At 61.7% G+C, this 57,409-nt stretch carries 47 protein-coding genes and 2 pseudogenes; 26 read left to right on the top strand and 23 right to left on the bottom strand.

All coding sequences use genetic code 11. The annotated features are described in order from the left end of the window. Positions 1–1,339: magnesium-protoporphyrin IX monomethyl ester anaerobic oxidative cyclase (bchE, locus tag ACQ4LH_RS13700; protein ID WP_430697658.1), on the bottom strand; the 1,339-nt coding region annotated here is incomplete at its 3' end. Between the two features lie 214 nt (positions 1,340–1,553). After that, entirely contained in the window at positions 1,554–3,551 is a 1,998-nt protein-coding gene (locus ACQ4LH_RS13705) for a peptidase U32 family protein (protein ID WP_430697659.1), read from the bottom strand. A gap of 153 nt (positions 3,552–3,704) precedes the next feature. On the opposite strand from ACQ4LH_RS13705, the gene ACQ4LH_RS13710 reads away from it, so the two are divergent. Beyond that, positions 3,705–6,074, top strand: a complete 2,370-nt coding sequence (locus ACQ4LH_RS13710; protein WP_430697660.1) for a DNA polymerase II — start codon at positions 3,705–3,707, stop codon at positions 6,072–6,074. Between the two features lie 48 nt (positions 6,075–6,122). Continuing rightward, positions 6,123–7,304 carry an AAA family ATPase gene (locus tag ACQ4LH_RS13715; RefSeq protein ID WP_430697661.1) on the top strand — a complete coding sequence of 394 codons (1,182 nt, stop codon included), beginning with the start codon at positions 6,123–6,125 and terminating at the stop codon, positions 7,302–7,304. Here the strand turns inward: ACQ4LH_RS13715 and ACQ4LH_RS13720 are convergent. The 7 genes from ACQ4LH_RS13720 to ACQ4LH_RS13750 all read right to left on the bottom strand — a co-directional run bounded on the left by ACQ4LH_RS13720 (position 7,301) and on the right by ACQ4LH_RS13750 (position 13,122). Beyond that, the gene (locus ACQ4LH_RS13720) at positions 7,301–8,206 is read right to left on the bottom strand and encodes a DMT family transporter (protein ID WP_430697662.1); all 906 of its coding nucleotides are present in this window, start codon (positions 8,204–8,206) and stop codon (positions 7,301–7,303) included. The two genes, ACQ4LH_RS13715 and ACQ4LH_RS13720, sit on opposite strands and share 4 nt — an antisense overlap. A 194-nt stretch (positions 8,207–8,400) precedes the next feature. After that, on the bottom strand, positions 8,401–9,627 hold the full coding sequence (gene arsJ, locus ACQ4LH_RS13725; RefSeq protein WP_430697663.1) for an organoarsenical effux MFS transporter ArsJ: 1,227 nt from the start codon (positions 9,625–9,627) through the stop codon (positions 8,401–8,403). 110 nt (positions 9,628–9,737) lie between these two features. Then, the gene (locus ACQ4LH_RS13730) at positions 9,738–10,742 is read right to left on the bottom strand and encodes an ArsJ-associated glyceraldehyde-3-phosphate dehydrogenase (protein ID WP_430697664.1); all 1,005 of its coding nucleotides are present in this window, start codon (positions 10,740–10,742) and stop codon (positions 9,738–9,740) included. 24 nt (positions 10,743–10,766) lie between these two features. After that, positions 10,767–11,099: a YnfA family protein gene (locus ACQ4LH_RS13735; RefSeq protein WP_430697665.1), complete on the bottom strand. Its 333-nt coding sequence runs from the start codon at positions 11,097–11,099 to the stop codon at positions 10,767–10,769. 1 nt (position 11,100) lies between these two features. Further along, on the bottom strand, positions 11,101–11,595 hold the full coding sequence (locus ACQ4LH_RS13740; RefSeq protein ID WP_430697666.1) for a cyclin-dependent kinase inhibitor 3 family protein: 495 nt from the start codon (positions 11,593–11,595) through the stop codon (positions 11,101–11,103). 18 nt (positions 11,596–11,613) lie between these two features. After that, a complete protein-coding gene (gene arsH, locus ACQ4LH_RS13745; protein WP_430697668.1) occupies positions 11,614–12,324 on the bottom strand; it encodes an arsenical resistance protein ArsH in 711 nt (236 codons plus the stop codon). A 24-nt stretch (positions 12,325–12,348) separates the two neighbouring features. Next, positions 12,349–13,122, bottom strand: a complete 774-nt coding sequence (locus ACQ4LH_RS13750; protein ID WP_430697669.1) for a metalloregulator ArsR/SmtB family transcription factor — start codon at positions 13,120–13,122, stop codon at positions 12,349–12,351. A 117-nt stretch (positions 13,123–13,239) separates the two neighbouring features. On the opposite strand from ACQ4LH_RS13750, the gene ACQ4LH_RS13755 reads away from it, so the two are divergent. The 5 genes from ACQ4LH_RS13755 to ACQ4LH_RS13775 all read left to right on the top strand — a co-directional run bounded on the left by ACQ4LH_RS13755 (position 13,240) and on the right by ACQ4LH_RS13775 (position 20,290). Then, complete coding sequence (locus ACQ4LH_RS13755) at positions 13,240–14,304, top strand: ArsO family NAD(P)H-dependent flavin-containing monooxygenase (protein ID WP_430697670.1); 1,065 nt, start codon at positions 13,240–13,242, stop codon at positions 14,302–14,304. 202 nt (positions 14,305–14,506) lie between these two features. Further along, positions 14,507–15,580, top strand: a complete 1,074-nt coding sequence (gene arsB / locus ACQ4LH_RS13760; protein ID WP_430697671.1) for an ACR3 family arsenite efflux transporter — start codon at positions 14,507–14,509, stop codon at positions 15,578–15,580. A 175-nt stretch (positions 15,581–15,755) separates the two neighbouring features. After that, on the top strand, positions 15,756–16,514 hold the full coding sequence (locus ACQ4LH_RS13765) for a substrate-binding periplasmic protein (RefSeq protein WP_430697672.1): 759 nt from the start codon (positions 15,756–15,758) through the stop codon (positions 16,512–16,514). Between the two features lie 86 nt (positions 16,515–16,600). After that, complete coding sequence (locus tag ACQ4LH_RS13770) at positions 16,601–17,479, top strand: helix-turn-helix domain-containing protein (protein ID WP_430697673.1); 879 nt, start codon at positions 16,601–16,603, stop codon at positions 17,477–17,479. Between the two features lie 174 nt (positions 17,480–17,653). Then, positions 17,654–20,290, top strand: coding sequence for a DEAD/DEAH box helicase (locus ACQ4LH_RS13775; protein ID WP_430697674.1), 2,637 nt, complete (start codon positions 17,654–17,656; stop codon positions 20,288–20,290). 13 nt (positions 20,291–20,303) lie between these two features. Here ACQ4LH_RS13775 and ACQ4LH_RS13780 read toward each other — a convergent pair whose 3' ends face one another. Then, a complete protein-coding gene (locus ACQ4LH_RS13780; protein ID WP_430697675.1) occupies positions 20,304–20,810 on the bottom strand; it encodes a phosphate-starvation-inducible protein PsiE in 507 nt (168 codons plus the stop codon). Between the two features lie 268 nt (positions 20,811–21,078). Between ACQ4LH_RS13780 and ACQ4LH_RS13785 the strand changes: the two genes are divergently transcribed. Then, a complete protein-coding gene (locus tag ACQ4LH_RS13785; protein ID WP_275960906.1) occupies positions 21,079–21,339 on the top strand; it encodes a YebG family protein in 261 nt (86 codons plus the stop codon). Between the two features lie 66 nt (positions 21,340–21,405). Here ACQ4LH_RS13785 and ACQ4LH_RS13790 read toward each other — a convergent pair whose 3' ends face one another. Further along, positions 21,406–22,425 (bottom strand): Leu/Phe/Val dehydrogenase, encoded by a 1,020-nt coding sequence (locus ACQ4LH_RS13790; protein ID WP_430697676.1) that lies wholly within the window; start codon positions 22,423–22,425, stop codon positions 21,406–21,408. A gap of 151 nt (positions 22,426–22,576) precedes the next feature. On the opposite strand from ACQ4LH_RS13790, the gene ACQ4LH_RS13795 reads away from it, so the two are divergent. Then, positions 22,577–23,380, top strand: a complete 804-nt coding sequence (locus tag ACQ4LH_RS13795) for a transglutaminase family protein (protein ID WP_430697677.1) — start codon at positions 22,577–22,579, stop codon at positions 23,378–23,380. A 264-nt stretch (positions 23,381–23,644) separates the two neighbouring features. On the opposite strand, the pseudogene ACQ4LH_RS13800 reads toward ACQ4LH_RS13795, so the two are convergent. The 4 genes and pseudogenes from ACQ4LH_RS13800 to ACQ4LH_RS13815 all read right to left on the bottom strand — a co-directional run. After that, positions 23,645–23,863: pseudogene (locus ACQ4LH_RS13800) on the bottom strand (response regulator transcription factor); the annotation flags it as partial. A 69-nt stretch (positions 23,864–23,932) separates the two neighbouring features. Next, positions 23,933–26,185 (bottom strand): annotated as a pseudogene (locus ACQ4LH_RS13805) (hypothetical protein); the annotation flags it as partial. A gap of 157 nt (positions 26,186–26,342) precedes the next feature. Beyond that, positions 26,343–27,713, bottom strand: a complete 1,371-nt coding sequence (locus ACQ4LH_RS13810) for a DUF1329 domain-containing protein (protein ID WP_430697678.1) — start codon at positions 27,711–27,713, stop codon at positions 26,343–26,345. Positions 27,714–27,741: 28 nt separating this feature from the next. Next, entirely contained in the window at positions 27,742–29,496 is a 1,755-nt protein-coding gene (locus tag ACQ4LH_RS13815; RefSeq protein WP_430697680.1) for a DUF1302 domain-containing protein, read from the bottom strand. 572 nt (positions 29,497–30,068) lie between these two features. On the opposite strand from ACQ4LH_RS13815, the gene gcvH reads away from it, so the two are divergent. From gcvH to gcvT, 5 genes are all read left to right on the top strand, one after another. After that, positions 30,069–30,452, top strand: a complete 384-nt coding sequence (gene gcvH / locus ACQ4LH_RS13820; protein WP_090248917.1) for a glycine cleavage system protein GcvH — start codon at positions 30,069–30,071, stop codon at positions 30,450–30,452. A 9-nt stretch (positions 30,453–30,461) separates the two neighbouring features. Continuing rightward, entirely contained in the window at positions 30,462–33,314 is a 2,853-nt protein-coding gene (gene gcvP, locus ACQ4LH_RS13825) for an aminomethyl-transferring glycine dehydrogenase (RefSeq protein WP_430697681.1), read from the top strand. A gap of 118 nt (positions 33,315–33,432) precedes the next feature. After that, on the top strand, positions 33,433–34,686 hold the full coding sequence (gene glyA, locus ACQ4LH_RS13830) for a serine hydroxymethyltransferase (protein ID WP_430697682.1): 1,254 nt from the start codon (positions 33,433–33,435) through the stop codon (positions 34,684–34,686). 99 nt (positions 34,687–34,785) lie between these two features. Further along, positions 34,786–36,162 (top strand): L-serine ammonia-lyase, encoded by a 1,377-nt coding sequence (locus tag ACQ4LH_RS13835; protein ID WP_430697683.1) that lies wholly within the window; start codon positions 34,786–34,788, stop codon positions 36,160–36,162. A gap of 91 nt (positions 36,163–36,253) precedes the next feature. Then, a complete protein-coding gene (gene gcvT, locus ACQ4LH_RS13840; protein WP_430697684.1) occupies positions 36,254–37,375 on the top strand; it encodes a glycine cleavage system aminomethyltransferase GcvT in 1,122 nt (373 codons plus the stop codon). A 59-nt stretch (positions 37,376–37,434) separates the two neighbouring features. Here the strand turns inward: gcvT and ACQ4LH_RS13845 are convergent, their stop codons facing one another. Further along, on the bottom strand, positions 37,435–38,568 hold the full coding sequence (locus tag ACQ4LH_RS13845) for a M14 family metallopeptidase (protein WP_430697685.1): 1,134 nt from the start codon (positions 38,566–38,568) through the stop codon (positions 37,435–37,437). Positions 38,569–38,808: 240 nt separating this feature from the next. On the opposite strand from ACQ4LH_RS13845, the gene ACQ4LH_RS13850 reads away from it, so the two are divergent. Then, the gene (locus tag ACQ4LH_RS13850) at positions 38,809–39,354 is read left to right on the top strand and encodes a tetratricopeptide repeat protein (RefSeq protein WP_430697686.1); all 546 of its coding nucleotides are present in this window, start codon (positions 38,809–38,811) and stop codon (positions 39,352–39,354) included. 15 nt (positions 39,355–39,369) lie between these two features. Here ACQ4LH_RS13850 and ACQ4LH_RS13855 read toward each other — a convergent pair whose 3' ends face one another. Then, positions 39,370–39,660 carry a hypothetical protein gene (locus tag ACQ4LH_RS13855; RefSeq protein WP_430697687.1) on the bottom strand — a complete coding sequence of 97 codons (291 nt, stop codon included), beginning with the start codon at positions 39,658–39,660 and terminating at the stop codon, positions 39,370–39,372. Between the two features lie 349 nt (positions 39,661–40,009). On the opposite strand from ACQ4LH_RS13855, the gene ACQ4LH_RS13860 reads away from it, so the two are divergent. Together ACQ4LH_RS13860 and ACQ4LH_RS13865 are read left to right on the top strand one after the other, a co-directional pair. Continuing rightward, complete coding sequence (locus tag ACQ4LH_RS13860) at positions 40,010–40,765, top strand: substrate-binding periplasmic protein (RefSeq protein WP_430697688.1); 756 nt, start codon at positions 40,010–40,012, stop codon at positions 40,763–40,765. Positions 40,766–41,007: 242 nt separating this feature from the next. Further along, entirely contained in the window at positions 41,008–41,220 is a 213-nt protein-coding gene (locus ACQ4LH_RS13865; RefSeq protein ID WP_304863260.1) for a hypothetical protein, read from the top strand. A gap of 56 nt (positions 41,221–41,276) precedes the next feature. On the opposite strand, the gene ACQ4LH_RS13870 is transcribed toward ACQ4LH_RS13865, so the two are convergent. Beyond that, entirely contained in the window at positions 41,277–42,776 is a 1,500-nt protein-coding gene (locus tag ACQ4LH_RS13870) for a helicase HerA-like domain-containing protein (protein ID WP_430697689.1), read from the bottom strand. A gap of 129 nt (positions 42,777–42,905) precedes the next feature. Between ACQ4LH_RS13870 and ACQ4LH_RS13875 the strand changes: the two genes are divergently transcribed. Further along, positions 42,906–44,783: a methyl-accepting chemotaxis protein gene (locus tag ACQ4LH_RS13875; protein ID WP_430697690.1), complete on the top strand. Its 1,878-nt coding sequence runs from the start codon at positions 42,906–42,908 to the stop codon at positions 44,781–44,783. A 43-nt stretch (positions 44,784–44,826) separates the two neighbouring features. On the opposite strand, the gene ACQ4LH_RS13880 is transcribed toward ACQ4LH_RS13875, so the two are convergent. From ACQ4LH_RS13880 to purU, 3 genes are read right to left on the bottom strand one after another with little or no spacing between them, the layout of a single operon-like run. Beyond that, the gene (locus tag ACQ4LH_RS13880) at positions 44,827–45,012 is read right to left on the bottom strand and encodes a hypothetical protein (RefSeq protein ID WP_430697691.1); all 186 of its coding nucleotides are present in this window, start codon (positions 45,010–45,012) and stop codon (positions 44,827–44,829) included. A 28-nt stretch (positions 45,013–45,040) separates the two neighbouring features. Further along, a complete protein-coding gene (locus ACQ4LH_RS13885; RefSeq protein ID WP_160013327.1) occupies positions 45,041–45,466 on the bottom strand; it encodes a CBS domain-containing protein in 426 nt (141 codons plus the stop codon). 45 nt (positions 45,467–45,511) lie between these two features. Then, positions 45,512–46,363, bottom strand: coding sequence for a formyltetrahydrofolate deformylase (purU, locus tag ACQ4LH_RS13890; protein ID WP_430697692.1), 852 nt, complete (start codon positions 46,361–46,363; stop codon positions 45,512–45,514). Between the two features lie 301 nt (positions 46,364–46,664). Between purU and mvaT the strand changes: the two genes are divergently transcribed. Then, complete coding sequence (mvaT, locus tag ACQ4LH_RS13895; RefSeq protein ID WP_275960868.1) at positions 46,665–47,039, top strand: histone-like nucleoid-structuring protein MvaT; 375 nt, start codon at positions 46,665–46,667, stop codon at positions 47,037–47,039. A 103-nt stretch (positions 47,040–47,142) separates the two neighbouring features. Here mvaT and sbcB read toward each other — a convergent pair whose 3' ends face one another. Next, a complete protein-coding gene (gene sbcB, locus ACQ4LH_RS13900; protein WP_430697693.1) occupies positions 47,143–48,573 on the bottom strand; it encodes an exodeoxyribonuclease I in 1,431 nt (476 codons plus the stop codon). 171 nt (positions 48,574–48,744) lie between these two features. Here sbcB and ACQ4LH_RS13905 point away from each other — a divergent pair, with 171 nt between their 5' ends. From ACQ4LH_RS13905 to ACQ4LH_RS13935, 7 genes are all read left to right on the top strand, one after another. Next, entirely contained in the window at positions 48,745–49,506 is a 762-nt protein-coding gene (locus ACQ4LH_RS13905; RefSeq protein ID WP_430697694.1) for a hypothetical protein, read from the top strand. Between the two features lie 110 nt (positions 49,507–49,616). Continuing rightward, complete coding sequence (locus ACQ4LH_RS13910) at positions 49,617–50,339, top strand: RDD family protein (protein WP_430697695.1); 723 nt, start codon at positions 49,617–49,619, stop codon at positions 50,337–50,339. Beyond that, positions 50,336–51,316, top strand: a complete 981-nt coding sequence (locus ACQ4LH_RS13915) for a stage II sporulation protein M (protein WP_430697696.1) — start codon at positions 50,336–50,338, stop codon at positions 51,314–51,316. Before ACQ4LH_RS13910 ends, ACQ4LH_RS13915 begins: the two co-directional genes overlap by 4 nt. Further along, positions 51,303–52,880 carry a DUF4129 domain-containing protein gene (locus ACQ4LH_RS13920; protein WP_430697697.1) on the top strand — a complete coding sequence of 526 codons (1,578 nt, stop codon included), beginning with the start codon at positions 51,303–51,305 and terminating at the stop codon, positions 52,878–52,880. The genes ACQ4LH_RS13915 and ACQ4LH_RS13920 overlap by 14 nt, the downstream gene beginning before the upstream one ends. Then, the gene (locus ACQ4LH_RS13925) at positions 52,877–54,130 is read left to right on the top strand and encodes a DUF4350 domain-containing protein (RefSeq protein ID WP_430697698.1); all 1,254 of its coding nucleotides are present in this window, start codon (positions 52,877–52,879) and stop codon (positions 54,128–54,130) included. The genes ACQ4LH_RS13920 and ACQ4LH_RS13925 overlap by 4 nt, the downstream gene beginning before the upstream one ends. Further along, positions 54,127–55,233: an AAA family ATPase gene (locus ACQ4LH_RS13930; protein WP_430697699.1), complete on the top strand. Its 1,107-nt coding sequence runs from the start codon at positions 54,127–54,129 to the stop codon at positions 55,231–55,233. The genes ACQ4LH_RS13925 and ACQ4LH_RS13930 overlap by 4 nt, the downstream gene beginning before the upstream one ends. Positions 55,234–55,273: 40 nt before the next feature. After that, positions 55,274–56,605 carry a DUF58 domain-containing protein gene (locus ACQ4LH_RS13935; RefSeq protein ID WP_430697700.1) on the top strand — a complete coding sequence of 444 codons (1,332 nt, stop codon included), beginning with the start codon at positions 55,274–55,276 and terminating at the stop codon, positions 56,603–56,605. A gap of 23 nt (positions 56,606–56,628) precedes the next feature. On the opposite strand, the gene ACQ4LH_RS13940 is transcribed toward ACQ4LH_RS13935, so the two are convergent. Continuing rightward, entirely contained in the window at positions 56,629–57,366 is a 738-nt protein-coding gene (locus ACQ4LH_RS13940) for a nitroreductase family protein (protein WP_430697701.1), read from the bottom strand. Positions 57,367–57,409: the final 43 nt, after the last annotated feature.

The raw sequence follows: 57,409 nt of genomic DNA on the forward strand, positions 1-57,409 counted from the left end.
GAAAGAGCAACCGGCCCAATGCCTTGGGGCGGGCCTGCATACAAACTTCGATCAATTTGAACCAGAGAAACACCCGCCAGGCGGGCACTCGCTTTACCGCCAGAACCTGATGTTTGTAATCCCAGCGGCGGGTGTCTGTTTGGATGACACGGCGGTGCTCAGCAGTCTCGTAGAAAGGCGTCCAACGGTGCGGGGTCACGTAAAGTAACTGGATCTGATCAGGGTCATAGCGCAGCAGATGTTTGAGCGACTGCCAGTAGTCACGATCCGTCTCTTCCTGAAAGCCAACCACATAGGTCGCCATGGAGACGATTCCATGCTGGCGCAGAAGCTCGATGGCCCGCTGGTCTTCCTTAACGCTGCCGCCTTTACGAATGGACGCAAGAGTCGCCTCATCGTAGCTTTCAATACCGAGCAGGAAACGAATCACCCCTGCTTGACGATACAAATGCAGGATGTCCGCATCGCGCACTATGTCACCGGCTCGGGTCGAGCCTACCAGTAACAACGGCACATCCTCGGCAATCAATGCCTCTAGAAACCGCTTCCAGGACTTGCGCGACCCAGTAGGCAGTTCATCGGCAAAGTTGATTAGCTCGACCCCTTCCTCACGGTGCAAACGCGCCAGTTCCTGCGCCAACTTAACGGGATCGCGGTGCCGCCACTGGGTCCAGAAACCCCGTTGCCCGCAGTAATTACACAAATGCGGGCAACCCCGGGAAAACTGTACGACCACTGCGCGCTTTCCGCCCCAATAGGAATAATGGGCATGATCTATCAGCTCCCAACCGACCCGATACTCATCAAGATTGCGCAGCATCTGCGCTGCCGGCGTCGCTATCACCTGCTGTGCATGGCGTAATGCTATGCCTTGCACATCTGTCAGCGCGGCTCCGCTCTGTAAGGCCTGCAACAACGACAATGCCGTCTGCTCGCCCTCACCACGGACGATAAAGTCGATCTCCGGGCAAGCCTGCAAAATCTCTCGCCAGTGGTATGTCGGGTGAACCCCGCCGTAAATAATCGTCAAACCCGGCAGCGCCTGTTTGAGCAGCCGGCAAAGCTCCAGCACAGTGACATGCACCGAACTCGAGCCAGAATGGCCGAGCAGCACAACATCCGGGGCAGCTCTAACCACGCGAGCCACTATCTGCGATAACTCCAACGCCTCTCGGTCTGCATCCAACAACTCCACTCGAAACCCCGCATCGAGTAACGGGCCACCGACGCAGAGCAAGCCAAGTGGGGGCAGATGCTCGCCGGGTATGCGACTGCCTATGGCGGTGTGCGGTGGGTTGATCAAGACGACCTTGGACGGCAGCGCAGATGAAGGAGGCATTCCATGTCCTTGGATGATGGGAAGTGACGAATTTATAGCGCCGCAAGTTGTGCGAATGATGGAGAGCGAATGGAGTTTATGTGGGCAGTTCGAGGAGGACGAGTCGCGCGGGGGATTGAGATCCCTCACACGAGCCCTAGCAGCGCCGCGATAGATAGCGTGTTGCAACTGCAGGATGGGTTGAACACAGCTCAACCCATCCTGCAGCTCCAGCCTAGCGCTTGATGGTCTTGAGCAGATCTTCCGGGGTGATATAACCCACCGCGCCGCCCTTGCTCTGAGCGCTGCCCGGTTGCGGCTGATGCAGGATATGCCCCTTCATCTTGCCGATGATGTGCATCTCGCAAGGCTTGCAATCGAACTTCAGGGTCAGCACTTCGTCCTGATGGATCAGCTGCATGTCCGACACTTTGGTGCGCACGCCGGTGACGCCTTTGGCCTGTTTCGGGCACAGGTTGAAGGAGAAGCGCAGGCAGTGCTTGGTGATCATCACCGGCACTTCGCCCGACTCTTCGTGAGCCTCGTAGGCGGCGTCGATCAGTTGCACGCCGTAACGCTTGTAGAAGGTGCGGGCCTTGTCGTTGTAGACGTTGGCGAGGAAGGTCAGGTGCGATTCCGGGTACACCGGCGCCGGCACGCTGACAGCCTTACGCCCGCCACGCGGATGGGCGGCGACGCGGGCCTGGGTCAGCGCTTCGATGGCTTCGCGGCGCAGGGCCTTGAGTTGCGAGCCGGGGATAAACGGCACGGTCTCGCAGTCGATCTGCGCACCAGCGCTGTAATAGATGGTGGTGCCCAGTTTGCTCAAGCCATCGGCCAGCTGCTCGCGGGCCTGCTCGGCATCCTTGGCGGCGGCAAACGGGCCGGCCAGGCTGACGCTGGCGCTGATGCCGTCAGCGCTGGTGACGCTTACATTCAGCTGCTCGCCGCGCAGGCTGAGCTGCCAGCTGACGGCAATGCGTCGCTCGGATGAGGTCTTCTGCAACGCCTGTTGCCAGTTGTGGTCGAGGTTGCGATGTAGCGGCTGCAACGGACGCACGCGGTGCATGGCCTCGGGCATCTCATTAGGCTCGACGCGGTAGCGGTAACGCTTCTCGCCGTCTTCATCGAACTCGCCCTTTAGCTCGGCGATATTCGCGCGAAAGCCCACCACTTCACGTTTGATCAGCACGTTAAGGCCATCGCCGTTGGACAGCGGCGTATCGGTGACGGCAATCAGGTCACGCTTGTTGACCTTCTCCACCACGCCCACGGTCAGCCCGGTAAAGGTTGGCGAATCGAACGCACCGATGTCCACCTTGCGGTCGGTGACGAAATAATCGGTGCTGCCGCGATGGAAGGTCTTGTCGGTATCGGGGGTGAAGAAGTGCTCGGTGCGCCCACTGGAGGCGCGCTCCAGGTGCGGACGTTGTTCGAGAATCGCATCCAGCTCGCGGCGGTAGTGCGCGGTGATGTTCTTCACGTAGCTCATGTCCTTGTAGCGCCCTTCGATCTTGAACGAGCGCACGCCGGCATCCACCAGGTAGATCAGGTTGTCGGTCTGGTTGTTGTCCTTCATCGACAGCAGGTGCTTATCAAACGCCACCACGCGGCCCTGATCGTCTTTCAAGGTGTACGGCAGGCGGCAGGCCTGGGAGCAGTCGCCGCGGTTGGCACTGCGCCCAGTCTGCGCGTGGGAGATATTGCACTGCCCGGAAAACGCCACGCACAACGCACCGTGGATAAAGAACTCGACCGCCGAATCGACGTTGCGGCAGATATTGCCGATCTCTTCCAGGTTCAGCTCGCGGGCCAGCACCAGCTGCGAGAAGCCGGCGCCATCGAGGAAACGTGCCTTCTCCAGGGTGCGGATATCGCACTGGGTGCTGGCGTGGATCTCGATGGGCGGAATGTCCATCTCCATCACGCCCATGTCCTGCACGATCAGCGCATCGACGCCGGCCTCGTACAGCTGCCAGATCATCTGCCGCGCCGGCTCCAGCTCATCCTCATGCAGGATGGTGTTGAGGGTGACAAACACCCGCGCATGGAACAGGTGGGCAAACTGCACCAGCTCGGCAATCTCCGCCACGCTGTTGCTGGCGTTATGCCGCGCCCCAAAGCCTGGCCCGCCGATATACACCGCATCGGCGCCGTGCAGGATGGCTTCCTTGGCAATCGCGGTATCGCGCGCCGGGCTCAGTAGTTCGAGGTGGTGCTTGGGCAGGGACATGGTTTGGGTATCAGGCAGTCAATCAGGGCGGGCATTTTACTCCTAAAGGCGGATTTGTCTGTGCCCGCTTGGCAGTCGCCCAAACACTGTATAGGCATACAGACAAAAGCCCGCGTAGAATTGGCCGATCATAAATGACGTGAGAGCAGCGCGGTGGACTTACAACAGGGCTTTCTGCTGACCCGGCACTGGCGTGATACGCCGGCAGGGACGCAGGTCGAGTTCTGGCTGGCCACCGACAACGGCCCACGACATATCCGCCTGCCCTATCAGCCGTCAGTGGCCTTTATTCCGGCGGCGCAGCGCGAGCAGGCCGAAGCACTGCTGAAAAACGAACGCGGCGTCGAGTTGCGCCCGTTGGGCCTTAAGGACTTTCACCAGCGCCCGGTGCTGGGCCTGTATTGCCAGCAGCACCGCCAGCTAATGGACCTCGACAAGCTGCTGCGCCGTGCCGGCGTCGAGGTGTATGAGGCCGATGTGCGCCCACCTGAGCGCTACCTGATGGAGCGCTTTATCACCGCGCCGGTGCTATTTGCCGGCACGCCCGACCCGAGTGGCAATGGCCTGCTGCTGGATGCGCAGATCAAGCCCTGCAGCGACTACCGCCCTACCCTCAAGCTGGCCTCGCTGGATATCGAAACCAATGCCTTCGGCGAGCTGTACTCCATCGCCATCGAGGGCTGCGGCCAACGCAACGTGTATATGCTCGGCCGCACGCCCGAGCAACCACCAGATGTGGACTTCCAACTGGAATACTGCGCCAGCCGTGGCGAGTTGCTCGAATGCCTGAATCAATGGATGGCGCAGCACGACCCGGACGCAATCATCGGCTGGAACCTGGTGCAGTTTGACCTGCGCGTGCTGCACGAACATGCGCGCAACCTGGCCATTCCGCTGCGCCTGGGCCGCGATGGCAGCGAGATGCAGTGGCGCGAGCATGGCAGCCGCAACGGCCACTTTTTCGCCGATGCCGCCGGCCGGCTGATTATCGACGGCATCGAAACGCTGCGTTCGGCGACCTGGAGCTTCCCCTCCTTCAGCCTGGAAAACGTCGCGCAGACCCTGCTCGGCGAGGGCAAGGATATTTCCACGCCCTACCAGCGCATGGACGAAATCGACCGCATGTTCCGCGAGGACAAACCGGCCCTGGCGCGCTACAACCTGCGCGACTGCGAGCTGGTCACGCGGATCTTCGCTAAAACCGCGATTCTCGACTTCCTGCTGGAGCGCGCCACGGTCACCGGCCTGCCCGCCGACCGTAACGGTGGCTCGGTGGCGGCCTTCGAGCATCTGTATATGCCGCTGATGCACCGTCGCGGTTTTGTTGCGCCGAACCTCGGCGATAACCCGCCGCAAGCCAGCCCCGGCGGTTTTGTTATGGAGTCGCAGCCGGGGCTGTACGAATCGGTGTTAGTGCTCGATTACAAGAGCCTCTATCCGTCGATTATCCGCAGCTTTCTGATCGACCCGGTGGGGCTGATCGAGGGCCTGCGCCAGTCGGATGACGAGCACTCGGTGCCGGGCTTTCGCGGTGCGCGCTTCTCCCGCACTCAGCACTGCCTGCCGTCCATCGTCGAGCGGGTGTGGCAGGGCCGCGAGGCAGCCAAACGCGAGCACAACGCGCCTTTGTCGCAGGCACTGAAGATCATCATGAACGCCTTCTACGGCGTGCTCGGTTCCAGCGGTTGCCGTTTTTTCGACACGCGCCTGGCCTCCTCCATCACCCTGCGCGGCCACGAGATCATGGCCCGCACCCGCGCGTTGATCGAGGCCGAGGACTATGCGGTGATCTACGGCGATACCGACTCCACCTTTGTCTGGCTCAAGCGCCCGCACGCCCAGGAGGATGCCGCGCAGATCGGCCGCGCCCTGGTGGCCAAGGTCAATGCCTGGTGGCGTCAGCACCTGCGCGATGAATACGGACTGGAAAGCGCTCTGGAACTGCAGTTCGAAACCCATTACAGCCGCTTTCTAATGCCGACTATTCGCGGCGCTGAGGAAGGCAGCAAGAAGCGCTACGCCGGGATGGTCACGCACGCTGACGGCAGCCATGAGATGGTCTACAAGGGCCTGGAAACCGTACGCAGCGACTGGTCGCCGCTGGCGCAGCAGTTCCAGCGTGAGCTGTACGAGCGGATCTTCCTGCACCAGCCGCACCAGAGCTATGTGCGCGACTATGTCGAGCGCACCCTGAATGGCGAGCTGGACGAGCTGCTGATCTACCGCAAGCGCCTGCGCCGTAAGCTCACCGACTATGAGCGCAACGTGCCGCCGCATGTGCGCGCCGCGCGCCTGGCCGACGAATACAACGCCCTGCACGGCCGCCCGCTGCAATACCAGAATGGCGGCTGGATCAGCTACGTGATCACCACCGCCGGCCCACAACCGCTGGAAGCGCGCAGCGCCGCCATCGACTACGAACATTACCTGACCCGTCAGCTGCAGCCGGTGGCCGATGCCATCCTGCCGTTTGTTGGCGACGATTTCGCTACGCTGATTGGCGGCCAACTAGGCTTGTTCTAGGCAAGCCGCGCCGCTAAAAACCCTTCACTAATTGTCAGGACGACACCCATGCTGCACACCCTCGCCGTCGCCAACTACCGCTCGATCAACACCCTGGTGCTGCCGCTGGGTCGGCTCAATCTAGTGACTGGGGCCAATGGCAGCGGCAAGTCGAATCTCTATCGCGCCCTGCGCCTGCTGGCGGAAACCGCCCAGGGCGGAGTGGTCAATGCATTGGCCCGTGAAGGCGGGCTGGACTCCACCTTCTGGGCCGGGCCGGAAACCATCAGCCGGCGCATGCTCAGCGGCGAGGTGCCGGTGCAGGGCGGCCCACGCAAGGAGGCCCGCCGCCTGCGCCTGGGTTTTGCCGGCGATGACTTCAGCTATGCCATTTCCCTCGGGCTGCCGGAGTCCAACTCCGGCGAGAGCCGCGATACTCCCAGCGCCTTCTCCCTGGACCCCGAGATCAAACGCGAATGCATCTGGGCTGGGGGCAGCTATCGTCCCGCCTCGCTGCTGGTGGATCGCGCCGGAGCGATGGTGCGTATGCGTGAGGGGCGCAACTGGCAGGTGATGGCCCAGCACCTGCCGAGTTTCGACAGCCTGTATGAGCAGATCGGCAATGATCCCGCCTGCCCGGAAGTCTCCCATCTGCGCGAGCATATTCGCCGTTGGCGCTTCTACGATCACTTTCGCAGCGATGCCGAAGCGCCCGCGCGCCAGCCGCAACTGGGCACCCGCACCCCGGTGCTGCACCACGACGGCCGCGACCTGGCAGCGGCGTTGCAGACCATTCGTGAAATCGGCGATCCCGCTGCGCTGGATGCGGCGATCAGCGACGCCTTCCCCGGCGCACGTTTGCGTATCGACTTTCAACAAGGCGGGCGTTTCGCCGTCGAACTGCAACAGGACGGCCTGCTGCGGCCGTTGTCGGCCAGCGAACTGTCGGACGGCACCCTACGTTATCTATTGCTGGTCGCCGCCCTGCTCACCCCACGGCCGCCGTCGCTGATGGTGCTGAACGAACCGGAAACCAGCCTGCACCCCGACCTGCTGCCCGCCCTCGGCCGCTTGATCATCGCCGCCTCGCAGCACACCCAGGTCTGGGTGGTATCCCACGCCAGCCGCCTGATCGCCACCCTGGAACAACACCCCGAATGCAATGCCATCGTCCTGGAGAAACAGCTGGGGCAAACCGTGATTCAGGGCCAGGGCATGCTTGATGAGCCGGCGTGGAAGTGGCCGAGCTAACCCTTGGCGGCCAGTACAACCGTTGCCTGCAACGCCTTGGGCTTACGAAACACCAGCACGTTACCCAGCATCACCAGCACCAGGCCGAACAGCGCCGGGGCCGTCCATTGATAACCCTCAGCAAATACCGAGATATTCAGCGCCACCACCGGGAACAGCACGGTGCAGTAAGCCGCGCGCTCCGGGCCCATGCGCCCGACCAGGGTCAGGTAGGCGGTAAAGCCGATCACCGAGCCGGGAATCGCCAGGTACAGCAAGGTGCCGACGTAACGAGTATTCCACTCGAAACCGAACGGCGTGCCGCTGACCAGACAGATCGCCACCAGCATCAGCGCGCCATAGAGCATGCCCCAGGCATTGGTGGTCAGCGGCTTGAGGCCGGCCTTCTGCTGCAGACTGGAGAGCATATTGCCGGCGGAGAAACACAGGGTGCCGATCAGCGCCAGGCCGATACCCAGCAGGGTTTCACGACTGGCTTCCTGCCCAGCCAGTTCCGGCCAGAACAGCAGCGCCAGGCCGCCCAGCCCCAGCGCGCCGCCGGCCAACACATTGGCAGCGATCCTCTGCTTGAAGAACAGTCGCGCGTTGATCGCATTCCACAGCGTTGCAGTGGAAAAAATCACCGCCACCAGACCGCTGGGTATCCACTGGCTGGCGGTGTAGAAGCACATAAAGTTGATACAGAACAGACACAGCCCCTGCGCCAGGCAGATCAGCTGGCCGCGCTTATCAAGTTTCTGCAGGCGGCCGCTGAGCAGCAGCACGGCGAACAGCACGGCAGCCGCCAGGGCAAAGCGATAGGCGATGGATGCGGCAATTGCCACCTCGCCCAGTTGCAGCTTGAGGGCGATCCAGGTGGTGCCCCAGATCAGTACGGTCAACAGATAGAGCGACAGGTTCATCAACAGACTCCCAGTAGATGGTTGAGAGTCTGCGCCTGATCAGGCCTGGCGTTCTTGCACAAACTTGCGCTTTTGTATGGTCTGCCATCCCTGAATGCTATCGGGTCAGGCAAAGACCTGTAGGAGCGGCCTTGTCCGCGATACTTTTGGGGTGACGTCGATTCGCGGGCAAGGACTAGGCGTCCCCACCGCTCCTACAAGGGCTGAGCCTGTCGATGCCGAGGCAGCCCAATGGAGATAAGCGCCGCCAGCAGCACAAAGCCCGAGGACACCCACAGACAGGCTTCCAGCCCATAAGCCTGATACACCCAGCCCGACAGCAGCGTGCCGATCAGCCGGCCGAGGGCATTGGACATGTAATAGAAGCCGACATCCAGCGACACGCCGTCTTCCTTGGCGTAGCTGACGATCAGGTAGCTGTGCAACGAGGAGTTCACCGCAAACAGCGCGCCGAACAGCATCAGCCCGCCGAGCAATACCCACTGCGCCGGCAAATCACTGCTCAGACCCAGGGCAATTGCAGCGGGCAACCCGGCCAGCACGGCAGCCCAGGCGAATGCCGCGCGGCCATCCGGCAACTGACCGCTGGCCTTGCCGGTGATGGCCGGGGCGAACGATTGCACAATGCCGTAGCCGATCACCCAGGCCGCGAGAAAGCCACCAACCATCCAGAAATCCCAGCCAAACACGCTAGACAGATACACCGGCAGCGCCACGACAAACCACACATCGCGCGCGCCGAATAAGAACAAGCGTGCGGCCGAGAGGATATTAATCGCCCGGCTCTTGGACAGAATGTCGCGAAATTTCGGTTTGGCTTTCGCCTTACCCAGATCCTTTTTCAGCAGCAACAGGCTGGCCAACCAGATCAGCACCAGCACCGCCGCCATGGCCAGCACTGCGCCAGTGAACCCGAGCAGCGCCAGCAACGCACCGCCCATAAAGAAGCCCACGCCCTTCAGCGCATTTTTCGAGCCGGTCAGGATCGCCACCCACTTGTACAACGTGCCCTGCTGGCTGTCCGGCACCAGCAGCTTGATCGAGCTCTTGGCGCTCATCTTGTTCAGGTCTTTGGCGATACCGGACAGCGCCTGCGCACCCATCACCCAGGGGATGGTCAGCCAGGCCGCCGGCACCGTGAGCATCAACAAAGCCGCCACCTGCAGACCCAGACCGATATTCATGGTGCGATTCAGCCCCAACCGCGCCCCCAGATAGCCGCCGACCAGATTGGTGACCACGCCGAAAATCTCATAGAACAGAAACAGCGCGGCAATCTGCAGCGGCGTGTAACCCAGGCTATGGAAATGCAGCACCACCAGCATGCGCAGCGCGCCGTCGGTAAGGGTAAAGGCCCAGTAGTTGCCGGTCACCAGCAGGTATTGGCGCACTTCAGGGGCAAGACGGGATAGCGCGTGCATATCTAATCCTATGTAGACCGTGGCAGGGGATTTAGCCGCGATAGCTGTTGAGGCAGGTCGCGACTAACGAGGAATACCGCAGCCCCTTCCATAATTACGCAGAGCGACCCTCAGCCGGCCGAGCCGACCATCCGCGCAAGCTCTACCGCTCGATTGGCGTAGCCCCATTCGTTGTCGTACCAGGCGTAGAGCTTCACCTGGGTGCCGTTGACCACCATGGTCGAAAGCGCATCGATGATCGAAGAACGCGGATCGGTGCGGTAGTCGATGGACACCAGCGGACGTTCCTCATAACCGAGAATGCGCTTGAGCGGACCGTCAGCGGCAGCTTTAAGCAGTGCGTTGACCTCCTCCACCGTAGTGGCGCGTTCCACTTCAAAGACGCAATCAGTCAGCGAGGCGTTTGCCAGTGGTACACGCACGGCATGGCCATTCAGCTTGCCGCGCAGCTCGGGGAAGATTTCAGCAATTGCCGTGGCCGAACCGGTGCTGGTGGGGATAAGGCTCATACCTGAGGCACGGGCGCGGCGCAGATCCTTGTGCGGGGTGTCGAGAATGCTCTGGGTGTTGGTCAGGTCGTGGATGGTGGTGATCGAGCCGTGGCGGATGCCGAGATTCTCGTGGATCACCTTGACCACCGTGGCCAGGCAGTTTGTGGTGCAGGACGCCGCCGTAACGATGTGGTGCTGCGCCGGGTCGAACAGCTGCTGGTTGACACCCATAACGATATTCAGCGCACCGGCTTCCTTCACCGGTGCGCAGACCACCACGCGCTTCACGCCTTGGTCGAGATAGGCCTGCAGCACCGCGACGGTTTTCATTTTGCCGCTGGCCTCGATCACCAGATCGCAGCCGCTCCAGTCGGTATCGGCGATGGTCTTGTTGGCCGTGACCTGAATGCGTTTACCGTCGATCAGGATGCACTCGCCTTCACTGCTCGCCTCATGCTGCCAGCGGCCGTGCACCGAATCGAAATTCAGCAAGTGGGCGTGGGTAGGCGCATCGCCAGCCGGGTCGTTGATCTGCACAAATTCCAGTTCCGGCCAGCCCCAGGCAGCGCGCAGCGCCAGACGACCGATACGACCAAAACCGTTGATACCTACCTTGATAGCCATAAACCAATTCCCTCTACAAAGTGATTAGGCGCTACGCGGCGCAAACATAATGATCGCCATACCGAGCATGGCCACCGCTGCGCCCAGCAGGTCCCAATGGGTCGGGCGGATACCGTCCACCAGCCATAACCAGATAATTGCCATCGCCACATACACCCCGCCATAAGCGGCATACACACGACCGGCGGCGGTCGGGTGCAGGGTCAGCAGCCAGGCGAACAGCGCCAGGGAGACGGCGGCCGGCACCAGCAGCCAGATGCTTTTGCCCTGTTTGAGCCACAGGTACGGCAGGTAGCAGCCGATGATCTCGGCCAGCGCCGTCAGGGCAAACAGTCCCAGGGTGTTGAGCATGCTCATCTCAGTTGCCGAACTGGGCGATCCAGCCCGCATGGGCAGGATGCTGAATGGCTTTCGGCCGCAGCGCCTGCACCAGGCTGATGGCCTCGCTGCGGGCGATACCCAGCTCGGTGAGGATGCGCGCGGCAATCAGCCCGGTACGCCCGGAGCCGCCCTTGCAGTGAATGGCGATGGCCTTGTCGGCTGCCAGCAGCTCAGCAATCTGCGCCATAGCCGCCGGCCAGGCTGCATCGAAATCCGCCTGTGGCACCTGCTCATCGGCCACGGGTAGATGCAGCCAGGCCAGACCTTGCGCGGCGCACAGCGCGGGCAAATCACTAGCAGCGTTTTGCGTCAGTTCGGCGTATGGCATCAGGGTCAGCACGGCATCGGCGCCAGCCTGTTTCAGGGTGCTCAAGGCGCTGTCGATGCTGCTGCCCTTGGTGCCTGGGCAAGGCGTAAAGATCAACCGGCCGGGGTGATTAGGAATGCTGAGAACATCAAATGGATGGGACATGCTGATTGATCCTGAAAATTAAATGGAAGCCTGATTGACCCGTCTGGACAGCTGCTCGGCCGACTCCTTACGCTCGGAGTAGCGGTCCACCAGGTAGTCCGTTTGGCCGCGCAGCAGCAGGGTGAACTTGACCAGTTCCTCCATCACGTCGACCACCCGGTCGTAATAGGCCGAAGATTTCATCCGCCCGGCGTCGTCAAATTCGAGGAAGGCCTTGGCCACCGAGGACTGGTTGGGGATGGTGAACATGCGCATCCAACGCCCAAGCACGCGCATCTGGTTCAGCGCATTGAAGGATTGCGAACCGCCGCTGACCTGCATCAGCGCCAGGGTCTTGCCCTGGGTCGGGCGCACAGCGCCCATGCTCAGGGGAATCCAGTCGATCTGCGATTTGAACACCCCGGTCATCGCGCCATGGCGCTCCGGCGAGCACCAGACCATGCCCTCGCTCCACAGCACCAGCTCGCGCAGCTCCTGCACCTTGGGGTTATCCTCGGGGGCGTCGTCCGGCAGCGGCAGGCCACTGGGGTTGAATATCCGCGCTTCGGCACCGAACTGCTCAAGCAGGCGCGCGGCCTCCTCGGTCAGCAGTCGGCTGTAGGAGCGCGCGCGGTTGGAACCGTACAGCAGCAGAATGCGCGGCTTGTGCAGCGGGGCCGGCTTGGCCAGTTGCTCCTGGCTGGGCGGATCGAGCAGTTCAGGGTCGATATTCGGCAACTCAAAGGTCATGGCCTTTCTCCAGAAAACGGTGGCTCAGCCGCATAGTGAGGCGCGATCAGGACGGTCACGCATGCTGTGCAGGCGCAAACGATCTTCGGCCAGTTGCGGGTCGTCAGCCTGAAGCACCTGCGCCAATATCTGGCCAACCCAAACCGGCAGTTGCGGGTGCAGGCGGTAATACACCCACTGCCCAGCGCGGCGGTCCTGGAGCAGGCCGCTACTGCGCAGCTGGGCCAGATGACGGGAGATCTTCGGCTGACTCTCCTCCAGGGCGGCGGTCAGCTCGCAGACGCACAGCTCGCCCTCCTGGGCGATCAGCTGAGTCATGCGCGCGCGAGTGTCATCGGCCAGGCATTTGAACAGGGTGACCGGTGCGAGCATCTGCAGCGGAGCCTGGGGCTTGCTCTTGACCAGCACGAACATCTTGATGCGCTCGTGGATCTGTTGCAGGCAGTGCTTGTAGGCATTCTTCTGCCGACTGCTGGCCGGGTCCTCGAAATCCCAGGCGATGTATTCGCCGGCACCGGGCAAGGTGCTGCACTCGAAGGCGGACTTGTCACACAGGGTGATCACGTAGTCGAACTGCTGACCGTCGAAGCTCTCCAGCGGTTTGCTGTGCAGACCATCTGTGCTGACGCCCAACTGCTCCAGGGCCTGACGCGCGCGCGGGTCGACCTCACCAGGCAGGGTGCCTGCGCTAAAAACCTCATAGCCTTCGGGGTCGGTATGGCGCAACAGCGCTTCAGCCATCTGCGAGCGGGCAGCGTTGGCCACACAGAGAAACAGCACGCGAATCTTTTGGCTCATGGCGATATGTGTCATGCAAATACGGTTTGGCGAATATATTGATATCCATATATCTTGTAAACCGCATATCTTCACAACCCGGCACCCGCCACAAGCGAGTAACCAAGGAGCGATTGCATGACCCCGCAAGAGCCAGTGGATGTTCTGATTATCGGCGGCGGCCAGGCCGCGCTGGCCACAGCCTACTTTCTACGGCGCACCCAACTGTCGTTTCTGCTGCTGGATGATCAGGCGCAACCCGGCGGCGCCTGGCTGCATGGCTGGGATTCGCTACGGCTGTTCTCCCCCGCCACCTGGAGTTCCATCGCCGGCTGGCAGATGCCCAACCCTGAGCCCGGCTACCCGCACCGCGATGCGGTGATTGACTACCTCGCGCAGTACGAGGCGCGCTATCAGTTGCCAATTGTGCGGCCGGTGCATGTCGATTCAGTGACGCGCGACGGCGAGCTGCTTGTGGTGCAGGCCGGCAGCCAGCAATGGCGTTGCCGGGCCCTGGTCAGTGCCACCGGCACCTGGAGCAAACCCTTTATCCCGACTTACCCCGGTAGTGCAGCGTTTGCCGGCCAGCAACTGCACTCGGCGCATTACCGCGACCCGCAGGCCTTTGCTGGCAAGCGCGTGCTGGTGGTGGGCGGCGGCAACTCCGGGGCGCAGATTCTCGCCGAGCTATCGAAAGTTGCCGAGACCCTGTGGATCACCCCGGAGCCACCGGCCTTTCTGCCGGATGAAGTCGATGGCCGGGTGCTGTTCGAGCGCGCCACCGAACGCTGGAAGGCCCAGCAGGAAGGCCGGGTAATCGACCAGCCGGTGGGCGGTCTGGGCGATATCGTGATGGTCGAGCCAGTACGTGAAGCCCGCGAGCGCGGCGTGCTGGTGGCCGAACGGCCGTTCCAGCGATTCACGGCAGATGGCGTGGAATGGGCCGATGGCCGCCGCGAGGCGGTGGATGCGGTGATCTGGTGCACCGGCTTTCGCCCGGCGCTGGATCATCTGCAAGGCCTGGATGTGCTGGAAGCCGACGGCAAGATCGCCGTCGATGGCACCCGCGCCAGCAAACAACCCAGCCTGTGGCTGGTCGGTTATGGCGAATGGACCGGGGCGGCCTCGGCCACCCTGATCGGCGTCACCCGCACCGCCCGCAGTACGGTCAGTGAAATAGCAGCAGACCTAGCAAGCAGTTGAAAAACTACCTGCGTTGCCATCGCGGCGTTAAAAACAGGCTCAAAATGCTCATTTACACTCGTAAACTCCGCTTTTTCGCCTGTTTTTGCCTTGCGCTGGCTGCCTCGCCTACGTTTTCAACAGCTTGCTACAGAGCGATACAGATCAATAGCAGCCCCGCCGTGCGCCGCTAGACTCGGCGCTCAGCTGCAAGGAAACCGCAATGTCCAGCCAGTGTGAAGTGATCGGCAAGCAAGCCGCAGGTGCCCCTCTGGGGTTTTTCGAGCGCTATCTGACGCTCTGGGTATTTCTCTGCATCATCGGCGGCACCCTGCTCGGTCTGTTTGCGCCGGCAGCAGCGCAGGCGGTAGGCGCGCTGGAAGTTGCTCAGGTGAATATCCCGGTAGGGCTGCTGATCTGGGTGATGATCATCCCCATGCTGATAAAGATCGACTTTCGCGCTATCGGCGAGGTCTATCAGCAGCGCGCCGGCCTGGGCGTGACCCTGAGCATCAACTGGCTGATCAAGCCGTTCACCATGGCTTTTATGGCCTGGCTGTTTCTGCGTCATGTGTTCGAAGGCTGGCTGCCGGCCGAACAGATCGACAGCTACGTGGCCGGGCTGATTCTGCTCGGCGCCGCGCCTTGCACGGCCATGGTGTTTGTCTGGAGCAACCTGTGTAAGGGCAACGCCAACTTCACCCTGACCCAGGTGGCGATCAATGACCTGGTGATGGTGTTCGCCTTCGCCCCCATCGTCGCCCTGCTGCTCGGCGTGTCGTCGATTCCGGTGCCCTGGGACACCCTGCTGCTGTCAGTGGTGATGTATATCGTCATCCCTCTGGCGATTGCCCAGTTTATCCGCGCGCGCCTGCTGCGCCGGGGTGATGCTGCGCTGCAAACGGTACTGGCACGCATCGGCCCGTTCTCCATCCTCGCCCTGCTGGCCACCCTGGTGCTGCTGTTCTCCTTCCAGGGCCAGACCATCGTCGCGCAACCGCTGATCATCGCCATGCTGGCAGTGCCGATTCTGCTGCAAACCCTGTTTATCGCTGCGCTGGGTTACTGGATGTGCCGGCAACTCAAGGTGCGCCACGATATCGCCGGGCCGGCGGCAATGATCGGTGCGTCGAACTTCTTCGAACTGGCCGTAGCCGTGGCTATCGCGCTGTACGGTTTCAACTCCGGGGCAGCGCTGGCTACGGTGGTCGGCGTGCTGATTGAGGTGCCGGTAATGCTCTGGCTGGTGCGCATGGTCAATAACAGCAAGGGTTGGTACGAGCGCGCGCAGGGCTGACTGCTCGATCCCGGCGGTTAATAGCCATTCACTCGCATGCCCGAAAATGACCATCCAGAGCGGTATATGCGGCGGGTCGACAGCCTATGCCCGGCAGGCTAGCGTCAATACAGGATGCACCAGCAGCATCCGGCCTGGGTCACTGGGCCCGTGCTTGTAGCCTGAGGTATGCCGCATGTCCGCTCGACTTGGCCACGTGCTCGCGCTTATTTCCCTCTGCCTGATCTGCCCTGCGCTGTTGCATGCCGATGCGAAGTGGGAGTCGCTGGACTTCATCACCGAAGAACTGCCGCCCTACAACTACACCGAAAGCGGCATCGCCCGCGGCATTGCCGTGGATATTCTGCTGGAGGCGGCGGCAGGCGCTGGCCTGCCCATTGCGCGCCGGGACATACGCTCCCTGCCCTGGGCGCGTGGCTACCAGATGGTGAAAAAAGGCCCCGGCGTGCTGCTGTTTTCCATGGCGCGAACGGATGAGCGTGGGCCGCAGTTCAAATGGGTTGGGCCAATCATGGCCAACCGCATCGTGCTGCTGGCGCGCAAGGACCGTCAGTTGCAGATCAGCCAGCCGGCGGACCTTAGCGCCTACCGCATCGGCGTGATTCGCGACGATATTGGCCATCAGTTGATCAATCGCCTGGGCGTGAATGACAGCCAGCTGCACATCTCCGCCAGCGCGATCCAGCTGGCCAATCTGCTGCACAACAGCCGCATCGACCTCTGGGCCTACGACGAAACCACGGCCTACTGGTTTATCCGCAACCTGGATCTGGATAGCCACAACTTCACCCCGGCCCATGTACTCAAGGAAGGTGAGATGTACTTCGCCTTCAGCATGGACACCAATGCCGCGCAACTGCTCAGGCTGCAGCACGGGCTTAACGCGCTGAAGCAACAGCCGCGTTACCTTGAAATACTCGACAGCTACAAATAGCCGCGCCTTGCATAATCTTGCGCTTTTCCGCGCGCGGGGGCTGGCACGCGGGCATGCCCGGCGTAGCATGGAGCGACGGAGGATTTATGTCGCAACTTGAGCACCTACAGGTTTTCCAGAGCATGCACAGCTCGCCCAACACCCGCCTGCACCGCAGCGCCGAGCTGGGCGATGGGCTGGCGGCTGCCGTGTGGAGCAACCGCCATGATGCCCGCGACTACGAAGCCCCCAGTCATCACACACTGTCCTGCTACCTGGCCGGCGGCACCGGCACCTTCCGCCGCGAAAGCCCGCACAGCAAAGGCGCGCCGGACAAGCTGTGCATCCTCCCGGCCGGCCATCAGTCGGAATGGGTGATCAACGGTGAAATCCATCTGGCCCACCTGTATATCAGCCAGGAGCAATTCGCCCTGGCGGCCGTCAACCTGCTGGACCGTGAGCCACGGGAACTGGAACTGCGCGAAGGCACCTTTCTCGACGACCCACAGCAGGCTCAGCGTTTTCGTCAGCTTAGCCAACTGGATTGGCAGGAGCCCGCCGAACGCCTGCTCAGCAGCAGCCTGGCCCACGGCCTGATCAACCACGCGCTGCTGTCCCAGGTGGGCCGCCGCGAAGGCCTGCGCCTGACCGGCGGCCTGGCCCCTAGCCAGCGCCGCCGAGTGCGCGAGTTTATCCAGGCCAACCTCAGTGAAGCGCTCAGCCTGGGCCAGCTGGCCAGTTTGTGTGCACTCTCCGAATACCACTTCGCGCGAATGTTCCAGCTCAGCTTCGGCCTGCCGCCGCATCGTTATGTGCTGGCCCAGCGCCTGCGCCATGGCCAGCAACTGCTGCAACACAGCACCCTGGCACTGGCTGAAGTGGCCCTGGCCTGCGGCTTTGCCAGCGCCAGCCACTTCAACAACCGTTTCCGTCAGGCCTTCAGCGCCACGCCGGGGCAATACCGCGCGGCTCTGCAACACCCCTGACCCCACGCCAGCAGCATCAGCCCGCCGCATACCCGCCTATCAGGCAACGCAGCTTGCGCCCCCTGTGCCTGAAAACAGCCTGCTAATCCCGTGCTGGCTGTGCAAGAATCATCGGCTGCCTTCGAGAAAGCTGCCCATGCCACGATTCATCCACTCGCCTGCCCGGTGCCACTGATGGCCCTCGATATCCTGCATCTACGCCAGGAAGACTGGCGCGCGGAATTCGGCGTGGGCGATCTACAGCGTGGCCAAGGCTATGCCGCGCAAGGCCGCAGCCGCCTGCTCAGCCTCAAGGACAGCACCCTTCTGGCCAGCTGCCGTGGCTCCGGCGCGCAAACCTATCAACAGCGCATCACCCTGCACCATTACGGCCAGGGCTGGGGCGTGACCGGCCATTGCAGCTGCCCGGTGGGCTTCAACTGCAAGCACGTGGCCAGCGCCCTGCTCACCCTGCAAACCCAGCAGGAACAAGGCGTCGATCTTTCGCCGCTGATCGTCAGCAGCCCGCAGGCTCGCGAAGAGTGCCTGGAAAACCTGCAGCCGAGCCCGGTGCTGAGCCTCGGCAGCCTGGTGCGCGTGCACTTCGATGCGCGCAGGGGGCGCATGCAGGAACAAACCCAGCACCGCGCCGCTCTGGCCTTCGATTACCAGGGCCACCTGGCATCTGGCAAACAGGGCAAGGACCTGCTGATCAAGCAGAGCGCCCAGCACAGCCTGCGCATCGTGCGTGATATCAGCGCTGAAACCCAACTGCGTAAACGCCTGGAGCAGACCGGCCTGCAAGTGGCGCTGCGGCAGAGCGAAGCCCTGCCGGAAAGCGCCGGCGAAGCTTACGAGCAACCCGGTGAGGCCGCCTGGCTGCAGTTTGTCCGCGAGCAATTACCGCTGTTGCGTGAGGAAGGCTGGCAGATCCGCATGCAGCCGGACTTCCAGTTCAACCTGACGCCAGTCGATGACTGGTATGCCGAGGTCGAGGAAGATCCCGAGCAGAACTGGTTCGACCTGGAGCTGGGCATCGAGGTCGAAGGCCAGCGCATCAGCCTGTTGCCGATTCTGCTGCAAGCCATCCGTCGCGCACCCTGGCTGCTCAATGGCGAAGCGCTGAACAAGCGCGATAACGATGAGGTGCTGCTGGTCAGCCTGCCGCATAACCACAAGCGCGTGGCCCTGCCGCTGGCGCGACTGAAACTGCTGCTGGCGACCCTGGGCGAGCTGTTTGTGCGCGAGCCGGGCGAGTCCAGCCAGCGCCTGCGCCTGTCGCGCCTGGATGCCGCGCGCCTCAATCACCTGCAAGAAGGCCCGGCACTCAGCTGGCAAGGTGGCGGCCAGCTGCGCGACTTCGCCGAACGCCTGCAGAGGCTGGACAGCGTCACCTTGCAAGCGCCCGCCGGCTTAGAAGCAGAGCTACGGCCCTATCAGCTGCAAGGTCTGGCCTGGATGCAGGGCCTGGCTGAGCTGGAAGTCGGCGGCCTGCTGGCCGATGACATGGGCCTGGGCAAAACCCTGCAGACCCTCGGCCATATCCTCTGCGAGTTCAACGCCGGACGTTTGCAGCAGCCGGCACTGATCGTCATGCCCACCAGCCTGATTCCCAACTGGCAGGATGAAGCCGCGCGCTTCACCCCGCAGCTCAAGGTGCTGGCGCTGCACGGGCCGAAGCGCCGCGCGCTGTTCAAGCAGATCGACGAACACCAGATCATCCTCACCACCTACGCCCTGCTGCCGCGCGACCTCAAGGCATTGAGCGCCTATCGCTATCGCCTGCTGATTCTCGATGAAGCGCAGAACATCAAAAACCCGCGCAGCAAGGCCGCCGTCGCTGCCGGGCAACTGCAGGCCGGGCAACGTCTGTGCCTGACCGGCACGCCGCTGGAGAATCACCTGGGCGAGCTGTGGTCGCTGTTCAACTTCCTCATGCCCGGCTGGCTCGGCGACAGCAAGAGCTTTACCCGCGACTACCGCACGCCGATTGAAAAGAACGCTAACCAGCAGCGCCTGACCCACCTGACCGGGCGGATCAAGCCCTTTATCCTGCGCCGCACCAAGGAGCAGGTGGCCAGCGAGCTGCCGCCGAAAACCGAAATCACCCACTGGGTCGAACTCAGCGCAGCGCAGCGCGACCGCTACGAAACCCTGCGTCTGGCCATGGACCAGAAGGTCCGCGCGGAAATCGCCCGCCAGGGTTTGGCGCGCAGTCAGATCGTGATTCTCGAAGCGCTACTGCGCCTGCGCCAGGCCTGCTGCGACCTGCGCCTGCTCGGTGAGGAAGGCGACAGCAGCCTGACCAGCGCGGACTCCGGCAAGCTCAGCGGCCTGCTGGAAATGCTTGAAGAGTTGTTTGCCGAAGGCCGGCGGGTGCTGCTGTTCTCGCAGTTCACCTCGATGCTGGCGTTGATCGAAGCCGAACTGAAGGCGCGCAACATTCCCTACGCCAAGCTCACCGGCAGCACCCAGGATCGCCGCACCCCGGTGCAGCAGTTCCAGGCTGGCGAACTGCCGATCTTCCTGATCAGCCTGAAAGCCGGTGGCTCAGGCCTGAACCTGACCGCCGCCGATACGGTGATCCACTTCGACCCTTGGTGGAACCCGGCCGCCGAAGCCCAGGCCAGCGACCGCGCCTACCGCATCGGCCAGGACAAGCCGGTGTTCGTCTACAAACTGATCGCCCGTGGCAGCGTGGAAGAGAAGATCCAGCAGCTGCAACAGGCCAAAGCCAACCTGGCCCGCGGCGTGCTGGAAGGCGGCAGCCAGACCCAGCTACAACTCAGCGAAGACGACCTGCAGGCGCTGTTTGCCCCGCTAAGCGACTGATCAGCCCTGCGCCTCAGTCATCGCTCTGCGCATCATCACGTTCGGCCGCCTCATCCGCCGCATTGGTCTTTTTCCGCGCACCGCCGGCCTGCACCGCAGGAAAGCGCGAGGAGGCATAGCGCACCACAAAGATCGCCAGCGCCAGCAACAGAATCGCCCCAGAGACCATCACCACGCCCATGTCGGGTTTATGGTTGTGCGAGATATCGGAAATCATCAGACGGGTCAGCGCGGTAATCGCCACATAGATCATGAAGCGGATCGGCATGTGGTTGGTCTTGAAATAGATCCCCACCATCGCCGCCAATTCCAGGTAGATAAACAGCAGCAGGATGTCGTCGACGGTTATGTGGCCCTTCTCCAGCATGCCGATAAAGGCCATGATCGCGGCCCAGGCGGTGATGGCGCCGATGGCGAACAGCGCCAGGTAGTGGAACGCCTCCATCAACAGATTGCCCAGCGATTCCGCCAGCCCATGCATGCGCTCGCGCATCAGCTCGGCCCAGTTTGGCTTACCCATAAAAGCTCCTAGAAGATCGAAAATGACGACAGCACCGCGCGTCATCACCTAACAGTGTCAGTAGAAGAAGCTTGCTGCGGGCGAAAAAGCACCTGCAACCGCCGCGCCATGCTGGCGACTGGCTGTTGCAGGCTGAAGAATCGGCTATGTTGTTAGCCGGCATGGCAATTGCTGCTGGCCAAATGCAGGCGAGTTCTTTATGCTCGCTACCACTGTACAAATAAACAGTTTATTGCAACCTATCAGCGTGAAGGCGTAGAGGTGATGAATGGCCGTCGAAGTGGTGTACCGCAGCAGCCGGGATTTGGAGCGTTTATTCATGGATAAAGCCGAAGCCGACCGTCATGACAAAATGCTCGAACTGGCCGAGTTGCTCACCGAGGTACTGCAAAAAGCCGTGCCATCGCTGAATGAAGCCCAGGGTGAAGAGCTGGGGATTTATATGGCGAAGAACCGTGACATCTTCGCCAAGGCGTTTAAGAACCAACCCGACGCCTTGAGTGAACTGAGCGAACCCGCTGCCGAGTAACGCCAGCAGCGGTAAACAAAACCCCAGTCAACGACTGGGGTTTTGCGTTTCTAGCAACGGTCAAACTCAGCCATACAACAAACGCTCAGCAATGGCATCGGCGACCCTCGCCGGCGAGCGTTTATCGGCCTGAGCATGACCGAAGATTTCGGTCAGGCGCCGGCTGATCTGCGTCAGGTGCGCGGTGATCGCCGGCAGGGGCTCGCCCTGATGCTTCAGCGCCACGTAGATCAGGCCACCGGCATTGATCACATAATCCGGCGCATAGAGAATCCCCCGCGCCTGCAGGCTGTCGGAGATATCGGCACTGGCCAGCTGATTGTTTGCCGCCCCCGCCACCGCCGAACAGCGCAACTGCCCGACTGTGGTGTGGTTCAGCACACCGCCCAGCCCGCACGGCGCGAGAATGTCGCACGGAGTGGAGAGCAAGGCCTCGCTGGCCACCGGCCGCGCACCCAGTTGCTCGACTGCCAGTTGCACACGCCCCTGATCCAGATCGCTGACCAGCAGCTCGGCGCCAGCGGCATGCAGTTGCTCGGCCAGCGCATAACCGACATTGCCCAGGCCCTGAATCGCCACCCGCAAGCCTTCCAGGTTGTCGCTGCCGAGCCGTGCCAGAGCGGTGGCGCGAATACCGGTAAACACCCCCATCGCCGTGTGTGGCGACGGATCGCCTTCGGCCGTGGTGCTGGTGACATGCTGGGTGTGCTGGGCAATGCAGTCCATATCGACGCTGGAGGTGCCGCTGTCCATGGCGGTGATGTAGTGGCCGTTAAGGGTTTCGATAAACCGCCCGAAGGCTTCAAACAATGCGCCGCGATTGTCGACATGCGCCGGACGGATAATCACCGCCTTGCCGCCGCCCTGTTGCAGGCCGGCCAACGCCGCCTTGTAGCTCATGCCCTTGGCCAGGCGCAGCACATCCTCAATGGCGCTTTGGCTGTCGACGTAGGGTAGATAACGACAGCCGCCCAGCGCGGGACCGAGGCGACTGTTGTGGATGGCGATAATGGCCTGCAGGCCAGTCAGCGGGTCCACGGCGAAGTGCAACGACTCCAGCCGGGCGGTTTCCATCATGGCGAACATGCTGTGGCTCCCGTACTGATTTGCAGATCAGTATAGGCAGTGGCTCTGCCCGCACCCCTCCGGCGGTCAGTTGCACCATGGGCCCGCGCAACAATCCACTGGACGAAGCACCGGCGCTTGACTACAAAGCCAGAGAGACTTGGAGATTGCCATGGACCCACGCTCCGCCTGCCTTGCCTGTCTGGAGCAACAACCGCCTGCGCTGTTCGAGGCAGCGCTGTGGATTGCCGTGGAGCACCAGCCAACGCTGCAACCGGCCGAGGTGCTGCAACGGCTTAACGGCTTGCAGCAGCAGGTCGGCCAGGGCTTGCCTAACCTGCCGCTGCAGGAACTGGCGCAACCGCTGCTGCGCAGGCTCAGTGAGCTGGATTTTCATGAAGACGACGAACGCCCGCTGCGGCCGAGGGCGGCGCTGCTTGATCAGCTGTTGCTGCGCCGCCGTGGCCAGCCGCTATCCCTGGCCCTGCTCGCGCTGGAGTTGGCCAGGCGCTTGGGAATTCCGCTGCAGGGGGTGAATTTTCCGGGGCATTTTCTGCTGCGCGTACCGGGCGCCGATCACCTGCTCGACCCGTGCAGCGGCCGGCGTCTGTATACCCGCGAATGCCGCGAGCTGCTGCAGCGCCACCTGGGCCCTAACGCCGAGTTGAGCGCCAGCCAGCTGCAACCCTGCGATGAGCGCAGCATGCTGCAACGTCTGTCGCGCAATCTGCGGCAACTGCATCAACTGGACGATGACCCGCTGGCCGCGCTGCGCGATGCCGAGCGCGTGCTGCTGCTCGGCACGCCGACCCTGCATGATCACCTGGCCCGCGCGGAGATTTATCAATTGCTCGATTGTCCGCAGGGCGAGCGCTTCGACCTGCAATGCGCCCTGCTGCTCAGCGATGACCCGGCGCAGCACCTGCAACTCAGCCAGCGTCTACGCCTACTCAGCGCAAGCCCGGCGCTGCACTAGGGTCTGTTGCCGTTTCATTCGCGAGCCGCGTTGCTGCGCAAAATCTCGCCAGGCTAGGCGGAGGACGCAGGTAATGGTTGTTCCCTTGCCAAGTCCTCCAACACCGCATGGCGATATTTTGTGCGCAACCCGCAGGGACGGGCCTGTTTTAGCGCGATGCTGCGTTTCTCGACACTCATTTGGAACAACCAAACTTCGTGTCTCGTGCCTTGCCTCGCGCTAAAACAGGCTCCGGCGCGGCCGCGAACGAAACGGCAACAGACCCTAAAAAAAGCCCAACGCCTTGGCCTTGGCCACCGCCTGAGTACGCCGCGCCACGCCCAGCTTGCCGTTGATCCGGCGGGCATGGGTTTTGACCGTATGCAGGGAAATAAACAGCTGCTCGGCCACTTCCTGATTGGACAGCCCCTGGGCGATCAGGCCGAGCACTGCAAGTTCGCGGCTGCTCAGGGCATTGGCGCTGGCGGCAGGCAAAGCGCTCGGCGCCTCATCGGCCTGGCTGGCCACGCGGAACCACGGGCACTGATAACCCAGACGCAGCTGCAAGGCCTGGCCGGCCTGCCGGGCCTGTTCGGCGCCAGCTTTATCACCAAAGGCTGCGCAGGCTTCGGCATAGCTGAGCCACAACTCACTGACCAACGCCTGCCTACCTTGGCCTGCCACCTGCTCCAGTAACTGCCGCAGAGGTTCGCGCACATCCTCGCCCTGCTCGCGATCCAGTTGCAGCAGCAGCGCCTGAAAACGCGGAATCAGCTCGGGGAAATTCGGCGTCGGCAGCACTGCTTTGACCCGTCGTTCATAGCCCAGCACCCGGGTGGCTGCTTCCCGTGCACGCTGACGGTGGCCTTGGGCGATCCACAGGTGACTGCTGGCCAGCAATAGGGTGCCGCGGTAGAGGGTTTCCGTGACGTGCTGACGCTGCATCTGCCGCTCGGCTTGCGCCAAGTGGGCAAAGGCCGTGGCGACATCACTCTGCCCCATCGCCAACTCGGCCAGGCCCAGGTAGCCATGAAAAGCCCCCGGATCACCGCAAGCGAGCGCATGTTCAAGCCCTTGTAGCAGAGCCGTAGCCGCTTCATCCGCACGCCCCTGGCGCAACTGCAGACGCCCCAGGCGTAGCTCAAGGCGTGCCAGTACCGGCGTGTTGCGCAAGGCGGCCGGAGCGGTTGCCGTCAGCACCCGCTGCAGCAACGCTTCGGCGCGGACAAATTCGCCACGCGCCTCCAGAAGCAGGGCGTGATCCAACTCCAGCAAGGCTTCAAACACCGGGTTGCCATGCAGGCGCGCCTGCTTCAAGGCTTCGAAACTAAGCTTCTGCGCCACCTCCAGCTGACCTTCACCAATGGCCACCAGAGTCAACGCCGAACGACACAACAGCGACTGCGCCCAGGCGTTTTCCGGCAAGCTCTGCAGGGCTTCCAGCAGGTTGTTGCGGGAGTCCATCGCGCAGGCCCGGCCGTAGGCAATGATGCCCTGGATGGCCTGCCAGTGAGCGAACAGCTCGCGGGTCCGCGCGCCATCGCTACGCGGCTGAAAGCGCGACAGCTGATTGATACAGGTCTGTGCTTCATCCAGACGGCCGACCAGCAGCAACACCCAGGCGTTGAGCAGAATCAGCCGGGGCGTGCTGCACAGCAGGCTGTCCGGCAACTCGCTACGCCAGCGCAGAATCAGCGCCAGGTCCTGCCCCTGCAGCACCTGCTCCTCGGTAAAGCGCTCAAGAAAACTACCGGCCACCTCCGGCTGCCCGGCCAGCAAGGCATGCTCCACCGCCGCGCGAATATCACCATGGCCGGCAAACCACTGGCTGGCATGTACGTGCAAGGCGCTGCACGGCAGGTTTTGCACCTGCCGCTGCAGCAGTCGGGCTAGCGGCGGGAACAGTACATACCAGCCTTTGGCTGCGTCCAACTCCTGAATAAACACGCCGCGGTCGATCAGCGCGCGTAACCACTGCGCGCCCTCGCCCATGCCAAACAGGTGATCACACAGCGCCGGATTGAAGCGCGGCAACTGCGCCAGTTGCTGGAACATCTGCAACAGCTCATCCGGCAGCCCTTGCAACACTTCACGTTCGACATACTCGGCGAGCAGCTGATCATGCTCACCATCCTGTGGCGCACTCAACGCAGCCGGCTCGGCCTGAGCCGCCAACAGACGCAGACGCAAAGCCGCTGGCCAGCCCTGGGTCAGCTCATGCAGATCCTGCGCCCAGGCACTGCGGGCGGGGTCCAACTGCTGCAGCCAGGCCAGTACTTCCGCCTCGCTGAAGGCCAGTTCGCTGGCCCCCAGTTCGAGCAGCTCACCTTCCAGCAACAAGCGCGAGAGATTGCAGACCGGCCGCCGGCGGCTGCCCAGCCACCAGCAAACGCCAGGCGGGGTCACCATCAGCAGTTGATTGAGAAAACCATCGAGACTGTGGTTCGGCTGCGCCGGGTAGTCATTGAGCATGATCCACAGCTGCCGCGACTCTTGCGCTAGGGTCGCCAGCAACTCGCCACTACTGAGGTCAGCGGGGTAATCGAGCAGCTTGCCCAGCTGCTGGGCCAGTTGCTCGGCATGCAGGCCTTCGGCGGCGCAGGTCAACCAGAGCAGGCGGTAGCTGGCCGGACATTCACGGGCGCAATCGGCCAACAGTACGGTCTTGCCAAAGCCAGCCGGGCCGACCAGCAAACGCAGGCGACAGTCTTGCGCCAGCAGGCGCTGCTGCAGGGATAGCCGGGAGATATGCCCGGGCGGCGGGCGTTGTACGCTGCCACAGGAAGACGCTGCGGCGCTCAGCGAGAATGGCGCTAATGCGTTCATGACGGCTCGTTTTATTGTTATTGCAGGAACCGGATCATTGCAGACTAAACCTCAACACCTGAGGCTTACAGCTCTATTACCGCAGGTGATGGCGGGCAATAAAAAAGGCGGCCCGAGGGCCGCCTAAATCACGGAGTTGCGAGGTTGCTCGGCGGCTTTAACGCACGCCGGAGCTACGCAGGGCGGCCGGGGTGTAGTCGGCGCCGCTGGTCTGGAAGCCGAAGCTGTAGGCGGACTTCTCTTCGTTCTTCATACCCAGGGCCAGGTAGCGCCCGGCGATCACGTCGTACAGCGCTTCCAGGGTGTAACCGGTCATTTTGTGGTGGTAGTAGCTCTGCGCATGTCCCTCGGCGACACGCCACAACTGGCCGCGGCCGTCGTAGTGGTCGACCAGGGCCAGTTGCCAGCTGTCCTCATCGAAGTACATATGGCGCTTGGCATAGATATGCCGCTCGCCGGACTTCAGCGTGGCTTCCACTTCCCAGACCCGGTGCAGCTCGTAGCGAGTCAGGTCCTGGTTGATATGCCCAGCCTTGATCACGTCGTCGTATTTGAGTGCTGGCGAGTCCAACTTGTAGCTGTTGTAGGGGATATACATCTCCTTCTTGCCTACCAGTTTCCAGTCGTAACGATCTGGCGCACCGGAGAACAGGTCGAAGTTGTCGGCGGTACGCATACCATCGGCGGCAGTACCCGGACCGTCATAAGCCACCTGCGGAGCGCGGCGCACACGGCGCTGGCCGGCGTTGTAGATCCACGCCAGGCGCGGCTCCTTAACCTGGTCGATGGTCTCGTGCACCAGCAGCACGTTACCTGCCAGGCGCGATGGCGCGGTTACCCGCTGCTTGAAGTAGAGCAGCACGTTGGCCGCCTTGGCTGGGTCGACGTCGGGCATATCCGAAGGGAAAGCAATTTCGTCCTCGAACTTGACCAGACTGAAGGAACCATTGGTCTGCGGTGTGGCTTGGGTGATCCAGCGACGCACGTTGCCGCCGCGGTAGCGAGTGATATGGTTCCAGGCCACCTCGACGCCACTCTTGGGAATCGGGAAGGCGTAGTAACGGCTGTCACTGAAGTTCTGCAGGCCGTTGCCGCCATCCACCGGGCTGGTGTTGAGCGCGCTCTGCTTGGCCGCGGCATAGATGGCATCGGGTGCCGCAGCAGTACGGTGGGTTGGGTAGACCGGCAGCTTGTAGCTGTCGGGATAACGCTTAAGCATCGCCATCTGGCCAGGAGACAGCTTGTCCTGGTACTGCGCGGCATTGGCGGCGGTGATGGTGAACAGCGGCTGTTCATTGGCGAACGGGTCGGCGAGGAAGCCCTTGCTGTCGACGCTGCCGGCATTGGCCGGCAGACCGCCGGTCCACTCCGGGATGCTGCCCTCGGCGTTACCGGCCTTTTCCGCGCCCAGCGGAGTAAGGCTGGCACCCAGTTGCGCCGCCTCCTCGGGGGATACCGCGGCCATCACGCTGCAGGCCAACAGGCTGAGTGCCAGCGCACCGGTTTGCAGGATTCTTGTGCTTTTCATTCTTTACGGATCCTTTGCGCAGGGTTGATCAGAAGTTCACGCCAAAACTCAGGGCGACGAAATCACGGTCAGTGGTGGTGTTGTACTCGCCACCAAAGAAGTCGGTGTAACTCAGGCTGGCGTTGTAGGTGTTCTGGTAGTCGGCGTTCAGACCGACGCTGATGGCCTTGCTACCCTCGTTGAAGTTCGGCCCATAACCATCGACGTCATGCGACCAGGCCACACTCGGGCTCAGGTTGATACCAGCGATCACGTTGCTGTAGTCGGCACTGGCGCGCAGGCGATAACCCCAGGAACTGCTGGTAAAGAACCCGTCGTCATTACACTGGTCTGGGTTGGCCGCGTTGAGGCCTGCCTGGCACACCGCGTTGTTGGCAATCTCACCGAAGCCAAACACCGGATCGCGGCCGAAGCGCAGTTCGCCGGTGTCATCGCTGATACCGCTGATATGGTTGTAACCGACCTCGCCGACCAGAGTCAGGCGGCTGGCACCCAGCACCCGGTCGAAAAACTGCACCGCGCTGACCTGCGCCTGGGTAAAGGGCTTGCGCACATAACCCTGGATATCGCCGCCGAGCACCGGCGCGGCATGGCCGCTGGTAAATACCGGCGAGGTACCCGAGCCGAGCGAGGCGAAGGTCAGGTCGGTGGAGTTGATCCCGATCGGCATATTCGGCCGGTAACTGATCTCACCGGACAGCGCGGTACCGCCGACGTTGCTCTGGAAGCTCAGGCCATAGAGGCGAATATCCTCCGGGTACTCAAGGAAATAACGGGCAGCCTGGGGGGTGCCGTTAGTGGTGATGATAAAGCTGCCGCTGGGCGTACGGCTGTGGTAATTCATGGCGTAAAGGCCGAACTCGGTGTCGTTCAACGACTCGGCGAACCAGCGTAGGGCTACGCCGAACTGACCGTCATCGCGAGCGTCGCGGTCGCCAGCACGCGGGATATACACAGGGTTGCCCGGGGCACCGGTGTTATTCGACTCGCCGGGGCCAACATCGGCCCCGGCCACCACCAGACGGTCTTCGCAACCATCGGCGGCCGTATCACTGCCGGAGAAGAAGGTGCCGCAGTTATCCAGAATGGTCTGGTCCCACTCCAGCTGATAGAAGGCCTCCATGGACAGGCTATCGGTCAGGCTCTGCGACACATAGAGCATATTGACCGGAATCAGACCTTCCTTGATTTCCGCACCAGGACGGCGGAAGGCGGCGGCGTCGATCGGGTTGATCGAGTTGATCGAGTTGCCGATAAATGTGCTCTCGCCCCAGCTGACCACCTGCTTACCGGCCCGCACGCTGCCCGGCAGATCGCCCAGGCTGTAGTTGTGGTAGACGAAGGCATCGAGAATCTGCGCACCGGAGGCCTGCGCGGCTTCCTTGCGGTTGTGATCGTCGATGTCATAGAGCAAGCGCTGCTCATCCTTGGTTTCGAAGTCGTACCAATACTTGCCGCGCACGAATACACCGGTATCGCCGTACTTCAATTCCAGGTCATGAATACCCTTGAAGATCTTCGAGAAGGTTTCGCCCTTCTTGAAGTTCAGTCGGCCATCGTCGTTAGTCTGTGAGGAAGCTTCACCGCCATTGCGAGTCCCGACAAAAGCTGGCTCCGCGCCGCGCGTCGACCAGCTGGCACCTATCGACAACTGGGAGTCGAACTGCGCCTCGATCTCGCCGAAGTTGAAAGTCACAGCCTGGGCCGGCGCAATGCCACCCAAAGCGACAGCCACGGCCAGTACGCAGGGCTGGAAGTAGGCATGTCTTGTTCTTGTTGTCATGCGGCTCTCCTGGAAAGCTGGGTTTCATGTAGAGGCCACACGCTACTCAGCCGCCTGATGCGGGATAAGCGCCCGAAAGAGGTATTTGCCCCGTCAGCCGAAAGAGTGAATGCACCTCTAAAAAGCCGCTCCCCAGCCGGTCCATGGACCATTTCAATGGCGCTTTATAGGGTGGGTGAATGGGCCTTGCGGCTCGCTGGAGCTATGGGTGGCTCTTGGCGCGATAACGCAGGTCGCGTTGCAGCACCAGCGCGGAGGCCAATCGGTGGTTCTGGCAGGCGCATGTATCGATTTGAATACATCGTAAGGAAAGCGACACAAAACGATCAGCCCGCGACGCCAGTGCCTTTGCCGGGCGCTTTATGGGTTAACCGCCCCCATCCGTATCGAAATCACTACAAACGCCATAAGACCGAACCCATAAAAATAACTTAAGTTATTGTTTTTATTGATAAAAAATATAATGGCACCTACCTTGCTATGGTCTTTCCACCTTCCGCTCGTGCCCGGCACGCGCGTCCAGCACATCGCCCCCAGCAGAAAGGGCGAGTCACCACCCTTGAGGAGTTCACATGAGCGAATTGCGTTTTACCGTTGAGCACGAATGGCTGCGTCAGGATGCCGATGGTCTGGTTACCGTGGGCATCACTGCCTATGCCCAGGAAGCCCTGGGTGACGTGGTGTTCGTTCAGCTGCCGGAAGCCCAGAGCTATGCCGAGGGTGACGAAGTGGCCGTGCTGGAATCGGTAAAAGCTGCGAGCAATATCGCCATGCCGCTGGACGGTGAGGTGGTCGAGGTCAATGGCGAGCTAGAATCCAGCCCTGAGCTGGTCAACGAAGATCCCCTGGGCAAGGGTTGGTTCTTCCGTTTCCGTCCGGCCAATGCCAGCGCGGTAGCCGACCTGCTCGACCAGGCCGCCTACGAGCGCCTGCTCAACGCCAATGCTGACGCCTGAGAGATTGTGATGACCAAGCTGACCACCCAGAACGAATTTGTCGCCCGCCATATCGGCCCACGTGACGCCGATACCGCTGCCATGCTCGAACTGCTCGGCTACGCCAGCATCGACGCGCTGACCGATAACGTCATCCCCGACAGCATCAAGGGCACCAGCGTGCTGGGCGCCCAGCCGGGCCTGTCGGAAGCCGACGCCCTGGCCAAGATCAAGACCATCGCCGGCAAAAACCAGCAGCTCAAGACCTTTATCGGTCAGGGCTACTATGGCACCCACACGCCGAGCCCGATCCTGCGCAACCTGCTGGAAAATCCGGCCTGGTACACCGCTTACACCCCGTATCAGCCAGAGATTTCCCAGGGCCGCCTGGAGTCGCTGCTGAACTTCCAGACCCTGATCAGCGACCTCACCGGGATGCAGATCGCCAACGCCTCGCTGCTGGATGAAGCCACCGCCGCAGCCGAGGCCATGACCTTCTGCAAACGCCTGTCGAAGAACAAGGCCAGCAATGCCTTCTTTGCTTCCCAGCATTGCCATCCGCAAACCCTCGACGTGCTGCGCACCCGTGCCGAGCCCCTGGGCATTGAAGTGGTGATCGGCGACGAAGCAGCCATCACTGACGCCAGCGCCTACTTCGGCGCGCTGCTGCAGTACCCCGCGAGCAATGGCGACATCTTCGACTACCGCGAACTGGTTGAGCGCTTCCACGCCGCCAATGCTTTGGTCGCCGTCGCCGCTGACCTGCTGGCCTTGACCCTGCTCACTCCGCCGGGCGAGTTCGGTGCCGACGTGGCCCTGGGCAGCGCGCAGCGTTTCGGTGTGCCGCTGGGCTTCGGTGGCCCACACGCGGCCTACTTCGCCACCCGCGATGCATTCAAACGCGATATGCCGGGCCGCCTGGTCGGCATGTCGATCGACCGTTTCGGCAAGCCGGCCCTGCGCCTGGCCATGCAGACCCGCGAGCAACATATCCGCCGCGAGAAGGCCACCAGTAACATCTGTACCGCCCAGGTGCTGCTGGCCAATATCGCCAGCATGTACGCCGTGTACCACGGCCCGAAAGGCCTGGTGCAAATCGCCCAACGCACCCACCAGTTCACCGCAATCCTGGCCAAAGGCCTGCGCGCTTTGGGTTACAGCGTTGAGCAGGAATTTTTCTTCGACACCCTGACCCTGGCCACCGGCGGCAAAACCGCTGCCCTGCACGCTGCGGCGCGCAAGGCCGGGATCAACCTGCGTGAAGTCGACGGCGAGCGCCTGGGCCTGTCCCTCGACGAAACCACCGATCAAGCGGCCGTTGAAGCCCTGCTGGCGGTCTTCGCCGAAGGCAAAGCTGTTCCAGCCTTCGCTGAACTGGCGGCTGGCGTAATCGCCCAACTACCAAAAGGCCTGCTGCGCGAATCGGAAATTCTCAGCCACCCGGTGTTCAACCGCTACCACAGCGAAACCGAGCTGATGCGCTACCTGCGCAAGCTGGCTGACAAGGACCTGGCGCTGGACCGCAGCATGATTCCGCTGGGCTCCTGCACCATGAAGCTCAACGCCGCCAGCGAAATGATCCCGGTGACCTGGGCCGAGTTCGGCAGCCTGCACCCCTTCGCCCCGGCCGAACAGAGCCAGGGTTACACCCAGCTGACCACCGAACTGGAAGCCATGCTCTGCGCGGCCACCGGTTACGACGGCATCTCCCTGCAGCCGAACGCCGGCTCCCAGGGCGAGTACGCCGGCCTACTGGCCATTCGTGCTTATCACCTGAGCCGCGGCGATGATCAGCGCGATATCTGCCTGATCCCGCAATCGGCCCACGGTACCAACCCAGCGACCGCCAGCATGGCCGGTATGCGCGTGGTGGTAACCGCCTGCGACAGCAGCGGTAACGTCGACATCGCTGACCTCAAGGCCAAGGCCGAAGAGCACAAGGATCGTCTGGCCGCGATCATGATCACCTACCCATCGACCCACGGCGTGTTCGAAGAAGGCATCCGCGAGATCGCGCAGATCGTTCATGACAACGGCGGCCAGGTGTATATCGACGGCGCCAACATGAACGCCATGGTCGGCCTCTGCGCCCCGGGCAAGTTCGGCGGTGACGTGTCGCACCTGAACCTGCACAAGACCTTCTGCATCCCGCACGGCGGTGGCGGCCCAGGCGTCGGCCCGATTGGTGTTAAAGAGCACCTGATTCCGTTCCTGCCTGGCCACGGCCATATGGCGCGCAAGGAAGGTGCGGTCAGCGCTGCGCCGTTCGGCAGCGCCAGTATCCTGCCGATTACCTGGATGTATATCAGCATGATGGGCGGCGAAGGCCTCAAGCGCGCCTCCCAGATGGCCATTCTCAACGCCAACTACATCGCCCGCCGCCTGGAAGAGCACTACCCCGTGCTGTATTCGGGCAGCAATGGCCTGGTGGCGCATGAGTGCATTCTGGATATCCGCCCGATCAAAGACAGCAGCGGCATCAGCGTTGACGACGTGGCCAAGCGCCTGATCGACTTCGGCTTCCACGCGCCAACCATGTCCTTCCCGGTAGCCGGCACCCTGATGATCGAGCCGACCGAGAGCGAGTCCAAGGAAGAGCTGGACCGCTTCTGCGACGCCATGATCGCCATCCGCAACGAGATTCGTTCGGTGGAAGCTGGCCAGCTGGACGCCAACGACAACCCGCTGAAAAACGCCCCACACACCGCACTGGAACTGGTCGGCGAGTGGACTCACGCCTACAGTCGCGAGCAGGCCGTGTACCCAGTGGCCAGCCTGATCGAGGCCAAGTACTGGCCGCCGGTCGGCCGTGTGGACAACGTGTTCGGCGACCGCAACCTGATCTGCGCCTGCCCGTCCATCGAGGCGTACCAGGACGCGTGACAACAGCCCGCGGCCCGGAACACATCCGGGCCGCAGGACTGCTTTCTCCCCAATTTTCGACTCACCTCTACCCGAGGCGGGTTAGCTGCACCTCATATAAAAACCAGAGGGCCTCACCATGTTTAGCAAGCACGACCAACTGCAAGGCTACGATGACGCCCTGCTCGCCGCGATCAACGCCGAAGAGCAGCGTCAGGAAGACCATATCGAGCTGATCGCCTCGGAAAACTATTGCAGCCAGCGGGTGATGCAGGCCCAGGGCAGCGGCCTGACCAACAAGTACGCCGAAGGCTATCCGGGCAAGCGCTATTACGGTGGTTGCGAGCATGTCGACAAGGTCGAGGCCCTGGCCATCGAGCGCGCCAAACAGCTGTTCGGCGCCGATTACGCCAACGTGCAGCCGCACTCCGGTTCTTCCGCCAACAGCGCGGTGTACCTGGCGCTGCTGAATGCCGGCGATACCATTCTCGGCATGAGTCTGGCCCACGGCGGCCACCTGACCCACGGCGCCAAGGTGTCGTCCTCCGGCAAGCTGTACAACGCGGTGCAGTACGGCATCGACGAACAGGGCCTGATCGATTACGCCGAGGTAGAGCGCCTGGCCGTCGAACACAAACCGAAGATGATCGTCGCCGGCTTCTCCGCCTACTCGCGCACCCTGGATTTCGCCCGTTTCCGCGCCATCGCCGACCAGGTCGGTGCGCTGCTGTTTGTCGATATGGCCCACGTTGCGGGCCTGGTGGCCGCTGGTCTGTATCCGAATCCGCTGCCGTTTGCCGATGTGGTCACCACCACAACGCATAAAACCCTGCGCGGCCCGCGTGGTGGCTTGATCCTGGCCAAGGCCAATGAAGAGATCGAGAAAAAGCTCAACTCCGCCGTGTTCCCCGGCAGCCAGGGTGGCCCGCTGATGCATGTGATCGCGGCCAAGGCCGTATGCTTCAAGGAAGCGCTGGAGCCAGGCTTCAAGACCTACCAACAGCAGGTGATCAACAACGCTCAGGCCATGGCCGAAGTGTTTGTTGCGCGCGGCTTTGACGTGGTCTCCGGCGGTACCGACAACCACCTGATGCTGGTCAGCCTGATCAAGCAGGGCCTCACCGGTAAGGCGGCCGACGCAGCCCTGGGCGCAGCGCATATCACGGTGAACAAGAACGCCGTGCCGAATGACCCGCAGTCGCCGTTTGTCACCTCCGGCATCCGCATCGGCACCCCGGCGGTAACCACCCGCGGTTTCAAGCAGGGCGAGTGCCGCACCCTGGCCGGCTGGATCTGCGACATCCTCGACGACTTGGAAAACCCTGCGGTAATCGAGCGCGTTCGTGGTCAGGTTGCGAACCTATGCGCCAGCTTCCCGGTCTACGCTGACTAGAACGGTACGCAGTTTTTGCCACTAGCGGCGCGGTTACCCAGCGCGCCGCATCATCGCCGCCCCACAAGGGCGGCAGCAAAACACGCAGTCGGAGCAAGCATGTCACTAAGCGTTTTTGACCTTTTCAAGATCGGCATCGGCCCTTCCAGCTCGCACACCGTCGGCCCAATGCTGGCCGCCCTGCGCTTTGCCGAAGGCCTGCGCCGCGATGATCTTTTGGCCACCACCGACAGCATCAAGGTCGAGCTGTACGGCTCCCTCGGCGCCACCGGCAAGGGCCATGGCAGCGATAAAGCCGTGCTGCTCGGCCTGGAAGGTGAACAGCCGGACAGCGTCGACACCAACACCGTCGAGGCCCGTCTGGCGGCGATTCGCAGCAGCGGTGAACTCAATCTACTCGGCGAAAAACCCATCCGTTTTGTCGAAAAGCAGCACCTGGCGATGATCCGCAAGCCGCTGCCCTTTCACCCCAACGGCATGATCTTTCGCGCCTTCGACGCCGCCGGCTTGCAGATCCGTTCGCGCGAGTACTACTCGGTGGGTGGCGGTTTTGTGGTCGATGAACAAGCAGCCGGCGCCGACCGCATCGTCGAAGACAGCACCGTGCTGCAATACCCCTTTACCACCGGCAAACAGCTGTTGGCGCACTGCGCCGAACACAACCTGTCGATCAGCCAGGTGATGCTGGCCAACGAAGCCGCCTGGCGACCGGAAGCCGAAACCCGCGCGCGGCTGCTGCATATCTGGCAGGTGATGCAGGATTGCGTCGAAGCCGGTTGCCGCAATGAAGGCATCATGCCCGGCGGCCTCAAGGTCAAACGCCGCGCCGCCGCGTTGCACCGCCAGCTGTGCAAACACCCGGAAGCCAGCCTGCGCGACGCCTTGAGCGTGCTCGACTGGGTCAACCTCTACGCCCTCGCGGTGAACGAGGAAAACGCCAGCGGCGGCCGCGTGGTCACTGCGCCCACCAATGGCGCGGCCGGTATCGTGCCGGCGGTGCTGCATTACTACAGCCGCTTTATCCCCAGCTCCAACGACGACGGCGTGGTGCGCTTTCTGCTCACCGCCGCCGCCATCGGCATCCTCTATAAAGAAAACGCCTCGATCTCCGGTGCCGAAGTCGGCTGCCAGGGCGAGGTCGGCGTGGCCTGTTCGATGGCCGCAGGCGCCTTGTGCGAAGTGCTCGGCGGCAGCGTCAATCAGGTGGAAAACGCCGCCGAGATCGGTATGGAACACAACCTCGGCCTGACCTGCGACCCGATCGGCGGCCTGGTGCAGGTACCCTGCATCGAACGCAACGCCATGGGCTCGGTCAAGGCGATCAACGCCGCACGCATGGCCCTGCGCGGCGACGGCCAGCACTTCGTTTCGCTGGATAAAGTGATCCGCACCATGCGCCAGACCGGTGCCGATATGAACAACAAGTACAAGGAAACCGCCCGCGGCGGCTTGGCCGTGAATATTGTCGAGTGCTGACACGGCACCCCATACAACCTGTGGCGCGAGCTACTCGCGAGGCTTTTAGCTCGCGCCTACATAAACAACCTTTACCGACATGGAGAACCGCATGACCACTGAAACCCTGGCGAAAACCCCGCTACATGCCCTGCATCTCGAACTGGGCGCGCGCATGGTGCCGTTCGCCGGCTACGACATGCCGGTGCAGTACCCGCTCGGGGTGATGAAGGAACACCTGCACACCCGCGAAGCCGCCGGCTTGTTCGACGTGTCGCATATGGGGCAGATCATTCTGCGCGGCCCGCAGGCGGCGCAGGCCCTGGAGCGCCTGGTGCCGGTGGATATCATCGACTTGCCCGTGGGCATGCAGCGTTACGCCATGTTCACCGATGATCATGGCGGCATCCTCGACGACCTGATGGTCGCCAACCTGGGCAACGACACCCTGTTTCTGGTGGTCAACGCGGCCTGCAAGCACAAGGACTTGATGCACCTGCAACTGCAGATCTCCAGCCAGTGCCAGATCGAAGCCTGTTTCGACCGCGCCCTGCTCGCCCTGCAAGGCCCGAAAGCCGTCGACGTACTGGCGCGCCTGGCACCCGAAGTAGCCAAGATGACCTTTATGCAATTCGCCCCCGTACGTCTGCTAGGTGTCGACTGCTACGTCAGCCGCTCCGGCTACACCGGTGAAGACGGCTTCGAAATCTCGGTGCCGGCCGCCCACGCCGAAACCCTGGCGCGCAGCCTGCTGGCCGAACCGGAAGTGGCCGCCATCGGCCTCGGCGCGCGCGACTCGCTGCGCCTGGAAGCAGGTCTGTGCCTGTATGGCCACGACATGAGCACCAGCACCACACCAATCGAGGCCAGCCTGCTGTGGGCCATGTCCAAGCCCCGCCGCGCCGATGGCGCACGTGCCGGCGGCTTCCCCGGTGCCGAGCGGATCTTCGCCCAGCAACAGCAAGGCGTTGCCAGCAAGCGCGTCGGCCTGCTGCCACAGGAACGTGTGCCGGTACGTGAAGGCGCGGAAATCGTCGATGCCGACGGCACTGTGATTGGCACTGTATGCAGCGGCGGCTTCGGCCCGACCCTGGCTGCACCAGTGGCCATGGGCTATGTGCAGAACAGCCATATCGCCGTGGATACCGAGGTATGGGCCATGGTGCGCGGCAAGCGCGTGGCGATGAAAGTGGCCAAGACCCCGTTTGTGCCGCAACGTTACTTCCGCGGCTAAAGCGACCTTAGCGACAAACCTGGTGGGCAGGACAAGCACCCCTGCCCGCCAGCGCTCTGTTATTCGCGCAGCTGCCCGACCATGGCGGCTGCAACGCTGAGCACATCCTTGCCCAGTTGCATCGAACGCTCGCCATTCCAGCCGGTGTGCGGATTGGGGCGGTCGTCGTGGTCCTTGAACGGCATCTCGATGGTGAAGGCCAGGCAATCGAACTCCATGCCCACCGCGTTGCAGGCCAGGGTGGTGTTGGCCTGGCCCGGCTCGTCACGCGGGTAGCCGAAGGTGGTCTGAAACTCGGCGCCGTTATCGATCAGCAACTGGCGGAACCGATTTTCCAAACGCTCAAGGCGCGGGCTGTAACCCGGATTGCCTTCACAGCCGGCGGTGAACACATGAGGGATTTCCTCGTCGCCATGGATATCCAGAAACAGATCGACGCCCACCGCGCGCATCTGCTGCTGGACGAAATACACCTCAGGGCTATCCGCTTCGCTGGCCGACTGCCAGGCGCGGTTAAGGTCACGGCCGGCGACGTTGGTGCGCAGATGGCCACGGAAGGCACCGTCCGGGTTCATGTTCGGCACCAGGTACAGATCGGCCTGCTCCAGCAGGGCATTCAGCTCGGCATCATCGCGCCGCTGCAGACGCTCCAGCAGCCCCTGCATAAACCACTCGGCCATATGCTCGCCGGGATGCTGCTGGGCGATCAGCCAGATCTTGCGCTGCGCCTGCGGGTTGCGACTGATGCGCAGCAACTCGATCGGCCGGCCCTCGATGCTCTTACCCGTGGCAAACAGCTCGGCGCCAGCCAAACGCTGCGCATCCTCGATCAACTGGCTATGGCGCTCGCGGCTGTAGGGCTCGAAATAGGCGAACCAGATCTGCCCATGCTGCGGCTCGATGTCGAACTTCAGCGCGCCCTCTTCAAAGCGGCTGGGCACCCGAAACCAGTCGCGCTGATCGTAGGAGGCCACGGCGTGGTAACCGCTCCAGGCATTCTTGTAAGACGACTGCCCGGCATTGCCCAGGCTGAAGCCGTAGCGCTGTCCAGGCTGCAAGCCTTCGACCTTGAAATGGAACCACTGGAAATGCCCACTGTTGAGATCCGGACGAATCGCCAGCTGCACCTGCTGCGGGTTACTGGCGTCGATGACCTCGATATTGCCGCTGTCGAAGTTGGAGCTGATCTGCATGGGTACCTCGAAGGCCTGGATGCATGGAGAGACGCGAAGGTGAGCAAGAATCGCAGCTCTGGCGCGCGGGCGAAACGCTGCAGGCGACAAACTGATATGGATTCTGCAACCTGCGAGGGACGATCAACGCAGCCGGCAGCTCGAGCGCCGCGCAACTTGCCAGCATGCCTGTAGTCTTGTGTGTACGTGCCACAGGTTCGACTTACCGCTCAACGCCAACTCAAGGGAGCAGCAATCCGCATGAATATTGCGCCACTACGCCACCGCCCACTGTTGTTACTGCTCTGCGCAGGCCTGCTGCTGGGCGGCTGTGCCAGCCAGCCGGAACAAAGCCAGAGCGAACAGCCCACCCAGCAAGCCGATGCGCCCCGCGAAAACAGCGCCGCCGAGGCCAACCTGCGCAGCCAGGCCAACCGCGGCGACCTCGACAGCCAGTTCCAGCTCGGCAGCCTGTACTTCGTCGGCAAGCCGAACAAGGACCTCAAGCAAGCCGAGTACTGGTGGAAACTCGCCGCCGACAAGGGCCACGCCATGGCCGCCGTCAGCCTGGCCTACCTGTATACCGGCCGCGACAACCCGGACTTCAACAACCCACAACAGATGCTCAAGTACCTCAATCAGTCCGCGGCCGGCGGCAACCCGATGGCCCAGCACATCCTCGGCAACCTCTACCTGCGCGGCGAACAAGGCGTGCCGCTGGACGCCAACCAGGCCCGACGCCTGTTCACCAGCGCCTGCCAGCAGAACTACAGCGCCAGCTGCACAGCGCTACAGGAAATGCCCTGAAACCTCGACTCAAGTCTAGATGGATTTGGTCGCAGCCTGGCTATCCGGCTCAGCCTGCGGCTGCTCGGGTTGTTGTGGCTCAGCCTCTTCAACGGGCTTGCCCAGCCATTCATTGGTCGACTGCTGCACTTCGTCCACCTGCTTGTTGAGCTCTTTCACGGTCTCATCGACCGCCTCACGGGCGACATCCACAACCGCCTGCTCGGCTTTCTCGGCGAGCTTCTGCGCCGATTGCTCGGCCGCCTCGCAACCGACCAGGCCGATCAGTACCAGACCCAGCACAGCCATTTGCATCGCATTACGCATCACATTCTCCATACACAGCCGCTACCGGCCTGTTGTGCCGCGACCCAATGGCCGCCGCGTTGATTGATCACCTGACTGATTAACCACCAGGCGAGGCTCAGCGGTGCGTGCGCAAATGTAGGGAGGCGCGGGTGTTTCCTCAATTGCATAGAGTTTGCAAGGTGTTACCGAGCAGTCCGGCGCGACATTGTAATAGCAAGGTGTTGTCAGCAAAACCCATCACACACTCCGGTAGGCGCAAACAGGCACTAGGCAAATACGCTTACACAGGGCTATTAATACCAACCACTATGCGCACTCCAGTTAATGCAGCGTCTGCAAGCATTCATCGCAACTAAAGGATTATGTCGTGTTGATACGCAATGCATTGTGCGCATTGGCGAGTTTGCTCTGGGTTAGCACTTCGCTGGCTGAAGAGCTGCACTTTGTGACTGAAGAATTTCCACCCTTCAGTTATTCACGCGGAGCAATTGCCAGCGGCGCCCTACCGGAAATAGTCGACGCCACCTGCCTGATCTTGCAGTGGCGCTGCCAAATTGAAGTACTGCCTTGGCGGCGCGCGCTGCAGCAAGCTGAGGATGGCGAAGTGGATGGGATTTTTACCGTTATTCAATCACCCGCACGGCAACAGGCATTTTTTATTACCCCCATGCTGGTGACCTCCGGCTACGACTTCTACACCCTACGCAGCAGCAACTTCCACTACAGCCAGCCAGACGATTTGCGCGGCCGCCTGGTCGGTGTGTATGGCCCATCCGGCACCTCGTTCGTGCTGCAGGAAAGCCTGAAGAACACCCCAAACGTTGAGGTCAAAATGGTGACCAATAACCATCGCCTATTATTGATGCTCAATGCCGGGCGTTTTGGCGAACAAGGCGTAGTGGTGCTTAACCGCGATGTTGCTCGCCACCTGATCGAACATGAATATTTGTACGCGCTGCGTCACGCCGGCCATTTGGCGTCAATTTCATATGGCATTGGATTTTCCCGCAAGAAAGTCACCCCGGCGCAGTTTCAGGCATTCAATCGCGGGCTGAACACACTGCGTAATAACGGCCAGCTTGCAACCATCCTGCAGCGCTATGGTCTACAACCGGTCAACTAAGCAGGCTGGACATTTAACTTGGCTTCGCCATAATTGCCGGGCGCAGCCAAATAGCCCTTTAACAAACCTGACAACTGATTCAGGTATTCCTCAGTTAGAGGGCAAACCAGCGACGCCAATAGTCTCTGAAACTATTCGCAGCGTTTATAAATGCGCAGGCTAAAACTGTTTGGCCGTCTCAGGTGCCCAGGCCATATACCTGGCATCCAGCCAATATTCTGTTCAAGACCATGGGTAACTACGTGACGAAAGACGAACTGCGCGCCGAACTCGAGCGCCAGGCGCAGCGTTACAAGGATGTATACGGCGGGGAAGTCATTACCTACGCCGCTCAACCGGACCCCGAGCGCAAGCCATGGCGCAAGAAGGCTAACCTTCTCGACCAAGCGTTTGAAAAAGAGCTGGTAAAAATCGAAAAAGAACTGCAAACCAAGGCAGACGAGGCCTCTGGCTGACGCCCGCCGCCCTGATGCCAGACACATGGCCATCCCTGCTCGGGATGGCCACTGGCTCAACGCTTCTTGCCACCCATCAGCGAACCCAACAGACCGCGCACCAGTTGCCGGCCGATCTGATTGGCTGCCTGGCGCATGGCTGTTTTCATCACCTGGCTGGCCAATCCGCCGAGCAACTCACCCGCTGCGCTGCCAATACCGCCGCCTGCCTCGGCCTTCTTGCCGGCAGCGCTCGGTTTGCTTTGCTCTGCCTGTTGCGCGGCCTGCTCAGCGCGGGCGGTCAGCAATTCGTAGGCAGACTCACGATCAATTGGCTTGTCGTAGCGGCCACGCAACGGTGACTGCTGAATCAAAGCGGCACGCTCTGCTTCACTCAGCGGCCCGATACGCGACTGCGGCGGAGCCACCGCCACCCGCTGGACCATAGCCGGCGTACCTTTGGCCTCCAGCGTGCCTACCAGTGCTTCACCGATACCCAGCTCGGTGAGTACCGTCAACGTGTCGATAGCCGGATTCGGTCGGAAGCCATCAGCCACCGCACGCAGTGACTTCTGCTCTTTGGCGGTAAAAGCGCGCAAACCGTGCTGAATACGCAGGCCAAGCTGCGCCAGCACATCGTCCGGCAAGTCGCCTGGCGACTGGGTGACGAAATACACCCCCACGCCTTTTGAGCGGATCAGTCGCACCACCTGCTCCAAGCGCTCCTGCAAGGCCTTCGGGGTATCGGCAAACAACAAGTGCGCCTCATCAAAGAACAGCGCCAGCAGCGGCTTGTCCGCATCCCCGCGCTCCGGCAGCTGCTCGAACAGTTCGGCCAGCAGCCAAAGCAGGAAGGTCGCGTAGACCTTCGGTGCCTCATGCACCAGGCGGCTGGCATCGAGCAGGTGAATGCGCCCGCGGCCATCGCGATCCGGATGCAGAATGTCTTCCAGTTGCAGAGCCGGCTCGCCAAACAACGCATCGGCGCCCTGCTGTTCCAGGCCCGCCAATTTGCGCAGCAGGGCTTGCGATGACGTGTTGGTAAACAACGCGCTGTCTTCGCCCAGCACTTCGGGGTGGTTTTTGAGGTGCGCCAACAGCGCCTTGAGGTCTTTCAGATCGAGCAGCAGCAGGCCTTCACGGTCCGCCACCTTGAACGCGGCATAGAGCGCGGCCTGCTGGCTGTCAGTCAGTTCCAGCAGCGCGCCCAACAGCAAAGGCCCCATTTCACTCAGCGTGGTGCGCAGCGGATGGCCACTCTGGCCATGCACATCCCACAGGGTTACCGGGTAGGCCATCGGCTGATGGTTGAGCCAGGGCATGCTGGCGATCCGTTCGGCCACCTTGCCTTGCGGTGCACCGGCAGCACCCAGACCGCAGAGATCACCCTTCACATCAGCGGCAAACACCGCCACGCCGGCATCGCTGAAGGTCTCGATCAAGCGCTGCAGGGTCACCGTTTTGCCTGTGCCAGTCGCGCCGGCAATCAGCCCGTGACGGTTGGCCAGGCGCAACGCCTGCCCCGCCGGCAGCCCCTCAAGATCGGCCCCTACAACAAACTGATCGGTTTGCGCCATCTTGCCATCTCCTTGGTTAAAGCTTTACTGCTACTAGGCCGACATAGTCAGCATCGCCGCACCGTCGGCGGTGCCATTGCCTTACATCAGCTCAAGACTGATGCCAGAACTTACCGGACGCAAGAAGCCATGACCAACAACCTGAAGTTCAGCCACAAGATTCTGCTCGCCGCCTCGTTGGTGGTGATCGCCGCATTCTCGCTGTTCACCCTGTACAACGATTACCTGCAACGCAACGCCATCCGCGATGATCTGGAAAGCTATCTGCACGAAATGGGCAATGTCACCGCCAGCAACATTTCCAACTGGCTGTCGGGGCGCATCCTGCTGGTGGAAAACGTTGCTCAATCGGTCGCCCGTGATTCCTCCGGCGAAGCCCTGACTGGCCTGCTGGAACAGAAGGTACTGGCCTCTACCTTTGCCTTTACCTACCTGGGCAGCGCCGATGGCAGTTTCACCATGCGCCCGGACGAGGACATGCCTGATGGTTACGACCCACGCGAGCGCCCCTGGTACAAGGACGCCATGGCCGCAGGCGGTAGCACCCTGACTGAGCCCTATGTCGACGCCGCCACCAGTGCGCTGATCATTACCATCGCCACGCCCGCTAAAGCGGCCGGGGTGGTCGGCGGCGACCTGAGCCTCAATACCCTGGTCGAAATCATCAACTCGCTGGACTTTGCCGGCATGGGTTATGCCTTTCTGATCAGCGCTGACGGCAAGATCCTGGTGCACCCGGACAAGTCCCTGGTGATGAAAAACCTCAGCGAGGTCTATCCGCAAAACACCCCACGCATCAGCGGCGAGTTCAGCGAAACCGAGCTCAATGGCGAAGAACGCATCCTCACCTTCGCCCCGGTCAAAGGCCTGCCTTCGGTGAACTGGCATGTTGGCCTGTCCATCGACAAGACCAAGGCCTATTCGATGCTCAGCGAGTTCCGTGCCTCGGCCATCATCGCCACCATCATCGCCGTGGTGCTGATCATGCTGCTGCTGAGCATGCTGATCAGCGTGTTGATGCAACCACTGAACGTCATGGGCAAAGCCATGGAGGATATCGCTCAGGGCGAGGGCGACCTGACCAAGCGCCTGAGCATTCAATCCAACGACGAGTTCGGCCGCCTGGCCAGGGCATTCAACCAGTTCGTCGAACGTATCCACAGTTCAATCCGCGAAGTGTCATCCGCCACCAGCCAGGTTAATGAAGTGGCGAAACTGGTGGTCGGCGCCTCCAACTCGTCGATGATCAACTCGGACGAACAAGCCAGCCGTACCAACAGCGTGGCTGCGGCGATCAACGAACTGGGCGCCGCCGCTCAGGAGATCGCCCGCAATGCTGCCGACGCTTCGAATCAGGCCTCCGATGCGCGTCATCTGGCTGAAGACGGCCGCCAGGTGGTGGAAAAAACCATCCTGGCGATGAATGAGCTGTCCGGCAAGATCAGCGCGTCCTGCAGCAATATCGAAACCCTCAACAGCAAGACGGTGAACATCGGGCAGATTCTTGAGGTGATCAAAAGCATCTCCCAGCAAACCAACCTGCTGGCGCTCAACGCCGCAATCGAGGCAGCACGCGCCGGTGAAGCCGGCCGTGGCTTCGCCGTGGTAGCCGATGAAGTCCGCAACTTGGCCCATCGCACCCAGGAATCGGCGCAGGAGATCGAGAAGATGATCGAGGAGCTGCAAGTCGGCTCCCGCGAATCGGTCACCACCATGACCGAAAGCCAGCGTTACAGCGAAGAGAGCGTGGAGATCGCCAACCAGGCCGGCGCGCGCCTGAGCAGCGTGACCGAGCGTATCGGCGAGATCGATGGCATGAACCAGTCAGTGGCCACCGCCACCGAAGAGCAAACTTCGGTAATCGAATCGCTCAACGTCGACATCACCGAAATCAACACCCTTAACCAGGAAGGCGTGGAAAACCTCAATGCCACCCTGCGCGCCTGCGGTGATCTGGAGCAACAGGCCAGCCGCCTCAAGCAACTGGTCGACAGCTTCCGCATTTAACAAATGCGACAAACAAACGGGGCGCTCACTGAGCGCCCCGTTTTTATTTCTGCTTTTCGCTGTTCGCTGGCAGTTGTTCGTCCTGCTGCAATTGCCGCCATAGCTCGGCGGCATCGGCAAATTCGGTACCGTCCTCGGGGGTCAACGCCTGTGGGTCATAGCGCTGCGTACAGCCTTCCCCGAGCACAGGTGGCGCGCTGGATGTTCCACGCGCAAGCGGATCAGTCATAACACCTCCAGCACGCAACGCTCGGCTTTCAGTTAAGCGCCAGGTGACCTTCGTCATGCTGGGCGAACTCCTTGACCGCACGCAGCACATCGCTGCGGCTGACCTGCCCGATCAAACGGCCTTCTTCGACCACCGGCAAACGCCGACGCCGACCACGCAGAAAACGCTCGGAGATTTCGATAATGTCCGCCTCAGGTGAAATCACTTCCACCTCGGTGGTCATATAGGCGCTGACATCACCACCCGCCGACTCGTAATAAGCGCCGGAGAGGATGCCACGCAAACAATCACCTTCCGATAACAAGCCCACCAGATGCCCTTGCCCATCGACCACCGGCGCGCCGGAAATACGGTGTTCAAGCAAACGATTGATGGCGGTGAACAGGTTCATTTCAGGACGGAAAGTCACCAGATTGCGGGTCATGTAATCACGTACTTTGATTGACTTGAGCATCAGTAAATCCCTCTTTCTGTACTGAACCGAACCGCAACATGCACCTCAGTCGAACACCACTGTCTTGTTATCGTGCACCAGCACTCGGTCCTCTAAGTGATAGCGTAGACCACGCGACAGCACCATCTTCTCCACATCCTTACCCAGGCGCACCATCTCTTCAATGCTGTCACGGTGGCTGACGCGCACTACGTCCTGCTCGATGATCGGCCCGGCGTCCAGCTCCTCGGTGACATAGTGCGAGGTCGCACCAATCAGCTTGACCCCACGCAATGACGCCTGGTGATACGGCTTGGCTCCAACAAACGATGGCAGAAAGCTGTGGTGAATATTGATGACGCGCTGAGAAAACTCGGCGCAGAGTGGCGCCGGTAGAATCTGCATATAACGCGCCAACACAATCACGTCAGCCGCATGGGCTTTAACCAGGCGCGATACTTCATCAAATGCCGGCTGTTTATCCTGAGGATTAACCGGCACATGGAAGTACGGAATAGCGTGCCACTCGACCATGCTGCGCAGGTCGTCATGGTTGGAAATCACGCAGGGGATATCGCAATCCAGTTCGTCGCTGTGCCAGCGGTGCAGCAAATCGGCCAAGCAGTGCGATTCGCGACTGGCCATCAGCACCACGCGCTTCTTCACCGCAGAATCGGTAACCCGCCACTCCATGGAGAACTCACGGGCAATCGGCGCAAAAGCCTGACGGAAACCATCCAGATCAAATGGCAGCGAGTCGGCGCGAATCTCGTGACGCATAAAGAACCAACCACTCTGGTTATCCGAGTGATGGCTCGCCTCGGTAATCCAGCCGTTATAGGTGGCCAGAAAGTTACTGACCTTGGCCACAATCCCGACCCGGTCCGGACAGGCAATGACCAATCGAAAAGTACGCATCAACTGCTCCAGCACTCAGATAAAGTCGGCCATTCTAGTCACAGCCGGGAAAAACTGCAGTACTCAAACAGCCTTGCCAACGCAGCAATAGCGCAAGATCGAACAGTTGCAACCAGACAAATAGCGCAAACACCGCCGCAATAACTGGAGAATAACTAAGCATGTACAACCGGCAAAGCACTCAACAAGTTACTTAACAATACAATTCATAAAAAATACCGACAAAGCGGTTTACTTGTGAAAAGTGCCTGACTACTATTGCTATCACTTAGTCGCCAATTCCTAATACAGGTACCCCAACATGTCGTTGATCAACGAATACCGCGCCACCGAAGAAGCCATCAAAGAGCTGCAAGATCGCCTGAAGAATCTGTCGCAAGACGACAAGCTGAAAAAAGAATTGGAATTCGAAGGCAAACTGCGCGCACTGATGGGTGAATACCAGAAGTCGCTGCGTGACATCATTGCCATGCTGGATCCGGATGCAAAAGGCAGCAAAGCAACCCGCGCTACCAAAACCACCGGCACCAAGCGCGCGCGCAAAGTTAAGCAGTACAAAAACCCGAACACCGGCGAAGTTATCGAAACCAAAGGCGGCAACCACAAAACTCTGAAAGAGTGGAAAGCCAAGTGGGGCGGTGACGTCGTTGAAGGCTGGGCAACCCTGTTGGGTTAAGCCTGCCGCACAAGCGACACAGCTCTAAATAAAAAACGCCAGCGATGCTGGCGTTTTTTATGGGTGCTATTTCAACAGAGCAACCCGCATTTACCCTTATGGATTACAGGGCATAGCGCTGGCGCAACTGCTCTGCATAATCACGCCACTCAAGCAAGACAGCCCGCGGCTCAGCACCAACATCTGGAAGTACAGCGGCAAGTGCCTGGCTAAATTGTTCGAGCGTGTTCGGCGCACCATATTCGGGCTGGCTCAGCCGCTGTTGGCAGAATGTCCACCAGCGTTGCTGCTCTTCAGCATTCAAGGTCGCAGCAAAGTTGCGCGCCCGGTAACGAAACAACAGCTCCGGCAAACGCCCATCATCAAATGGCCAAACTGATTCCGATAAACGCTGCGGTTCGGCACGCCGTACCTGCTCGCACAAACGGCGATCACGGTCGCCAATAAATCCATCGTATAGCTGCTGCTCTGGATCTTGATTGGCAGCGAACTGCTCCTCGGCATACACCTGGGCAAGTTTGTCCTGCCACAGCCCCGGATTACTGCGTAACTGTTCGGCCTGCGCCTGATAGGCCGGCACATCGAGTTGCAGACGCTGAATATCTTCGGCGCGCAATACACTCATCGGCGCAACAACCGGGCAGCGATTGATATGCAGCAACTTCAGCGGCACCGGCAACTCACCCTCGGCCAGTTGATCGCGACGGGTGTACAGTCGTGTGCGCAATGTCTCTGCCGACTCATTGAGCAGCGGCGAGATATCGGCCTGCAGGTCACAGACGATCAACGCATTGCGGTTGCGCGGATGCCAAGCCAACGGCAAAACCACCGCCAGGTAATGCCGCGCACCGGCATAACGACCGGAGATATGCACCAACGGCTGCAACAGGCGTATTTGATCCTGCACCCGTTGTTTGCTGCGCAGTTGATACAGATAGTCGTAGAGTTTGCGCTGCTTGCTGCGCAGCAAGCGCGCCAGGGCGATGGTTGCCCGCACATCGGACAGCGCGTCGTGGGCCTGGCCGTGCTCAATACCGTTGGCAGCGGTCAGGCGCTCCAACTTGAGCGTCACACGCCCCTCTTCTTCCGGCCAGACGATGCCTTCCGGGCGCAATGCATAGGCCGTACGCACCAGATCGATCAGATCCCAGCGGCTATTGCCGCCCTGCCATTCACGGGCATAGGGATCGAAGAAGTTGCGATACAGGCTGTAGCGCGTCACCTCATCATCGAAACGCAGGCTGTTGTAGCCCACCCCGCAGGTGCCGGGCTGCGACAGCTCGGCATGCACACGGCTCATAAATTCGGCTTCTTCCAGGCCATGCTGCGCCAGCTTGCTCGGGGTAATCCCGGTTACCAGACAAGCTGCCGGATGCGGCAGGATGTCGTCGCTGGGCTGGCAGTAGATATTCAGCGGTTCGCCGATTTCATTGAAGTCTTCATCGGTGCGAATCCCAGCGACCTGCAGCGGTCGGTCGCGGCGCGGGTCAATGCCAGTGGTTTCGTAGTCGTACCAAAAGAGGCTGGAAGTCACAGTTATGTCCTGATGCTGAGGCGCTGGCAGTCTACCACCGCACCGCCATCACGCAGACAAGCGCAGAACCTTGCGCCAGCGCACGCCCCGCGTGGGGTCAGCGCCTTGTAGGGCGCACTGGCGGCGACTAAAGTGAAAGGCTCGAATAACCACTCTGCACAAGGACGCCCCATGAGTGACATCAGCCCCAGCAATCCCTACGCCGCTCCAGCCAGCGCACTGCAAGAAGCGCCGCGCGACAGCCAGGTGCCGAGCATCGAAGAAGCTCTGAGCCGTGGCTACGACTTCAACATCAGTGACCAGCTCAGCGAAGCCTGGCAACGGGTAAAAGGCACCAAAGGCATCATCATCGGCGGCTTTCTGGTGTTCTACGCCGTGCTGCTCGCAGCGTCCTTTCTAATTGGCGGGTTCTTCGGCCTGCTGGGCGTAGTCAGCGAAAGCCCGATGCTCGCGGTAGTGGCCGAACTGGTCATCGGCATTTTGGCCTCGGCCCTGGCCTACCCCTTTATGGCTGGGATCAACATGATCGGCATCCGTCGCGCCGCCGACCAACCGATCAGTTTCAATGACATCTTCAGCCACTTCGGCCGCACCGTGCCGCTGGTGATTACCGCGATTATCAGCATGCTGTTGATCTACCTCGGCATGTTCCTGCTGATCATTCCCGGCCTGTACCTTGCCATTGCTTATATGCTGGCCATCCCGTTGGTGGTTGAGCGCGGCCTGACGCCGTGGCAAGCCCTGGAAGCCTCGCGCAAGGCAATTACCCAGCGCTGGTTCAAGGTCTTTGGTCTGTTCCTGCTGCTCGGTCTGATCACGCTCGTCAGCGCAATCCCACTGGGTATTGGCCTGGTCTGGACCATTCCGCTGTTTGTCATCGCCATGGGCGTGCTCTATCGCACCATCTTCGGCGTATTGCCGGCACCGCAGTAATTCGCAAATAAACAGATAAATAGCCCCGATGCGCCGGCTCAGATCACTGAGCCGGTTGCTTCCCTGCCTGCTGCTGGCTAGCATCGGGCTTTCCTCGACGCAGTCTGCCGATGTCGCCCACGCCAACCCCTGCTTCAGTCGCCGCTCGCCCGCTGCTGGATACTCGCTATAAGGTGGAAACGCCCGAAGGCATCGACCTGATCCTGCGCCCGGCGGGTGTAGTACCGCGCGCCCTGGCATTCAGCATCGACCTGCTGATTCGCGGTGCCCTGCTCGGCGCATTATTTGCCGTGCTCGCCTTGCTCGGCCAATTCGGCATGGGCCTGGGCACCATCCTGCTGTTTCTTGTGACCTGGTGGTACATGGTGCTGTTTGAAGTGCTCAACCAGGGCCGTTCACCCGGCAAGCAGATGATGGGCCTGCGGGTGATTCATGACGACGGCACGCCGATTGGCTGGGCCGCCTCGCTGACCCGCAATCTGCTGCGCTTCGTCGACATCCTGCCCTTTGGCTACACCCTGGGCATTCTCAGCTGCCTGAATCACCCGGCGTTCAAGCGCCTCGGCGATATCGCCGCCGGCACATTGGTGGTGTATCGCGATAACGCCCCGGCAGCCCCCGAATTGCCGCAAGCCGAAGCCCTGCGTGCACCGTTCAGCATGAGCCTGAGCGAGCAGCGCGCCCTACTCGGATTTGCCGAGCGCGCCCAGAGCCTGTCCAGCGCACGACGCCAGGAGCTGGCAAGCATTCTCGCCGAACCGTTGCAGGTACCCACCGAACAGGCCGAACAACAGATCCACGGTATTGCCCGTGGTTTGTTGGGGTCGACATGAAACAGAGCCTATTTGAAAAGCAGCACCAGGCCGACTGGCAAGCCTTCAACACGCAGCTCGAAGCCCTTGAGCGCGGCAAGGCCGATAGCCAGCAGTGCAAGGCTTTTGCCGCCGACTACCGCAGCCTGTGCCAGCACCTGGCCCTGGCGCAGAGTCGTGGCTATAGCAGCCACCTGATCGAGCAGTTGCAGCTGCTCGCCATGCGCGGCCACCAGCAGTTCTATCGCCACCGCAGCCCATTGGGCGGCCAATTACTTGGCTTTATCCTCGCCGGTTTTCCGCGCCTAGTCCGGACCGAATGGCGCTTTGTTGCCGCCGCCAGCCTGTTGTTCTTCGGCAGCCTGCTGCTGATGGGCAGCATGGTCTATCACTTTCCCGACCTGGTCTACGGGGTGATGGCACCCGACCAGGTTGCTGGGATGGAAAAGATGTACGACCCCGACGCCAGGCGCATCGGCCGCTTCAGCGAACGAGACTCCGGCGATGACTGGATGATGTTCGGCTACTACATCATGAACAACATCGGCATCGCCTTTCAGACCTTTGCCAGCGGCCTGCTGTTCGGCCTCGGCAGCCTGTTCTTTCTGCTATTCAATGGTCTGATGATCGGCGCAGTGGCCGGCCATCTGACGCAAATCGGCTATGGCGAAACCTTCTGGTCGTTCGTCGTTGGCCACGGCGCGTTCGAACTGACCGCCATTGCTCTGGCCGGTGCGGCGGGCCTGAAACTCGGCTGGGCACTGCTGGTTCCCGGCCGCCTGCCACGCGGTGAAGCCCTGCGGGTAGCGGCCAGCAGCAGTGTACGGCTGATCGGCGGGGTGATCGTATTTCTCCTGCTGGCGGCCTTTATCGAGGCTTACTGGTCATCCATGGACCTGGCCAGCCCATTGGTTAAATACTGGGTAGGCGCAGGCCTCTGGCTACTGGTGCTGGCCTATCTGCTGCTGGCTGGCCGAGGTGCACATGCGCCTGACTGATGCCAGCGTCGCCATTCGCCCACGCAGCGCCTGGGAAGCCGTCGATCTCGGTGTGTTGCTTGCTAAACAGCATGCCAGCCTGCTGATGGCCAGCTGGGCGCTGGTAACCGTGCCGATATTCGCCCTGCTGTGCCTGCTGCTGTGGGACTACCCAAGCATCGCCCTGCTGATTTTCTGGTGGCTGAAACCGGCCTATGAGCGCCTGCCGCTGTATATCCTCTCGCACGCCCTGTTTGGCTCCACGCCCAGCCTCAAACAAGCGCTGAAAGCCCTGCCCGGCCTGCTCAAACCGCAACTGCTAGCCAGCCTGACCTGGCGCCGACTGAGCCCCACGCGTAGCTTCGACCTACCCGTGCAGCAGCTCGAAGGCCTGTCCGGCAAGGCTCGCAGCCAGCGCCTGATCGTCCTCGGCCAGCGTGATGCAGGCGGCGCCAGCTGGCTGACGGTAGTCGGCATGCACCTGGAGATGGCGCTGTGGTTCGGCATCATCAGCTTCGTCTACATGCTGCTGCCGGCGCAAATGGAGCTGGACTGGACCTGGGACAGCCTGGTCAATGCCGCTTCTGGCGAATGGCTATGGCTTGAGCACCTGTCCAACCTGATTTATGTCCTGCTGCTGATTCTCTGGGAACCGATCTACGTAGCCTGCGGCTTTACCCTCTACCTGAACCGGCGCACCGCCCTGGAAGCCTGGGATATCGAACTGGTATTCCGCCGCTTGCGCCAACGCCTGACTGGCGTGGCCTATGCCCTGCTGCTGGGATGCGGCGTACTGTTGATGCAGGTGCCGAGCAGCGCCATGGCCGCCGCACCCGTAAGCAGCTGCCCGCTGCCGATTGAAGACCCCATTGGGCCGCAAGCCGAACGCTTGCTCAAACAACCGCTGACCAGCCTGGAAGCGCAGGAGAGCATCAGCCAGCTGCTCGATCAGCCGCCCTTCGAACACCGCGAAACCGTCACCCGCTGGCGCCTCGGCGACGAACCCAAGGAGCCCAACGAAGAAGACGCCAAGGCCCTGATCGAGCTACTGGAGAAATTCTTCAAACTCACCGAAATGTGGAAGAGCGTCGACGCTGTGGCGCTGTTCTTCGAAGTGCTGCTGTGGGCTGCGCTGTTCAGCCTAATTGCCTGGCTGCTGTGGCGCTACCGCGACTGGCTGAGCACCTTTGCCGGGCGCCTGCGTCTGCCGCAAGCGCGCAAGTACCAACCGCCAGAACAGCTATTCGGCCTGGAAGTGGCGCCACAAAGCCTGCCAGCGGATATTCCCGGGGAGGTTGAACGGCTCTGGGATGAGCAGCCGCGCGCTGCCCTCGGCCTGCTCTACCGCGCCCTGCTAAGTCGCATGTTGCATGAACAGCGCCTGCCGTTGAAAAGTTCGCACACCGAAGCCGAAGTGCTGCAACTGGTGCAGGCACTGCAGCAGAAAGACCTCAGCCACTTCAGCCATGCTTTGACACGCCACTGGCAGAACCTCGCTTACGGCCATCGCCTACCGCCGGCGGCGCTCAAGCAGGGCCTGTGCAATGCCTGGCGGCGACTGTTCGAACAAGGGGCGCAGGCATGAACCGGCGTCTCCAGTTCTTCCTCGTCGCAGGTCTGCTGTTGGTGCTCGGCTTGCTCGGCATCTACCTGCTGGGCAAGCTCACGCCCTATCAGGAAACCCTCGAACATGGCCCCGATCCCGAAGCGCAGGCCAATCCTTACCTGGCCGCCGAGCATTTCCTGCGCAAGCAGGGCCTGCAGGTGCAACGAGCCGATGGCCTGGAAGTCATGAAGGACCTGCCGAGCGCCGGGCAAACCCTGCTGCTGCTCGGTGATCGTAACCGGATGACGCCCAAGCAGGCCGAACGCCTGCTGTCCTGGGCCGCCAAGGGTGGTCACCTGCTGTTTGTCGCCGAACGGCTGTGGGATGAAGAAGAAGGCAAAAGCGGCGACTTGCTGCTCGACAGCCTGGGCATCCAGCAATACGAGAGCGAAGAGCTCGATGAGGACGCCAGCGAAGCGGCGGATGAAGAGGCCTCAACCGAGGACGAACCCAACGCCGAGCCGCAAGCCGAGCCGATACCAGATGAAGAAACACCGGCCGCTACAGACGAAGGCAACGCCTACCCGGAACTGACCCAGCTTTATCTGGAGAATGAAGAGGCACCGGCCTACTTCAACTTCGACACCGACTACCACCTCTACGATGCCGAGAACCGTGCCCACGCCTGGGCCAACAGCGATGCGGCCACCCACCTGCTGCAGCTCTACCATGGCGATGGTTTGATCAGCGTGGTCAGCGACAGCTGGATCTGGCAGAACCTGGGCATCGGCGAATACGACAACGCATGGTTGCTCTGGTACATGACCCAGGACAGCCAGGTCACCCTGCTCTACCGCGCCGACCGCGATGACCTGTTTAGCCTGTTGCTCGAACACTTCCCCCATGCGTTGGTCGCCCTAGCGCTGTTGCTGGCATTCGGCCTGTGGCACCTGGGCATGCGCCAGGGCCCGCTGCTGTTGCCCGCCAGCCGCAATCGCCGGCAGCTGCAGGAACACCTGCGTGGCAGCGCCGACTTCCTGCTGCGCCACAACGGCCAGCACAGCCTGCTGCAAGGCTTGCAACAGGATATCCAGCGCCGCGCGCGGCATCGTCACCCCGGTTTCGAACGCCTCGCTGTGGCCGAACAATGGCAGGTGCTTAGCCGCCTGACCCGCCAGCCTTCCAGCGTTATCAGCCAAGCCATGCGGCCGTTGCCCAAGCAGCGACTGGCTGCCGCCGATTTCACCCGCCAGGTCGCCAACCTGCAAACCCTCAGGAATGCCCTATGACGAGCGAACACACCCCCGAACAGCCGGAAAGCGCAATCGAACCTGCTGCCGTAACCACTGAGCCCGTCACCGAGGCACCGGCTGCGGCTGCGGCACCAACGCCAGCGCCAGCTGCCCCGGCAGCCGCTGCGGCCAATCCGAATGCTCAGCGCCAGCGTGCCAGCCAGTTGGCTCAAGCGCTGCGCGCTGAATTGCAGAAAGCCCTGATCGGCCAGACGGCGGTGATCGACGATGTGCTCAGCGCCCTGATTGCCGGTGGCCATGTACTGGTCGAAGGCGTTCCCGGCCTGGGCAAGACCCTTCTAGTGCGCGCTCTGGCGCGCTGCTTTGGCGGTGAGTTCTCGCGCATCCAGTTCACCCCGGATCTGATGCCCAGTGACGTTACCGGCCACGCTGTGTATGACCTGCAGAGCGAGCAGTTCAAGCTGCGCAAGGGCCCGGTGTTCACCAACCTGCTGCTGGCGGATGAAATCAACCGCGCCCCGGCCAAGACCCAGGCGGCGCTGCTGGAAGTGATGCAGGAACGTCAGGTGACCTTGGAAGGCCGCGCCCTGAATGTGCCGCTGCCATTTATGGTGCTGGCCACGCAGAACCCGATCGAGCAGGAAGGCACCTACCCGCTGCCGGAAGCCGAACTCGACCGCTTTATGCTCAAGCTGCGCATGGATTACCCCGAGCAGAGCGAAGAGCTGAATATGGTTCGCCAGGTGGCGCGTTCGAGCAAAGCCGACATGCTCGAAGTCACCCCACTGCGCACCCTGCTGCAAGCCCGCGATGTACTGGCACTGCAGAAGATCGCCAGCGACCTGCCGATCGATGAGCAGGTGCTCGATTACGCCGTGCGTATCGCCCGTGCCACCCGTACCTGGCCGGGCCTGGCAATAGGAGCCGGGCCGCGCGCCTCGATTGCCTTGGTCCGCTGCGGCCGTGCCCGCGCCCTGCTGCGCGGCGGTGATTTCGTGCTGCCGGATGACATCAAGGGCTGCGCCCTGGCCGTACTGCGCCACCGCGTACGCTTGTCGCCAGAGCTGGATATCGAAGGCCTATCGGTGGATCAGGTGCTGCAACAACTGCTCGATCAGGTTCCGGCACCGCGCCTATGACCCTCACATGGAAAAAGCCCGCATCGAAAGGCGCTACGGCATGAAACCCTCGCGCGCGTTGCTGGCGCTGCTGGCTGGCCTGTTCGTACTCGGCATTGCACTGGGCATCTGCAGTGCCCTGGCCATCGCCGTGCCGCGCAGCTTTACCCCAATCTACTGGGGTCTGCTGCTAGTGCTGCTTGGCCTGGCGCTGGTCGACGCCCTGCTGCTGCGCCAAGTGCCATCGCCGCGCATCGAGCGCCAGTTGCCCGGCAACCTGCCGCTGGGGCGCTGGAGCGAAGTGCGGCTGAATCTGCACCACAGTTACAACCGCGCGCTGCAGGTTGAGGTGTTCGACCATCTGCCTGGTGATATGGCCTTCGAGCACTTGCCGCTCAAGGTTGATCTACATCCCGGCGAGCAAACTCAGGTCAGCTATCGCGTGCGCCCGCTGCTGCGTGGACACTTTCACTTCCCCCAGTGCGAAGTCAGCCTGCCCAGCCCCATGGGCTTGTGGCGCGCCCGGCGGTATTTGCCGCTAACTGCGGAAACCCGCGTTTACCCGGACTTTGCCCGCCTATATGGCGCGCAGTTGATGGCAGTGGATGACTGGCTCAGCCAGCTTGGCGTGCGCCAGCAGCAACGCCGCGGCCTCGGTCAGGAGTTCCACCAACTGCGAGAGTTTCGCGACGGCGACACCCTGCGGCAAATCGACTGGAAGGCCACCGCGCGCAAACGCACACCGATTGCCCGCGAGTACCAGGATGAGCGCGATCAACAGATCATCTTCCTACTCGATTGCGGCCGGCGTATGCGCAGCCAGGATGGCGAGCTGTCGCACTTCGACCACGCCCTCAACGCCTGCCTGCTGCTCAGCTACGTGGCGCTGCGCCAGGGCGATGCGGTGGGCCTGTCGACCTTTGCAGGCGAGCAGAACCGCTTCCTCGCTCCGGTCAAAGGCCAGGCGCAACTGAATGTGCTGCTCAATGCCCTGTACGACCTGCGCAGCACCCAGCAACCGGCGGACTTCACCGCCGCAGTGGAAAACCTGCTTAGCCGTCAGCGCCGCCGCGCCCTGGTGGTGCTGGTAACCAACCTGCGCGATGAGGATGATCAGGCGCTGCTCGGGGCGGTCAAACGCCTGGGCCGCCAACACCGCGTGCTGGTCGCCAGCTTACGTGAAGAAGTGCTGGATACCCTGCGCCACACCCCGGTACAGGACCTGTCCAGCGCTCTGGATTACTGCGGCACCCTGGACTACCTGAATGCCCGCGCCGGCCTGCACGAGCGCCTGATTGCCAATAAGGTGCCGGTGCTGGATGCGCGGCCTAGTGAATTGGGGCCGCAGCTGGTGAGCAGTTATCTGGCCTGGAAAAAGGCCGGCGTACTGTAACCGCCTCGCCGGCCCAGCCAGCGTTATAGCCACGTCACGTGCTGCTCCAGCGGAAAACGCAGACGCGGGTTGTACACGCCCTTCTCATCCTGCTTGCCCACAGCTAGCAGCATGATCGGCAAAGCCTGACGTGCAATGTTCAGGGTCTTGCGCAAACGCACCTCATCAAAGCCTTCCATCGGGCAGGTGGCATAGCCATGGCTCTGGAAGGCCAACATCAGGTTCTGCGCCGCCAATGCCGTGGACTTGACCGCCCAGATGCGCATCTGCGCGCGGCTGTTGGGCGCGCGCATCAATGGCTTGCGCCAGGCAGCCACGCGCAGCAGCTGACGCTTGAATAACCCAAGTAGGCCAAATGGCCCCTGGTTGTACTGAAAGGGTGCGGTCTTGTTGTAGAAGCTGCGAATCCGCGCCGGCACTTGCGGCTCCGGCCAGTAGTCGATGATGCTCTGGCAAGCCTGCTTCCAGGTGTCCGGACGCGCCAGTACGGCAATAATCAGCGGCGCCTTAGCGGCGTTCTGACTCATGCACACCGGGTGCAAACGGGCCAGCAACGCAGGGTCGCGAATCACCTGAAAACTCCAGGGCTGCAGGTTGCAGGAGTTGGGCGCGAGCACCGCCAGCTCCAGACAATCACGCACGACTTCATCAGGCACAAGTTCAGAGGTAAAGCGTCGCACCGCGCGACGGCTCTCGATCAGCTCACGAAGCGCAGCGGGGGTGGCAGGGGAAATAGCAGTGTCGGCAGGAAACAGGCTCATCTGGGGCATCCTCGGCAGATCGACCGATTAAGCCGCGATGCCT

The organism is Pseudomonas peli (assembly GCF_050563605.1).
Classification (GTDB): domain Bacteria; phylum Pseudomonadota; class Gammaproteobacteria; order Pseudomonadales; family Pseudomonadaceae; genus Aquipseudomonas; species Aquipseudomonas peli_A.

Excerpts from the sequence above, each read along its gene's own strand:
- ACQ4LH_RS13770 (WP_430697673.1), top strand. The coding sequence starts at position 16,601 with ATGTCGCAACTTGAGCACCTACAGGTTTTCCAGAGCATGCACAGCTCG.
- ACQ4LH_RS13735 (WP_430697665.1), bottom strand. The coding sequence starts at position 11,099 with ATGAGCATGCTCAACACCCTGGGACTGTTTGCCCTGACGGCGCTGGCC.
- ACQ4LH_RS13915 (WP_430697696.1), top strand. The coding sequence starts at position 50,336 with ATGAAACAGAGCCTATTTGAAAAGCAGCACCAGGCCGACTGGCAAGCC.
- ACQ4LH_RS13775 (WP_430697674.1), top strand. The coding sequence starts at position 17,654 with ATGGCCCTCGATATCCTGCATCTACGCCAGGAAGACTGGCGCGCGGAA.
- ACQ4LH_RS13785 (WP_275960906.1), top strand. The coding sequence starts at position 21,079 with ATGGCCGTCGAAGTGGTGTACCGCAGCAGCCGGGATTTGGAGCGTTTA.
- ACQ4LH_RS13875 (WP_430697690.1), top strand. The coding sequence starts at position 42,906 with ATGACCAACAACCTGAAGTTCAGCCACAAGATTCTGCTCGCCGCCTCG.
- gcvP (WP_430697681.1), top strand. The coding sequence starts at position 30,462 with ATGACCAAGCTGACCACCCAGAACGAATTTGTCGCCCGCCATATCGGC.
- ACQ4LH_RS13730 (WP_430697664.1), bottom strand. The coding sequence starts at position 10,742 with ATGGCTATCAAGGTAGGTATCAACGGTTTTGGTCGTATCGGTCGTCTG.
- mvaT (WP_275960868.1), top strand. The coding sequence starts at position 46,665 with ATGTCGTTGATCAACGAATACCGCGCCACCGAAGAAGCCATCAAAGAG.
- gcvT (WP_430697684.1), top strand. The coding sequence starts at position 36,254 with ATGACCACTGAAACCCTGGCGAAAACCCCGCTACATGCCCTGCATCTC.
- gcvH (WP_090248917.1), top strand. The coding sequence starts at position 30,069 with ATGAGCGAATTGCGTTTTACCGTTGAGCACGAATGGCTGCGTCAGGAT.
- arsJ (WP_430697663.1), bottom strand. The coding sequence starts at position 9,627 with ATGCACGCGCTATCCCGTCTTGCCCCTGAAGTGCGCCAATACCTGCTG.
- ACQ4LH_RS13880 (WP_430697691.1), bottom strand. The coding sequence starts at position 45,012 with ATGACTGATCCGCTTGCGCGTGGAACATCCAGCGCGCCACCTGTGCTC.
- arsB (WP_430697671.1), top strand. The coding sequence starts at position 14,507 with ATGTCCAGCCAGTGTGAAGTGATCGGCAAGCAAGCCGCAGGTGCCCCT.
- purU (WP_430697692.1), bottom strand. The coding sequence starts at position 46,363 with ATGCGTACTTTTCGATTGGTCATTGCCTGTCCGGACCGGGTCGGGATT.
- ACQ4LH_RS13885 (WP_160013327.1), bottom strand. The coding sequence starts at position 45,466 with ATGCTCAAGTCAATCAAAGTACGTGATTACATGACCCGCAATCTGGTG.
- ACQ4LH_RS13835 (WP_430697683.1), top strand. The coding sequence starts at position 34,786 with ATGTCACTAAGCGTTTTTGACCTTTTCAAGATCGGCATCGGCCCTTCC.
- ACQ4LH_RS13925 (WP_430697698.1), top strand. The coding sequence starts at position 52,877 with ATGAACCGGCGTCTCCAGTTCTTCCTCGTCGCAGGTCTGCTGTTGGTG.
- ACQ4LH_RS13765 (WP_430697672.1), top strand. The coding sequence starts at position 15,756 with ATGTCCGCTCGACTTGGCCACGTGCTCGCGCTTATTTCCCTCTGCCTG.
- ACQ4LH_RS13790 (WP_430697676.1), bottom strand. The coding sequence starts at position 22,425 with ATGTTCGCCATGATGGAAACCGCCCGGCTGGAGTCGTTGCACTTCGCC.
- ACQ4LH_RS13815 (WP_430697680.1), bottom strand. The coding sequence starts at position 29,496 with ATGACAACAAGAACAAGACATGCCTACTTCCAGCCCTGCGTACTGGCC.
- arsH (WP_430697668.1), bottom strand. The coding sequence starts at position 12,324 with ATGACCTTTGAGTTGCCGAATATCGACCCTGAACTGCTCGATCCGCCC.
- ACQ4LH_RS13850 (WP_430697686.1), top strand. The coding sequence starts at position 38,809 with ATGAATATTGCGCCACTACGCCACCGCCCACTGTTGTTACTGCTCTGC.
- ACQ4LH_RS13755 (WP_430697670.1), top strand. The coding sequence starts at position 13,240 with ATGACCCCGCAAGAGCCAGTGGATGTTCTGATTATCGGCGGCGGCCAG.
- ACQ4LH_RS13720 (WP_430697662.1), bottom strand. The coding sequence starts at position 8,206 with ATGAACCTGTCGCTCTATCTGTTGACCGTACTGATCTGGGGCACCACC.
- ACQ4LH_RS13905 (WP_430697694.1), top strand. The coding sequence starts at position 48,745 with ATGAGTGACATCAGCCCCAGCAATCCCTACGCCGCTCCAGCCAGCGCA.
- ACQ4LH_RS13795 (WP_430697677.1), top strand. The coding sequence starts at position 22,577 with ATGGACCCACGCTCCGCCTGCCTTGCCTGTCTGGAGCAACAACCGCCT.
- ACQ4LH_RS13870 (WP_430697689.1), bottom strand. The coding sequence starts at position 42,776 with ATGGCGCAAACCGATCAGTTTGTTGTAGGGGCCGATCTTGAGGGGCTG.
- ACQ4LH_RS13845 (WP_430697685.1), bottom strand. The coding sequence starts at position 38,568 with ATGCAGATCAGCTCCAACTTCGACAGCGGCAATATCGAGGTCATCGAC.
- ACQ4LH_RS13940 (WP_430697701.1), bottom strand. The coding sequence starts at position 57,366 with ATGAGCCTGTTTCCTGCCGACACTGCTATTTCCCCTGCCACCCCCGCT.
- ACQ4LH_RS13715 (WP_430697661.1), top strand. The coding sequence starts at position 6,123 with ATGCTGCACACCCTCGCCGTCGCCAACTACCGCTCGATCAACACCCTG.
- ACQ4LH_RS13930 (WP_430697699.1), top strand. The coding sequence starts at position 54,127 with ATGACGAGCGAACACACCCCCGAACAGCCGGAAAGCGCAATCGAACCT.
- ACQ4LH_RS13705 (WP_430697659.1), bottom strand. The coding sequence starts at position 3,551 with ATGTCCCTGCCCAAGCACCACCTCGAACTACTGAGCCCGGCGCGCGAT.
- ACQ4LH_RS13935 (WP_430697700.1), top strand. The coding sequence starts at position 55,274 with ATGAAACCCTCGCGCGCGTTGCTGGCGCTGCTGGCTGGCCTGTTCGTA.
- ACQ4LH_RS13920 (WP_430697697.1), top strand. The coding sequence starts at position 51,303 with ATGCGCCTGACTGATGCCAGCGTCGCCATTCGCCCACGCAGCGCCTGG.
- ACQ4LH_RS13855 (WP_430697687.1), bottom strand. The coding sequence starts at position 39,660 with ATGCGTAATGCGATGCAAATGGCTGTGCTGGGTCTGGTACTGATCGGC.
- ACQ4LH_RS13910 (WP_430697695.1), top strand. The coding sequence starts at position 49,617 with ATGTCGCCCACGCCAACCCCTGCTTCAGTCGCCGCTCGCCCGCTGCTG.
- ACQ4LH_RS13740 (WP_430697666.1), bottom strand. The coding sequence starts at position 11,595 with ATGTCCCATCCATTTGATGTTCTCAGCATTCCTAATCACCCCGGCCGG.
- glyA (WP_430697682.1), top strand. The coding sequence starts at position 33,433 with ATGTTTAGCAAGCACGACCAACTGCAAGGCTACGATGACGCCCTGCTC.
- ACQ4LH_RS13750 (WP_430697669.1), bottom strand. The coding sequence starts at position 13,122 with ATGAGCCAAAAGATTCGCGTGCTGTTTCTCTGTGTGGCCAACGCTGCC.
- ACQ4LH_RS13810 (WP_430697678.1), bottom strand. The coding sequence starts at position 27,713 with ATGAAAAGCACAAGAATCCTGCAAACCGGTGCGCTGGCACTCAGCCTG.
- ACQ4LH_RS13780 (WP_430697675.1), bottom strand. The coding sequence starts at position 20,810 with ATGGGTAAGCCAAACTGGGCCGAGCTGATGCGCGAGCGCATGCATGGG.